Source organism: Halobacillus salinus (assembly GCF_004684905.1).
GTDB classification, from domain to species: domain Bacteria; phylum Bacillota; class Bacilli; order Bacillales; family Halobacillaceae; genus Halobacillus; species Halobacillus salinus.
The window spans coordinates 975,346-1,031,366 of sequence record NZ_SRJC01000001.1 but is presented as its reverse complement, the minus strand read 5'-3'; the positions used below and the strand labels follow the sequence as shown (position 1 = coordinate 1,031,366).

The 56,021-nt window shown below is 41.9% G+C and carries 69 protein-coding genes and 1 pseudogene (2 of these 70 only partly in view); 12 read left to right on the top strand and 58 right to left on the bottom strand.

Annotation, left to right across the window (positions count from 1 at the left end):
• Positions 1-127, top strand: partial view of a DUF309 domain-containing protein gene (locus E4663_RS05645; protein ID WP_135326918.1) — the final stretch only. It extends 338 nt beyond the left edge of the window; only the last 127 of its 465 coding nucleotides appear in the window; the start codon falls outside the window, past its left edge; it ends in the stop codon at positions 125-127.
• Positions 128-169: 42 nt separating this feature from the next.
• Here E4663_RS05645 and E4663_RS05640 read toward each other — a convergent pair whose 3' ends face one another.
• The 23 genes from E4663_RS05640 to E4663_RS05535 form a co-directional block, all read right to left on the bottom strand.
• Positions 170-532, bottom strand: a complete 363-nt coding sequence (locus tag E4663_RS05640; protein WP_079479900.1) for a GNAT family N-acetyltransferase — start codon at positions 530-532, stop codon at positions 170-172.
• Between the two features lie 243 nt (positions 533-775).
• The gene (locus tag E4663_RS20230; protein ID WP_079479899.1) at positions 776-1,219 is read right to left on the bottom strand and encodes a site-2 protease family protein; all 444 of its coding nucleotides are present in this window, start codon (positions 1,217-1,219) and stop codon (positions 776-778) included.
• A gap of 6 nt (positions 1,220-1,225) precedes the next feature.
• A complete protein-coding gene (locus tag E4663_RS05635; RefSeq protein WP_079479898.1) occupies positions 1,226-1,663 on the bottom strand; it encodes a peptidylprolyl isomerase in 438 nt (145 codons plus the stop codon).
• A gap of 15 nt (positions 1,664-1,678) precedes the next feature.
• Positions 1,679-2,977 (bottom strand): diaminopimelate decarboxylase, encoded by a 1,299-nt coding sequence (lysA, locus tag E4663_RS05630; RefSeq protein WP_135326917.1) that lies wholly within the window; start codon positions 2,975-2,977, stop codon positions 1,679-1,681.
• 116 nt (positions 2,978-3,093) lie between these two features.
• Complete coding sequence (locus E4663_RS05625; RefSeq protein ID WP_079479896.1) at positions 3,094-4,560, bottom strand: spore germination protein; 1,467 nt, start codon at positions 4,558-4,560, stop codon at positions 3,094-3,096.
• Between the two features lie 26 nt (positions 4,561-4,586).
• Positions 4,587-4,937 (bottom strand): stage V sporulation protein AE, encoded by a 351-nt coding sequence (gene spoVAE / locus E4663_RS05620; protein WP_079479895.1) that lies wholly within the window; start codon positions 4,935-4,937, stop codon positions 4,587-4,589.
• Positions 4,937-5,947, bottom strand: coding sequence for a stage V sporulation protein AD (gene spoVAD, locus E4663_RS05615; RefSeq protein WP_135326916.1), 1,011 nt, complete (start codon positions 5,945-5,947; stop codon positions 4,937-4,939). The genes spoVAE and spoVAD overlap by 1 nt, the downstream gene beginning before the upstream one ends.
• Positions 5,948-5,959: 12 nt before the next feature.
• Positions 5,960-6,418 carry a stage V sporulation protein AC gene (gene spoVAC, locus E4663_RS05610; protein WP_079479893.1) on the bottom strand — a complete coding sequence of 153 codons (459 nt, stop codon included), beginning with the start codon at positions 6,416-6,418 and terminating at the stop codon, positions 5,960-5,962.
• 15 nt (positions 6,419-6,433) lie between these two features.
• Entirely contained in the window at positions 6,434-6,844 is a 411-nt protein-coding gene (locus tag E4663_RS05605) for a stage V sporulation protein AB (protein WP_079479892.1), read from the bottom strand.
• A complete protein-coding gene (locus tag E4663_RS05600; protein ID WP_079479891.1) occupies positions 6,831-7,448 on the bottom strand; it encodes a stage V sporulation protein AA in 618 nt (205 codons plus the stop codon). Before E4663_RS05600 ends, E4663_RS05605 begins: the two co-directional genes overlap by 14 nt.
• Before the next feature lie 178 nt (positions 7,449-7,626).
• A complete protein-coding gene (gene sigF, locus E4663_RS05595) occupies positions 7,627-8,373 on the bottom strand; it encodes an RNA polymerase sporulation sigma factor SigF (RefSeq protein ID WP_079479890.1) in 747 nt (248 codons plus the stop codon).
• Positions 8,374-8,383: 10 nt separating this feature from the next.
• Positions 8,384-8,824, bottom strand: a complete 441-nt coding sequence (spoIIAB, locus tag E4663_RS05590) for an anti-sigma F factor (RefSeq protein WP_079479889.1) — start codon at positions 8,822-8,824, stop codon at positions 8,384-8,386.
• Complete coding sequence (spoIIAA, locus tag E4663_RS05585; RefSeq protein WP_079479888.1) at positions 8,821-9,174, bottom strand: anti-sigma F factor antagonist; 354 nt, start codon at positions 9,172-9,174, stop codon at positions 8,821-8,823. Before spoIIAA ends, spoIIAB begins: the two co-directional genes overlap by 4 nt.
• Before the next feature lie 92 nt (positions 9,175-9,266).
• On the bottom strand, positions 9,267-10,433 hold the full coding sequence (locus E4663_RS05580) for a D-alanyl-D-alanine carboxypeptidase family protein (RefSeq protein WP_079479887.1): 1,167 nt from the start codon (positions 10,431-10,433) through the stop codon (positions 9,267-9,269).
• A gap of 127 nt (positions 10,434-10,560) precedes the next feature.
• Positions 10,561-11,862 (bottom strand): pyrimidine-nucleoside phosphorylase, encoded by a 1,302-nt coding sequence (locus E4663_RS05575; RefSeq protein ID WP_079479886.1) that lies wholly within the window; start codon positions 11,860-11,862, stop codon positions 10,561-10,563.
• A gap of 20 nt (positions 11,863-11,882) precedes the next feature.
• Positions 11,883-12,704 (bottom strand): purine-nucleoside phosphorylase, encoded by an 822-nt coding sequence (locus E4663_RS05570; RefSeq protein WP_135326915.1) that lies wholly within the window; start codon positions 12,702-12,704, stop codon positions 11,883-11,885.
• 13 nt (positions 12,705-12,717) lie between these two features.
• A complete protein-coding gene (deoB, locus tag E4663_RS05565; RefSeq protein ID WP_135326914.1) occupies positions 12,718-13,896 on the bottom strand; it encodes a phosphopentomutase in 1,179 nt (392 codons plus the stop codon).
• 101 nt (positions 13,897-13,997) lie between these two features.
• Positions 13,998-14,885, bottom strand: a complete 888-nt coding sequence (gene xerD, locus E4663_RS05560; RefSeq protein WP_135327573.1) for a site-specific tyrosine recombinase XerD — start codon at positions 14,883-14,885, stop codon at positions 13,998-14,000.
• Positions 14,886-14,892: 7 nt separating this feature from the next.
• Positions 14,893-15,111, bottom strand: a complete 219-nt coding sequence (locus E4663_RS05555) for a YqzK family protein (RefSeq protein WP_079479883.1) — start codon at positions 15,109-15,111, stop codon at positions 14,893-14,895.
• 214 nt (positions 15,112-15,325) lie between these two features.
• Positions 15,326-15,799: a ferric iron uptake transcriptional regulator gene (fur, locus tag E4663_RS05550; RefSeq protein WP_079479882.1), complete on the bottom strand. Its 474-nt coding sequence runs from the start codon at positions 15,797-15,799 to the stop codon at positions 15,326-15,328.
• A gap of 129 nt (positions 15,800-15,928) precedes the next feature.
• Positions 15,929-16,567, bottom strand: a complete 639-nt coding sequence (spoIIM, locus tag E4663_RS05545; protein WP_079479881.1) for a stage II sporulation protein M — start codon at positions 16,565-16,567, stop codon at positions 15,929-15,931.
• Positions 16,568-16,771: 204 nt separating this feature from the next.
• Positions 16,772-17,956, bottom strand: coding sequence for an endonuclease Q family protein (locus E4663_RS05540; RefSeq protein WP_241657114.1), 1,185 nt, complete (start codon positions 17,954-17,956; stop codon positions 16,772-16,774).
• A complete protein-coding gene (locus tag E4663_RS05535; RefSeq protein WP_135326913.1) occupies positions 17,932-18,477 on the bottom strand; it encodes an NUDIX domain-containing protein in 546 nt (181 codons plus the stop codon). The genes E4663_RS05540 and E4663_RS05535 overlap by 25 nt, the downstream gene beginning before the upstream one ends.
• Positions 18,478-18,578: 101 nt before the next feature.
• On the opposite strand from E4663_RS05535, the gene E4663_RS05530 reads away from it, so the two are divergent.
• The gene (locus E4663_RS05530) at positions 18,579-19,496 is read left to right on the top strand and encodes an aldo/keto reductase (protein WP_135326912.1); all 918 of its coding nucleotides are present in this window, start codon (positions 18,579-18,581) and stop codon (positions 19,494-19,496) included.
• A 36-nt stretch (positions 19,497-19,532) separates the two neighbouring features.
• Here the strand turns inward: E4663_RS05530 and E4663_RS05525 are convergent, their stop codons facing one another.
• Positions 19,533-20,570: a dipeptidase gene (locus E4663_RS05525; protein WP_135326911.1), complete on the bottom strand. Its 1,038-nt coding sequence runs from the start codon at positions 20,568-20,570 to the stop codon at positions 19,533-19,535.
• 655 nt (positions 20,571-21,225) lie between these two features.
• On the opposite strand from E4663_RS05525, the gene E4663_RS05520 reads away from it, so the two are divergent.
• Positions 21,226-22,665, top strand: a complete 1,440-nt coding sequence (locus E4663_RS05520; protein WP_079479876.1) for a DHA2 family efflux MFS transporter permease subunit — start codon at positions 21,226-21,228, stop codon at positions 22,663-22,665.
• Between the two features lie 24 nt (positions 22,666-22,689).
• On the opposite strand, the gene E4663_RS05515 is transcribed toward E4663_RS05520, so the two are convergent.
• The 7 genes from E4663_RS05515 to E4663_RS05485 form a co-directional block, all read right to left on the bottom strand.
• Entirely contained in the window at positions 22,690-23,280 is a 591-nt protein-coding gene (locus E4663_RS05515) for a hypothetical protein (RefSeq protein WP_135326910.1), read from the bottom strand.
• Between the two features lie 102 nt (positions 23,281-23,382).
• Entirely contained in the window at positions 23,383-24,495 is a 1,113-nt protein-coding gene (locus tag E4663_RS05510) for an NAD(P)/FAD-dependent oxidoreductase (protein WP_135326909.1), read from the bottom strand.
• Between the two features lie 62 nt (positions 24,496-24,557).
• Positions 24,558-25,034, bottom strand: a complete 477-nt coding sequence (locus E4663_RS05505) for a tetratricopeptide repeat protein (RefSeq protein WP_135326908.1) — start codon at positions 25,032-25,034, stop codon at positions 24,558-24,560.
• The gene (locus E4663_RS05500) at positions 25,035-26,771 is read right to left on the bottom strand and encodes a M3 family metallopeptidase (protein ID WP_135326907.1); all 1,737 of its coding nucleotides are present in this window, start codon (positions 26,769-26,771) and stop codon (positions 25,035-25,037) included.
• A 116-nt stretch (positions 26,772-26,887) separates the two neighbouring features.
• The gene (locus E4663_RS05495; RefSeq protein WP_135326906.1) at positions 26,888-28,543 is read right to left on the bottom strand and encodes a peptide ABC transporter substrate-binding protein; all 1,656 of its coding nucleotides are present in this window, start codon (positions 28,541-28,543) and stop codon (positions 26,888-26,890) included.
• Positions 28,544-28,827: 284 nt separating this feature from the next.
• Positions 28,828-29,067, bottom strand: coding sequence for a hypothetical protein (locus E4663_RS05490; RefSeq protein ID WP_135326905.1), 240 nt, complete (start codon positions 29,065-29,067; stop codon positions 28,828-28,830).
• On the bottom strand, positions 29,064-29,723 hold the full coding sequence (locus E4663_RS05485; protein ID WP_079479869.1) for an HAD family hydrolase: 660 nt from the start codon (positions 29,721-29,723) through the stop codon (positions 29,064-29,066). The genes E4663_RS05490 and E4663_RS05485 overlap by 4 nt, the downstream gene beginning before the upstream one ends.
• A gap of 206 nt (positions 29,724-29,929) precedes the next feature.
• On the opposite strand from E4663_RS05485, the gene sppA reads away from it, so the two are divergent.
• Together sppA and E4663_RS05475 are read left to right on the top strand one after the other, a co-directional pair.
• The gene (gene sppA, locus E4663_RS05480; protein WP_135326904.1) at positions 29,930-30,922 is read left to right on the top strand and encodes a signal peptide peptidase SppA; all 993 of its coding nucleotides are present in this window, start codon (positions 29,930-29,932) and stop codon (positions 30,920-30,922) included.
• Between the two features lie 11 nt (positions 30,923-30,933).
• Positions 30,934-31,443, top strand: a complete 510-nt coding sequence (locus E4663_RS05475; RefSeq protein WP_241657113.1) for an RDD family protein — start codon at positions 30,934-30,936, stop codon at positions 31,441-31,443.
• Positions 31,444-31,487: 44 nt separating this feature from the next.
• On the opposite strand, the gene E4663_RS05470 is transcribed toward E4663_RS05475, so the two are convergent.
• The 5 genes and pseudogenes from E4663_RS05470 to E4663_RS05455 all read right to left on the bottom strand — a co-directional run bounded on the left by E4663_RS05470 (position 31,488) and on the right by E4663_RS05455 (position 34,532).
• A complete protein-coding gene (locus tag E4663_RS05470) occupies positions 31,488-32,039 on the bottom strand; it encodes a histidine phosphatase family protein (RefSeq protein ID WP_135327570.1) in 552 nt (183 codons plus the stop codon).
• A 2-nt stretch (positions 32,040-32,041) separates the two neighbouring features.
• The gene (locus E4663_RS20125; RefSeq protein WP_277752107.1) at positions 32,042-32,503 is read right to left on the bottom strand and encodes a GNAT family N-acetyltransferase; all 462 of its coding nucleotides are present in this window, start codon (positions 32,501-32,503) and stop codon (positions 32,042-32,044) included.
• A 42-nt stretch (positions 32,504-32,545) separates the two neighbouring features.
• Positions 32,546-33,094: pseudogene (locus E4663_RS20120) on the bottom strand (GNAT family N-acetyltransferase); the annotation flags it as partial.
• 128 nt (positions 33,095-33,222) lie between these two features.
• Positions 33,223-33,456, bottom strand: a complete 234-nt coding sequence (locus E4663_RS05460; RefSeq protein ID WP_079479866.1) for a hypothetical protein — start codon at positions 33,454-33,456, stop codon at positions 33,223-33,225.
• A 59-nt stretch (positions 33,457-33,515) separates the two neighbouring features.
• Positions 33,516-34,532: a MerR family transcriptional regulator gene (locus tag E4663_RS05455; RefSeq protein WP_158290428.1), complete on the bottom strand. Its 1,017-nt coding sequence runs from the start codon at positions 34,530-34,532 to the stop codon at positions 33,516-33,518.
• A gap of 287 nt (positions 34,533-34,819) precedes the next feature.
• Here E4663_RS05455 and E4663_RS05450 point away from each other — a divergent pair, with 287 nt between their 5' ends.
• On the top strand, positions 34,820-35,857 hold the full coding sequence (locus E4663_RS05450; protein ID WP_135326902.1) for a serine hydrolase domain-containing protein: 1,038 nt from the start codon (positions 34,820-34,822) through the stop codon (positions 35,855-35,857).
• 17 nt (positions 35,858-35,874) lie between these two features.
• On the opposite strand, the gene E4663_RS05445 is transcribed toward E4663_RS05450, so the two are convergent.
• The 5 genes from E4663_RS05445 to E4663_RS05430 form a co-directional block, all read right to left on the bottom strand.
• Positions 35,875-36,627, bottom strand: coding sequence for an AAA family ATPase (locus tag E4663_RS05445; protein WP_135326901.1), 753 nt, complete (start codon positions 36,625-36,627; stop codon positions 35,875-35,877).
• Between the two features lie 30 nt (positions 36,628-36,657).
• Positions 36,658-36,831 carry a hypothetical protein gene (locus E4663_RS19730; RefSeq protein ID WP_158290427.1) on the bottom strand — a complete coding sequence of 58 codons (174 nt, stop codon included), beginning with the start codon at positions 36,829-36,831 and terminating at the stop codon, positions 36,658-36,660.
• Between the two features lie 12 nt (positions 36,832-36,843).
• Positions 36,844-37,227 carry a permease gene (locus tag E4663_RS05440; RefSeq protein WP_079479862.1) on the bottom strand — a complete coding sequence of 128 codons (384 nt, stop codon included), beginning with the start codon at positions 37,225-37,227 and terminating at the stop codon, positions 36,844-36,846.
• Positions 37,224-37,427, bottom strand: coding sequence for a helix-turn-helix transcriptional regulator (locus tag E4663_RS05435; protein WP_079479861.1), 204 nt, complete (start codon positions 37,425-37,427; stop codon positions 37,224-37,226). The genes E4663_RS05440 and E4663_RS05435 overlap by 4 nt, the downstream gene beginning before the upstream one ends.
• A 144-nt stretch (positions 37,428-37,571) precedes the next feature.
• On the bottom strand, positions 37,572-39,194 hold the full coding sequence (locus E4663_RS05430; protein ID WP_135326900.1) for a glycoside hydrolase family 13 protein: 1,623 nt from the start codon (positions 39,192-39,194) through the stop codon (positions 37,572-37,574).
• A gap of 91 nt (positions 39,195-39,285) precedes the next feature.
• Between E4663_RS05430 and E4663_RS05425 the strand changes: the two genes are divergently transcribed.
• The gene (locus tag E4663_RS05425; protein WP_135326899.1) at positions 39,286-39,780 is read left to right on the top strand and encodes a DUF6944 family repetitive protein; all 495 of its coding nucleotides are present in this window, start codon (positions 39,286-39,288) and stop codon (positions 39,778-39,780) included.
• A gap of 33 nt (positions 39,781-39,813) precedes the next feature.
• On the opposite strand, the gene E4663_RS05420 is transcribed toward E4663_RS05425, so the two are convergent.
• The 4 genes from E4663_RS05420 to E4663_RS05405 form a co-directional block, all read right to left on the bottom strand.
• Positions 39,814-40,320 (bottom strand): DNA topology modulation protein, encoded by a 507-nt coding sequence (locus E4663_RS05420; RefSeq protein ID WP_135326898.1) that lies wholly within the window; start codon positions 40,318-40,320, stop codon positions 39,814-39,816.
• On the bottom strand, positions 40,320-41,108 hold the full coding sequence (locus E4663_RS05415) for a class I SAM-dependent methyltransferase (RefSeq protein WP_135326897.1): 789 nt from the start codon (positions 41,106-41,108) through the stop codon (positions 40,320-40,322). Before E4663_RS05415 ends, E4663_RS05420 begins: the two co-directional genes overlap by 1 nt.
• 71 nt (positions 41,109-41,179) lie before the next feature.
• Complete coding sequence (locus E4663_RS05410) at positions 41,180-41,716, bottom strand: AAA family ATPase (RefSeq protein WP_135326896.1); 537 nt, start codon at positions 41,714-41,716, stop codon at positions 41,180-41,182.
• Positions 41,717-41,775: 59 nt separating this feature from the next.
• Positions 41,776-42,990: an EAL domain-containing protein gene (locus E4663_RS05405; RefSeq protein ID WP_135326895.1), complete on the bottom strand. Its 1,215-nt coding sequence runs from the start codon at positions 42,988-42,990 to the stop codon at positions 41,776-41,778.
• Between the two features lie 193 nt (positions 42,991-43,183).
• On the opposite strand from E4663_RS05405, the gene E4663_RS05400 reads away from it, so the two are divergent.
• Positions 43,184-43,378, top strand: a complete 195-nt coding sequence (locus tag E4663_RS05400) for a hypothetical protein (protein ID WP_135326894.1) — start codon at positions 43,184-43,186, stop codon at positions 43,376-43,378.
• A gap of 41 nt (positions 43,379-43,419) precedes the next feature.
• On the opposite strand, the gene E4663_RS05395 is transcribed toward E4663_RS05400, so the two are convergent.
• The 3 genes from E4663_RS05395 to E4663_RS05385 are packed head-to-tail and all read right to left on the bottom strand — an operon-like array spanning position 43,420 to position 44,891.
• Complete coding sequence (locus E4663_RS05395) at positions 43,420-43,971, bottom strand: GNAT family N-acetyltransferase (protein WP_135326893.1); 552 nt, start codon at positions 43,969-43,971, stop codon at positions 43,420-43,422.
• A gap of 52 nt (positions 43,972-44,023) precedes the next feature.
• Positions 44,024-44,401: a VOC family protein gene (locus E4663_RS05390; RefSeq protein WP_135326892.1), complete on the bottom strand. Its 378-nt coding sequence runs from the start codon at positions 44,399-44,401 to the stop codon at positions 44,024-44,026.
• Positions 44,391-44,891 carry a GyrI-like domain-containing protein gene (locus tag E4663_RS05385; RefSeq protein ID WP_135326891.1) on the bottom strand — a complete coding sequence of 167 codons (501 nt, stop codon included), beginning with the start codon at positions 44,889-44,891 and terminating at the stop codon, positions 44,391-44,393. Before E4663_RS05385 ends, E4663_RS05390 begins: the two co-directional genes overlap by 11 nt.
• 247 nt (positions 44,892-45,138) lie before the next feature.
• Here E4663_RS05385 and E4663_RS05380 point away from each other — a divergent pair, with 247 nt between their 5' ends.
• Together E4663_RS05380 and rlmN are read left to right on the top strand one after the other, a co-directional pair.
• Positions 45,139-45,687, top strand: a complete 549-nt coding sequence (locus E4663_RS05380) for a glutathione peroxidase (protein ID WP_135326890.1) — start codon at positions 45,139-45,141, stop codon at positions 45,685-45,687.
• A 181-nt stretch (positions 45,688-45,868) separates the two neighbouring features.
• Positions 45,869-46,954 carry a dual-specificity RNA methyltransferase RlmN gene (rlmN, locus tag E4663_RS05375; protein ID WP_135326889.1) on the top strand — a complete coding sequence of 362 codons (1,086 nt, stop codon included), beginning with the start codon at positions 45,869-45,871 and terminating at the stop codon, positions 46,952-46,954.
• A 136-nt stretch (positions 46,955-47,090) separates the two neighbouring features.
• Here the strand turns inward: rlmN and E4663_RS05370 are convergent, their stop codons facing one another.
• From E4663_RS05370 to E4663_RS05330, 9 genes are all read right to left on the bottom strand, one after another.
• Positions 47,091-47,507, bottom strand: coding sequence for an HIT family protein (locus tag E4663_RS05370; protein ID WP_135326888.1), 417 nt, complete (start codon positions 47,505-47,507; stop codon positions 47,091-47,093).
• On the bottom strand, positions 47,504-48,082 hold the full coding sequence (locus E4663_RS05365) for an NUDIX hydrolase (protein WP_135326887.1): 579 nt from the start codon (positions 48,080-48,082) through the stop codon (positions 47,504-47,506). The genes E4663_RS05370 and E4663_RS05365 overlap by 4 nt, the downstream gene beginning before the upstream one ends.
• Positions 48,079-48,327, bottom strand: a complete 249-nt coding sequence (locus E4663_RS05360; RefSeq protein ID WP_158290426.1) for a DUF3951 domain-containing protein — start codon at positions 48,325-48,327, stop codon at positions 48,079-48,081. The genes E4663_RS05365 and E4663_RS05360 overlap by 4 nt, the downstream gene beginning before the upstream one ends.
• Positions 48,320-48,796 carry a hypothetical protein gene (locus tag E4663_RS05355; RefSeq protein WP_079479845.1) on the bottom strand — a complete coding sequence of 159 codons (477 nt, stop codon included), beginning with the start codon at positions 48,794-48,796 and terminating at the stop codon, positions 48,320-48,322. Before E4663_RS05355 ends, E4663_RS05360 begins: the two co-directional genes overlap by 8 nt.
• Positions 48,797-48,950: 154 nt before the next feature.
• Complete coding sequence (locus E4663_RS05350) at positions 48,951-49,730, bottom strand: SDR family oxidoreductase (RefSeq protein WP_135326885.1); 780 nt, start codon at positions 49,728-49,730, stop codon at positions 48,951-48,953.
• A gap of 27 nt (positions 49,731-49,757) precedes the next feature.
• Positions 49,758-50,231, bottom strand: coding sequence for a GNAT family N-acetyltransferase (locus E4663_RS05345; RefSeq protein ID WP_135326884.1), 474 nt, complete (start codon positions 50,229-50,231; stop codon positions 49,758-49,760).
• Between the two features lie 18 nt (positions 50,232-50,249).
• Positions 50,250-50,672: a hypothetical protein gene (locus E4663_RS05340; RefSeq protein WP_135326883.1), complete on the bottom strand. Its 423-nt coding sequence runs from the start codon at positions 50,670-50,672 to the stop codon at positions 50,250-50,252.
• Between the two features lie 269 nt (positions 50,673-50,941).
• Positions 50,942-51,235: a hypothetical protein gene (locus tag E4663_RS05335; protein ID WP_241657112.1), complete on the bottom strand. Its 294-nt coding sequence runs from the start codon at positions 51,233-51,235 to the stop codon at positions 50,942-50,944.
• A gap of 477 nt (positions 51,236-51,712) precedes the next feature.
• Positions 51,713-51,868 (bottom strand): aspartyl-phosphate phosphatase Spo0E family protein, encoded by a 156-nt coding sequence (locus tag E4663_RS05330; RefSeq protein WP_079479839.1) that lies wholly within the window; start codon positions 51,866-51,868, stop codon positions 51,713-51,715.
• 137 nt (positions 51,869-52,005) lie between these two features.
• On the opposite strand from E4663_RS05330, the gene E4663_RS05325 reads away from it, so the two are divergent.
• Complete coding sequence (locus E4663_RS05325; protein ID WP_135326881.1) at positions 52,006-53,070, top strand: DmpA family aminopeptidase; 1,065 nt, start codon at positions 52,006-52,008, stop codon at positions 53,068-53,070.
• Positions 53,071-53,706: 636 nt separating this feature from the next.
• On the opposite strand, the gene E4663_RS05320 is transcribed toward E4663_RS05325, so the two are convergent.
• Positions 53,707-54,519 (bottom strand): alpha/beta fold hydrolase, encoded by an 813-nt coding sequence (locus tag E4663_RS05320; RefSeq protein ID WP_135326880.1) that lies wholly within the window; start codon positions 54,517-54,519, stop codon positions 53,707-53,709.
• 437 nt (positions 54,520-54,956) lie between these two features.
• Between E4663_RS05320 and E4663_RS05315 the strand changes: the two genes are divergently transcribed.
• Positions 54,957-56,021 carry the 5' portion of an FtsW/RodA/SpoVE family cell cycle protein gene (locus E4663_RS05315; protein ID WP_135326879.1) on the top strand. Its footprint extends 84 nt past the window's final position, so the window shows 1,065 of its 1,149 coding nt (coding positions 1-1,065); its start codon is at positions 54,957-54,959; its stop codon lies beyond the right edge, outside the window.

Below are 56,021 nucleotides of genomic sequence, written 5' to 3'. Positions count from 1 at the left end.
ACCAATATGTAATGAGTCGTTAAAACAAATCGTCTTACAAAGGTGCCAAGAGTGGAATGTGACATATGGTGATCCAAGTTCTATGACGGAGGCTCTCGTTGAGAAACACCGTCTCAGACATCATTGATCTTCATACAAAAGGAGGTGCCCGAAGACACCTCCTTTTTCATTAAACTTGTGAAGAAGGGCGTTCCGACTCGCATTTTTCAATGAAAGTTTCGGTTGCCTCTACTGCACAAACGTCATATTCTTTGAAAAGTTCCGAGACTCTCTGGACCATCTGCTGCCCGATTCCCATATTTCGATGGGAAGGGTTCACAGATACGTGTTGGACGATTACCTCACTGCTGTCGATACGAACGCCGACAGCACCTAAAATGTCCTCATCTTTCCAAAGAAAGAGCTGCCACTGTTCATTTTCATCATACTCTTTGATGATTTCCTGAAGCATCTTCACATCAGAAACTTCAGGCATGAAAGAAAGAAGTCCCATGGCAATCTTTTCAAATGATTTCTTATATCGAATTAACATAATAACCCCTCAATTATTGAAAGAAAAGGCAATGTAAGCCTTCTCATCTTTCTTCGTTGTGTCTATCCATCATACTTTCTGATTACTTCAGAAGAATCCCGAACACTACATACACACCCCAAGAAAGGCTTAGGATCAGCAGTATTGCAAAGAGCATCCAATTTTTCATTTTCATACTTCAATCCCCCAGGCTTTAGATACCTGACATATAGAATAGCCGATGACCAAGCTTTTATCAACCCATTAGGAAAAAAAGGACTGAAGGAAGCGGTACCCATCGGATTCTCGACCTTTGATACGGAATGGAATACTATTTACAACTGCTAAGTAAGCATTGAACCAAACGAACAGGCTGAGATGGTAGGATACATGATCATTTAGCACCATAAATCCTACCCAAGATATTGCACCATTCAATAGGGGACCTCCGACACTAATCCATGCTTTCTCTTTCTTTGTGAATTGTATGCTTCGTTCATTCAAAGAGTGAGCACCGTGGAAAAAGATCGTATGGATATGTATCTTAACCCGGCGAAAAGAAAGCGAAAATAGTCTTTTGCCTGAACCAATCGATATTTGGGACTGTTCTGCCCGTAACCCTAAAGCAGGTAAGACATGTCCACATTCATGCAAGAAAAGACTGAGGGGCGCTGTTAACAAAATCAAAACAAGAACATAAACAAGCATTAAAACTTAAGCTTGGTCTTCTACTCTCACTCTTTGCATAACATCGCCTACGCGTACACGATCGACAGTGTCGACTCCTTCGATCACTTTGCCAAATACAGTATGGCGACCATCCAAGTGAGGCTGTGCAGAATGACAAACGAAGAACTGGCTGCCACCTGTGTCTTTACCAGCGTGAGCCATAGATAGTGAGCCGCGCTCGTGCTTATGAGGGTTGCCATCTGTTTCGCACTTAATTGTGTACCCAGGACCACCTGCACCTGTTCCGTCCGGGCACCCTCCTTGGATGACAAAATCAGGAATGACACGGTGGAACGTCAAACCATCATAAAACTCTGTATTGGCAAGTTTTTCGAAGTTAGCTACCGTATTAGGAGCAGCTTCCTCATATAGCTCAATTACCATTTTTTCTCCATTTTCAAATTCAATTGTTCCTTTTTTCATCATTTATTGCTCCTCTCATTGTTCGTAGGAAAGATCAAGTCGCGTCAGTTCTTGATACGCTTCTCTTCTTACGACTAGTTGGTGCTTCCCTTCTTCCACGAACACCACTGCCGGTTTTTGGAACCGGTTATAATGATTGGCCATTGCATAGCCATATGCCCCTGTAGAATACACAGCAAGCAGATCACCATGTTCGATTTTCGGAAGCTCCATATCCCATATTAGCATATCTCCAGACTCACAGCACTTACCTGCTATCGAATATGTCCTTTCTTTCTGATCGTTCATCTTTTCTGGAAGCACAGCTTCATACTCAGCGCCGTACAAAGCAGGACGAATATTGTCTGTCATTCCCCCATCAACGGATACGTAAGTTCTCACACCAGGAATATCTTTAATAGAACCGACTGTGTAAAGCGTTGTCCCAGCCTCCCCGACAATCGAACGACCGGGTTCGATCCATATCTCTGGTAGGGGATAGTTTTCAGAAGAACTCAGACGCTTGATTTCGTCCATTAGAGAGTTTGCATACTCACTTAGTTCTAGCGGCGTATCTTGACTTTTGTACTGAATGCCAAACCCGCCACCAAGGTTCAATACACGTGCAGTATAATCAAATTTTGCACGCCACTCGACTAGCGTTGCAAACAATTTTTGTGAAGCCATTTCGAATCCTACCGTTTCGAAAATTTGCGAACCTATATGGCAATGTAATCCAAGAACTTGGAAACAAGGCTGATCGTTCATCTTCAAGAATGCTTCTTCCGCTTGACCATTTGAAAGATCGAATCCGAATTTAGAATCCTCTTGACCAGTCAAAATATAATCGTGAGTATGCGCCTCGATGCCTGGAGTGACACGCATTAACACGTTCACCGATTTGTTCTGCTCTTCTAAAATAGTAGTCAGAAGATCTATTTCATAAAAATTGTCCACAACTATGCATCCAATATCATTTTCTACTGCCATTTCAAGTTCTCTAATACTTTTATTATTACCATGCATGTGAATTTTTTCTACAGGAAAGCCTGCTGCAAGAGCTGTATGTAACTCCCCTTCTGATACAACATCCAAGCTCATTCCCTCTTGGTCTGCCACTTGGATCATAGCTATGGAAGAGAATGCTTTACTGGCATAGGCGACTTGTGCTTGAACGCCTAAATCCTCGAATGCTTTTACAAAGGCACGGGCGTTCTCCCTGATCTGCCCTACGTCATATACAAATAAAGGTGTGCCGTATTCTTCAGCAAGCTGTTTGGCAGGCACACCTCCTATTAGAAGCTGGCCCTCTTCGTTTACCACTTTGTTTCTCATACCGCATTCCCACCCTTTTTATAGTCGTCGCTGTAAAAAAGAAAATGTCCCCTCAGATCGGAAGGAACATTTCATTTGTTTTAATTTATCACAATGCTAAAGTGTGGGCAATATGATTATTTCTGCCGCTGGTCGTTTTGTGGATTCGTAATGCTCGGTCGTTCTTTCAACATAGGCATAGACATTCGGAACACAATTTGTGACGCTGCATTTGCATTAAAAGGTAAAAACGGCCATAGATACGGGGTATCCAGAGACTTGATTCTTGCAAGCAGCAGGATATAGGCTAAAACCCCGATCATGAAACCTTTGACGCCAAACAGCGCTACGAAGATTACAAGTACCACCCTGGACATTTTATTCGCGACAGACAGTTCATAACTCGGTGTCGAATAAGAGCCAATCGCACTGACCGCAACATAAAGAATGACCTCCGGTACAAACATGCCGACGTCTATGGCTATTTGCCCGATCAGCACTGCAGCGATCAATCCCATTGCAGTTGATAAAGGGGTCGGCGTGTGAATCGCCGCAATTCGCAGCATTTCCAACCCAAGATCCGCTAACAGTATTTGGATGATGACCGGAAGCGTCGTTTCCTCATTCGGTCCAATAAAAGATAAATATTCAGGTAGTAAGTCGGGCTGCATAACGAATAACATCCATAATGGTAAGAGAAATACGGAAGAGAAAATTCCGAAGTACCTCACCCAACGGACAAATGTACCGACAAGAGGTGACTGACGATACTCCTCTGCATGTTGTACATGGTGAAAGTAAGTGGTCGGAGTAATGATCATACTCGGCGACGTATCAACCATCACGATGACATGACCTTCAAACAAATGAGATGCCGCGACGTCTGGCCGCTCCGTGTACCGCACAAGCGGAAAAGGAGTCAGTCCTTGATGGACAATGTACTCTTCTAACGTTTTATCAGCCATGGACAATCCATCTATATCGATATTCTGAATTTCTTTTTTCAATTTATCGACAAGACCAGGGTCTGCTACATCCTGAATATAAGAAATACATATGTCGGTCTTAGATCTTTCCCCTACTTGCATGATCTCGTTACGAAGTCTCTCATCACGGATACGTCTTCTCGTCAGTGCCGTATTCTCGATGATATTCTCGGTATAGCCGTCCCTTGATCCGCGAATAACCTTCTCCGTATCAGGTTCTTCAGGTGTTCTTCCCGGATAAGAGCGGACATCCACAATCAATGCTTCCGCTTCTCCATCGATGAAGATGACGATCAGACCGGAGAGCAACTGAGTGATACACTTCTCTATCGAATCAACTGCTTCCACTTGTTGGTGTGGGATATCATTTTCGATCCGTTGGAAAACTGTTTTTTCATTTTCCTCTCCATGATCTATCTCAAATAACTGCCTGAGTAACTCTACGATGATCGGCGTCTCGCAAAGACCTGTAACATAATAGAGATTCACTTCCTGGTTGAGTATGTTCAGTTTTCGGAACCCCATATCAAATGATTGGTCCACACCGATTCTTTGATTAAGAATTTCACGATTTTGTTCTAATTTCATAACGATTGGTGTATTCTTCTTCTCTGGCATCGATTCATCACTCCTTCAACATCCGGTCATCCTTTCGGTTTGAAAATAACTGCAACAATAAATCCGAACAGTATGGCAGAAGCGATACCTGCAGATGTTAGTTCAAATATCCCAACCGCAACACCGATAAAGCCATGTTCATCCGCTTGTTCCATTGCTCCGTGGAGTAAAGAATGCCCGAAACTGGTAATTGGAACGGTAGCTCCTGCTCCAGCAAACTCAATTAATTTGTCATACAGATCAAATGCATCCAACACTGCTCCTGCTACAACGAAGGAACTCATAACATGTGCCGGAGTCAGCTTCGCTACATCTAATAGAAGTTGACCAATGATGCAAATGCCTCCACCTACCACAAATGCCCAGACAAAGTTCATCATTGTCCCTCCTTCATCAGAACGACTCCATGCGCAATACCAGGAATCGTTTCTTTTTGTTGGAGCATCGTTGGACTCATGAGGGCTCCGGTTGCAACGACTAAAATTTTCTTCAGGTTCCCTTGTTTTAATTCATCTATTAATTTCGAGTAAGTGACAACAGCTGAACAAGCACAGCCACTCCCTCCGCTGAAGACGGGCTGATCACTGTGATAAACCATAAGTCCACAATCGTTGTGTACTTCTGACACATCGAACCCGTCTTGCTTTAACATATCCCTGACTATAGGAGTACCAATTGCTGATAGATCACCTGTCGCTATCAAATCATAATCACTTGGAACCCGGCCAGTATCTTCTAAATGGGTCTTGATCGTACTCCAGGCAGCAGGTGCCATCGCGGAACCGAGGTCAAATGGATCTTTCAATTTATAGTCCAATACTTTTCCGATAGTAGCCGACTCAATCCGAATATCTGATGGATTCTTAGATATAAGTGCAGATCCGCTGCCAGTAACCGTAAATGTCGCTGTCTTCGGTTTCTGTCCTCCATATTCGGTTGGATAACGGAACTGGCGTTCTGCCGTTGCGTTGTGAGAGCTGACAGCTACCAGAGCCCGGTCCGCATAGCCGCTTGATACTAGAGCTGCTCCAGTAGCTAAGGTCTCCATGCTGGTAGAGCAAGCCCCGAACATCCCTAGCAAAGGAATACCCAACTGCCTGGCAACATAGTTTCCAGTCACGTTCTGATTCAATAAGTCTCCAGCTAAAAATAAGTCAATGGTCGACTCGTCTACCCCCGCCTTCTGTAAACATTGGTGTACCGCATCCATCATTAGCGCACGCTCTGCAAGCTCCCAATTATCTTCCCCGCAATGCAATTTGTCGTAAATACGATCGAAGTAATCCTTTAGTGGTCCTTCTCCCTCAAGAGGTCCCACCGCTGTTCCAGTCGCTTGAATGTAAACAGGATTATCGAATGACCACGTTTGTTTTCCTAATCTCGCCATATGCTAATCCTCCTAAATGATCAATGACCATACATATCGAATAATTCCAAGAACATAAGCTGCCACCACCCCGAAGACGATAACAGAACCTGCCAGTTTGAAGAGGTTCGTCGCAACCCCAAGTACGTATCCCTCACTCTTATACTCTAGTGCTGAGGATGTTACTGAGTTCGCAAACCCTGTCACAGGGACGGCAGATCCAGCACCAGCAAACTGACCTAATTTATCGTACACTCCAAAACCCGTTGCTAAGGACGAAAGTAAGATCAACGTTGCAACAGTTGGGTTACCCGCTTCCTCGTCACTGAAATTGAACCAATGAACATACATTTCTGAGAGCAGTTCACCTAATGTACAAATCAAACCGCCAACTATAAATGCTTTTACACAGTTCATAAAATAAGGAGGTTTCGGCTGATAGGTTTTGCTCATTTTTTCAAAATTGGTTTCGTTCATTTTTTCTTTAGACATTTCACTAACCTCCTGTCATCTGACAAATATAATCCATTGAAAGAGGGAACCAAAAATCTTCCCCAAGACTAGCGCCATAAGGAGTGGTATCAAAAATCCTTCCACACCAATCCTTTTAAATAACAAAGGAAAGACGTTCAATACTTCAGCAAGTGCAGCCGCCAACATTCCGATGAAAATCCCATGAAGAAGTCCCCAAATCGCCACTCCTACGACGGATATGGAAATGGACGTATCCCCAAAGGACAGGTAAATTCCGGCAAAAACCCCTAAGATGATAGCGAGTTCGTAATATCGAACCTTTGATTCAGATCCACTTAGCTGCATCAGCCTCGGGACAATTCCTGCCACAGTTAAAACCGCTACAAAGCCTGTCCCGACTGCTATTCCGGATGCTATTCCAATAAGACTCTCAACGATCCACATGTTTATTGCCTTCTTTATTCTCATGGATCGCTACATAATGATCCAAATCTTCCTGATATTTGAATATTTCCACTTCCATGGGACTTGGTTCTTCGTTCAATCGTTTTTGGAACCAGTGATTAAAGAACAGTACCATTCCCAAGCCAAGACCAATGGAATAGGGGATTTGGATCCATAGAGGATGATCCGTCTCCTTACCAGTCAGCATAAAGTGAAGTTTTTGCTGAACCTCAAGCATACTCACATCGTAGTGAAAGTTCATGATCGCCATTGCTGCTCCTACGAACAACAGCAACCATATACCCGCTATAAGCAGAATGGAAGGACGTTTTCGTTCCTTCTCTACGTGAACAACACATTGATTCGGCCCTAACAACTCTACATCTAGATTTGGGTACTTCTGAATTATTTGATCAATGATGGAAACACCATCAATCACAACGATGTTCTGATCTTCTGGACTGATTTGATAAATTTCCATAGAGTGAAAATTAGGCAAATACCGTTTTGGCCCAGCAATTCTGGATATTTGACCGAGAGTAATCGTCGCTAGTGGCCTGACGTACACCGACTGCTTCAAGCGAATATACACAGGAGTTGCCATTCTATTGCCCTCCTCTGCAAGTTTTTCATGCACTTATTATGTGTGTAGTAAGAGAAAATATGAGAAAAAACAAAAACTGAGCTTTTTAAAAAAGCTCAGCTTTGAATCTTCTGTGAGTTTATTTTATGTAGTTGATTCTGAGGACAGAAAAAAACCGAGCTCTTAAGAGAGCCCAGTTTCAAGTCGAATCATTCATCGTTTGCTTCATGTCAGCTAGAATCTTCTTCTCTAATCGGGAAACCTGTACTTGCGAGATCCCAAGTCTTTCCGCGACTTCTGTTTGGGTTTGGTCTTTGTAATACCTTAAATAAATGATTAACCTCTCGCGCTTATCAAGCTTCTCCATTACATCTCTGAGTGTGAGATGATCGAACCATCCGTCATCCTTTTCTGCTATCTGATCACCCAATGTAATAGGGTCACCTTCATTCTCATACACCGTCTCGTAAATGGATTGCGGTGGTCGCCCAACTTCCTCCGCCTGGACGACTTCTTCCGTCGTTAATTCAAGTGCTTCTGCAAGCTCGTTTACTGTAGGTGACCTTCCGAGCTTTTTCAACAGTTCTTCTTTCTTTCCACGGATTTTGTGATTCAACTCTTTCAAGCTCCGGCTTACCTTGACACTGCCATCATCACGTATGAAGCGCTGAATCTCTCCGATGATCATCGGTACAGCATATGTGGAAAAACGAACGTCATAGCTTAAATCAAACTTATCAATCGACTTAAGTAATCCAATACAGCCGATTTGGTACAAGTCGTCTTGGTCATAGCCGCGCCTTAAGTATCTCTGTACAACGGACCAAACTAACCTCGTGTTGTTCTCTACAAGGAAATCACGAGCACCTTGATCTCCCGCCTGACTTTTTCGGATCAACTCTTTGACATCTTGGTCACTGAGACGTTCTTTCGTTGTATCACTCATAGGTGGCCCCTCAATTACAGAGAGCCCTGGTGGAAGTAAGCTGTTTCTTCATATGAACCGTAGTACCTTCCCCAGGCTCTGATGTAATTTCAACATGGTCCATGAAATTTTCCATGATGGTAAAGCCCATACCAGAGCGTTCCCACTCTGGCTTAGAAGTGTATAGAGGCTCTCGGGCCATATCTACATTGTCGATGCCTCGTCCTTCATCCTGGATGGTGATCTCAATCTCTTCGCCATTGATTGCACAAGATAACCGGACCTTTTGATCAGGGTTATCTTCGTACCCGTGAATGATAGCATTCGTAACCGCTTCTGACACAACGGTTTTAATATCTGTCAACTCTTCCATCGTTGGATTTATTTGACTTATGAAAGAAGCAACAGCGACACGGGCCAAAGACTCATTCTCACTTATACTTAAGAATTCAATCGTCATCTCATTTCTCATGAGGCCACCCCCAGCATCTCAAGAGCAAACGTCTCATTGTCCACAAGTTTGACGATTTTGAACATTCCGGACAGATCGAATAACCGACGTACTTCTGGAGAAATGGAGCAGATCACCATTTCACTGCCTGAGGCCTGAACTTCTTTATATCTTCCCAACATGACACCAAGCCCTGAACTATCCATAAAGGTGAGTTTTTCTAAGTTAACAATTACATGTCCGACATTGTTGTTCGCAAGCTCTTGTTGCCAAGCTTCGCGAAGACGGCTCGCCTCATGATGGTCTAGTTCTCCTTCTAATCGAACAAGCAACACATTTTCTTTCACAATAAAATCTGCGTGAAGACTCATTGTATTCCTCCTCCATCTAAATAAGAGTCATATAAGTCTTTCGCATTTTATTGATGCAATTCCTTCTTAAAAACAATACTAGTGGAAAAAGCCTAAAACCTTTGGAAGCTCGTCAAATTTCTCCAAGATCGCTCCCATAGTTTTGCGAAACTTGCTCTTTTCACTTTCTCTGAAGTCTCAAGGCGTACTTTTGCAACTTCCTGTCCATCACGTGTCACTTTAACCCAGCCCATATGCTTTCCTTTTTCAATCGGCAGATCTGCTGTGTTCCTTACTTCTACACTCGTTTCATACTCGCCCTTTTTCTCATTCTTCTTCTTCAGGACTACTACATCTTTCTCGGGAGACAAAGCAACGTTAAGTGGTTCTCCTCTAGTCGAACGGAGTGTCGCAAGTTGGTCGTCCTTCGAATGCAACTTCACTCCTTCATATTGGCTGAAACCATAATCTAAAAGACTTGTGACATCTGCATTTCTCTCCTTAGGAGTCTCTGCCCCCATCACAACGGCTATCATATGCAAATCTTCTCGCTTAGCAGATGCTGTAAGACAGTACATGGCTTCTCTAGTAAAGCCTGTTTTCAATCCATCCATTCCGGGGTACGTTTTGATCAATTTGTTTGTATTAACGAGCCAAAATTCATTTTCTTGGCCTTTTCTCAAATAGTCGTCATAAATGGTAGTGAATTTGGTAACTTCGTCATGAAGCAGCAACTCTCTTGCCATAACTGCCATATCATGAGCGGTACTATAATGACCGTCAGCCGGTAGACCCGTCGGATTTTCAAAGTGTGTATGCTTCAGACCAAGCTCTTTCACTTTCTTATTCATCATTTCCACAAAGGCTTTCTCTGTTCCTGCAATTCGTTCTGCCATCGCAACACTTGCGTCATTTCCAGAAGCAACAGCAATACCCTTCAATAAGTCTTCCACTGACATCTCTTCTCCTGCTTCTAAGAATATCTGTGATCCTCCCATAGAAGCGGCATGTTCACTGATCCTAATCATTTCATCCATCTTGATGGACTCTTTCTCTAATTCTTCCATAATCAACAATAATGTCATGATCTTAGTCATGCTGGCAGGTGGAAGCTCGACACTTGCATCTTTTTCGTATAGTGTCATCCCGCTATTCTTCTCCAACAAGATCGCTGATTTGGAAGACTCGACGAGATCCCCTTTTTCCTGTCCAAGCACTGAAATAGGGAAAACGCTTATTAGCAAACTGACCATAATGAGCACACGAATGCATTTTTGCATTGATAATACCTCCAATTAACTGTAAGTGCACCTATTTTTCCCATCAGCTGAACAATTATGCAAAAAATGGCGGAAGTAATTCTCCAAAAAAATCCCCTGAAGTCTATGACTTCAGGGGATTTATACGTTACTTGATGATATTGTGGATCAGTGTTGGTTTTTCAACTCGTTCACCGGAAATTGTGTAAGCTTCCATAACTTTATCTACAGAAGCCTGGGCAGCCTCTTCATCACTGTGTAAAATGACAAGCGCTTCGCCAGCCTTCACTTCATCACCAATTTTCTTATTCAACGTAATTCCAACGCCGTGATTGATTTGGTCCTCTTTCGTAGCACGCCCTGCACCAAGGTACATAGCAGCAATTCCGATGGACTCCGCATCAATCTCAGAAACGAATCCGTCTTTATCTGCTTTCACTTCAATGTCGTATTTCGCTTGAGGTAGTTTATCTAAATCATCGATCATAGACACATCTCCACCTTGAGCTTCAATCAGTGTGCGCAATGACTGGAACGCTTTACCGTTTTCAATATTTGCTTCCAGTGCGCTATAGGCTTCTTCGTAACTTGAGAACACTTCAGCAAGTACAGCCATATGAGAAGCAATTTCAAGGGAAAGTTTACGCAAGTCTTCTACGTTCTTACCTTGTAAAATTTCCGCTGCTTCGCGAATTTCATTGGCATTCCCGACCTCATAACCAAGAGGTTGGTTCATATCACTAATAACCGCTACCGTATTACGTCCGAGGTTATTTCCGATATTGACCATCTCACGAGCTAAATTCTCGGAATCCTCCAAAGTCTTCATGAACGCTCCAGAACCTGTTTTCACGTCAAGCACGATGCTGTCCGCACCAGAAGCCAGTTTCTTACTCATGATTGAACCTGCGATCAGCGGAAGAGAATCAACTGTCCCTGTTACATCACGTAGAGCATACAGCTTCTTATCGGCTGGAGCTAAATTTCCAGTCTGACCAGCTACCGCAAGTTTATGAGTATTGACATTTTCGATGAATTTTTCTTTCGTCATTTCAATTTCAAGACCTTTAATGGATTCCAGCTTATCAAGCGTTCCTCCTGTATGGCCTAGTCCGCGGCCAGACATTTTGGCAACAGGTACACCAACAGAAGCAACAAGAGGTCCCACGATGAAAGTGACTTTATCGCCAACTCCTCCAGTTGAATGCTTATCTACCTTTTTACCATGGATAGCAGACAAGTCAATCGTCTCCCCGGAATCTACCATAGCTTGAGTCAAAGTAGCCGTTTCCTCAGGTGTCATACCTTGGAAATAGATCGCCATTGTCAGAGCAGATGCTTGATAATCCGGAATATCACCTTTTGTATAGCCATCTACAAAAAATTCGATTTCTTCCTTCGTTAACTCTCCACCGTCTCTTTTCTTTACTATAATGTCGTACATTCTCATGTCTATCACCCTTTACGTATTTATGCTGGAAGTGTCTTAAGAAGTTCTTTTACAAAGCCGAGGAAATCCTCACGAACTTGTGCTGTTGTTTCGATGACTTCGTCGTGCGTCAAAGGCTGGTCCAAAATACCGGCTGCCATATTAGAGATACAAGAGATTCCTAATACCCTGATTCCAGCGTGGTTTGCTACCATGACTTCCGGAACAGTAGACATACCGACTGCGTCTCCACCAAGGGTACGAAGCATACGGATTTCAGCAGCTGTCTCATAAGCTGGTCCAGTATTACCTACATACACTCCTTCTTGAACGTGCAAATCTAAGCGCTTAGCACTTGCCTTTGCATGTTCAACAAGCGCACGATCATAAGCCTCTGACATATCTGGAAAACGTGGTCCAAGATTATCGTCATTTGGTCCGATCAGCGGACTATCGCCCATATTGTTAATATGATCAGTAATGACCATCAAGTTACCAGGTTCGAAAGATTCATTAATACCACCCGCTGCATTGGTCACGAAGAGTGTTTCAACCCCAAGCTGCTTCATAACGCGAACAGGGAATGTAACTTGCTCCATCTTATAGCCTTCGTAGTAGTGGAAACGACCTTGCATAGCAATCACTTGTCTACCTTCGAGTTCTCCGATAACAAGTTGTCCTTTATGTCCGGATACTGTGGATTCAGGAAAATGGGGTATGTCACTGTAAACAATAGTCGTTGGATTCTTTATTTCATCTGCCAATACCCCTAGACCTGATCCTAATATCAAGCCTACAGTCGGCTCTATATTCATTTGTTTCTGGATAAAGTCAGCTGCTTCCGTTACATGAAATTGATACATATCCTCTCACCTCTTATTTAATGTCTTTTAGGAAACTCTTACCATGTTCAGGATTCTTGATAGAGAAATTCTCAGAAATCGTTGCACCGATGTCTGCAAAAGTCTGGCGTTGATCAAGCTCTGTTCCTGCTTCAATTCCTTTATGATAAACGACCAACGGAACTAGTTCTCTTGTATGATCTGTTCCATGATGGACCGGATCATTACCATGGTCAGCAGTAATAATTAACAAGTCATCATCTTGCAATTTATCTAGTACCTCAGGAAGCCGCTCATCATATGCTTCAAGCGCTTCTCCATAACCTTGGGGATCTCTACGGTGTCCGTATTTCGCATCAAAGTCAACCAAATTCAAGAAATTCAATCCATTGAAATCTTGGTCCATTGATTCAACTAACTTGTCCATACCATCCATATTATCTTTAGTACGGATCGCTTCTGTTACGCCTTCTCCGTCATAAATGTCAGAGATTTTGCCTAGTGCAATTACATCATAATCTTCATCTGCCAGTTCATTCATCACAGTACGTCCGAAAGGTTTCAACGCATAATCGTGACGATTCGACGTACGTTCGAACTCGCCAGGTTTGCCAATGAATGGGCGCGCGATAACACGACCAACCATATACTTTTCATCACGTGTGATTTCACGGCAGAACTCACAAATTTCATATAATTCCTCAGGAGGAATAACTTCCTCGTGGGCGGCAATTTGCAAGACAGAATCCGCTGAAGTGTAAATGATCAAGTCGCCTGTCTCCATGTGGTGCTCGCCATAATCCTTAATGATTTCCGTTCCTGAAGCAGGCTTGTTTCCAACAATCCCACGTCCTGTTTTTTCTTTGATCTGATCAAGCAGTTCGTCAGGGAACCCTTCAGGAAACGTTTGGAATGGCTGGTCGATGTATAGACCCATGATTTCCCAGTGACCAGTCATGGTATCCTTCCCGTTAGAAGCTTCTCTCATCGTAGTAAAGTGAGCCTTCGGTTGATCGGCAGGTTCAATACCCTTGATCGCTCGAATATTACTTAAACCTAGAGCACCCATGTTCGGCATATTAAGTCCATTCATATGGTCAGCAATATGTCCGAGCGTATCGGCCCCTTTGTCATTAAATTGTTCTGCATCAGGTGCTTCACCTATCCCTACAGAATCCATTACAATTAAAAATACTCGCTTAAATGGTTTCATTTAGACGATCCCTCCTAAGTGTTAATTTCCCAAATCAGCGAAAAATTACGCTTAATTGACTAGTTGTAGGATGTCAGACAACTAGAAACATAAAAAAGTGCTTATGCTCGTGGATGGAACGAGCGATAAACATCTTTTAATCGTGTTTTACTTACTTGTGTGTAAATCTGGGTTGTGGAGATATCGGCGTGACCGAGCATCTCTTGTACAGCACGTAAGTCAGCTCCGTTCTCCAATAAATGAGTGGCGAAGGAGTGCCTCAACGTATGCGGTGTGAGTTCTTTGGAAATACCTACATCACGAGCAACCGCTTTCAGTATCTTCCAAAAACCTTGCCGGGACAGTCGATTCCCGTGATGGTTCACAAATAATTCATCTGTTGCTTTCTGTTTCACAAGCTGTGATCGCCCGTAATCCAGATAATACTGCAGTGCTTCTTTCGCCATATCTCCAAGTGGGATGATCCGCTCTTTGGATCCCTTTCCTAAACAGCGCACGAACCCCATAGATAAATGCAGGTCCCCCATCTTCAGAGAAACCAGTTCACTTACCCGCAAACCAGTAGCATAGAGCATTTCAAGCATCGCTTTGTTCCTTGAAGTCAGTGGATCTTTTGCAGAGATACTCAGCAGCTTGTCCACCTCTTCAGAAGACAGTACTTTGGGAAGCTTTCGCTCTTTTTTAGGAGTCTCTATATGTAGACTCGGGTCTTGACTGGTTACTTTCTCGCGAATAAGAAACTGATGGAAAAGACGAACAGAAGACAGTAAACGAGCAATTGTTGCGGTTGATCGACCCTTATCATTCAAAGAATACATAAACTTCATAATATGTGTTCTACTGACAGAATCCCAATCCGTCAGCTCAATCTCTTTTTGTAAAAAAGTTTGATACTGGGTTAAATCTCGTGAATACGATTGAATCGTATTAGGAGATAGTCCTCTCTCAACCGTAAGATAATGAAAGAAATCTTGCAAAGCGTCATTCATTGTCATTCTACTCCCCCAGTTGGAAAAACATCGACAGCCTTTCCGTCCAGTCCAGTTCAACTGGTTGATAGACCTTAACAGCTGTACCTTTTGGCGGATCGTAGCGATGTTGTCGTTCGTACTCATGATGTACTACCCGCAGAGCGGCATAAAAAATGCAGGTGCATATCGTGAATACGATGATGACTTTCGTAACATCCTGTAAATGAGCGCGTATTGAACTCATACAACGGCCTCCTTTTACATCTTTCTTCTTGTAAAAGGATATGCCCAAAACAGGTCCATCTATACATAAAACCTGCCTTCTACGTTAAACGTACACGATTTATATTCGTTTGTAAATCCCTTTCATTGTTTTACCTAATGGAATTTCAAACCGGCAAAGTTATAGAATAGAAATTAAAAAAGCCACTATGTATATCATAGCGGCCTATTAGCACTTAAGATGATTGTTTTGTTGATGTGGCCGCCACTGCTTGCTTTTGACAAACCTTACAAATACCATGGAAGGTTAGGCGGTGGTCTTTCACTTCAAATCCCCATTGATTTTCAACGATTTTTTCAACGTCTCCGAGTAGATCTTCTTCGATTTCTTCTACTGATCCGCATTCTATGCATACTAGGTGATGGTGAAAGTGTTCCGCACCTTCTTTACGCAGGTCATAGCGAGATACGCCGTCACCAAAATTGATTTTGTCAACAACTTTTAATTCGGATAACAATTCTAATGTACGATAAACGGTAGCCAAACCAATTTCAGGCGCTTTCTCTTTTACGAGGAGGTACACATCTTCAGCACTCAAATGATCGGTCTCGTTCTCTAACAAAACTCGTACCGTTGCTTCCCGTTGCGGGGTTAACTTATAACTCTGAGAATGGAGTTGCTTTTTAATTTTGTCTATACGATGTTCCAATGAATCGTCCCTCCCTCGCCTCTAATACTTTTTTCATTATAATCAGAGACAAAACGAGTGTCAAATTATAATAATTCTAATTTGCGAGGTAATAATCATTACAACTTGAAAATGATTATCACTATTTCTTTATTTATATATCCATCGTAACACATATTCAAGCATTGTATTAGAGAAAAATACTTCGATAGTCGAAGAAATCATCAGAATAAGTAACAATACGCCAAACATGAGACTGTACCTCACGAGCCCTTGCAGTATTGGTTGGTGTACTCTTTTCACAAATAACTGCTTACATAGTGTCAGGGAAAATATTAAAGCGAGCGAGCCTGCCAGTAAGTAAACCGGAATAATAATAACGTTTTGTGGAGCAATGGACGCAGATGAAATGAAAAGGCCGTACCACCCCATCTGATTGACCAAAAACCCGACAGAAAAACCTACAACCAACCCTTTGATGAATAGCAAGACAGTAATGATCGGCATCCCGATCACTGATATCCCAAGCAAAAAAAGAAGCAGCATGTACTTGGTATGGTATAGCATACTATCTTTCCATAGTGTAGCCTTACTGACACCTTCTGTATTGACAGACTGCTCGAAAAATTGTTTTAAGTAAAAGAATAGGTCCTGTTTCTGTACAAAGTTCATGCTGTTAACAATCACAGCTCCGAATATCATTCCCATAATAAAGAGGACAAAAATGAACACGAAAATGTTCATGTGGCTCTGCATATCCCTTTTAGCTAAATTTACTCCTTGCGGCATTCTTCCCCACCCTTTCTTCTAACAGGTCTATCACCACTCTATGAGAAAAACTAAAAAAATAGACCAGTCTTCTCTCATTTCAGAAGGATTACCTATTAGAGGGTTGAACTAATAGAAAGGATGACACTGTTTAAGAGACTAGAAAGAATGTGTTGACTTCTCATGACTTCTTAATGGATGAACCGAGAAGCAGCTAAAAGGATCTTAAATATCTATGGATCCGTACTTACCTCCACCTCCTGCTTTTACCGACAGCCGACCTGCCCTCATCCTATTCAGAATTTCCAAGGACTTTGCCGGCATGAAAGCTTCCAATTCTACTGTCGAGGCTTGATGGACAACATTCATCTCTGAACCGAATCGATCAATTAAGCGTTGGTATGTTTTTTTACCGATACCAGGGATAGAGGATAAAAGCACTTGGTGAATGTACGCAGGTCGAGCTCTATTCTCTTTACTGGCAGATTTCAGTTCTTCTATCCTATCGTAAACGCCCTTTACAATTTTCTTCGAATGACAATATGGACATGTTGCCTCTCCCAACGAAACAGCTTGAAGACAGTACGCACAAACGGTCTTGTGATATTTGCCCATTCTCGGATCAAGACCGTAGTTCGCCAGCACCCCTCTTCCTTGTTCCTCACGCATCACCTTACTCAGTTCCAGAAACGAAGGCTTCTCCATTCTGACTTTTTGATATTCCCTCGCGAGATTACCTAGAGAATGCGCATCTGAATTCGTCAAATACGTGTAACGTTCAAGCTCTAAGATCTTATCAGCCATAGCTGTGTCCGCACTCAATCCTAGTTCTACAGCGTCGATCATGCGTGGATCAAACACTTCCTCAAGAGATCTTTTGACACCTTTTCCATACATACTCTTAAAGGGTGTGAAGATGTGTGCCGGTACAAACAACCCTTTGTTCTGGTTTACGTACTCCTGAAGCTCAAGACCTGTTCCGTAGAATCTCTGTGTGCTCAAGCTTACATTCTTCATCTTCTTAGAAAGCCAGTCACTAAACTTCTCCATATCCTTCAAGTATGGAAAATAGCAGAGCACATGAATAGGACCTTTACACAAAGCATCATATATTTCGATTTCTGATCCCAACACTAATAAAGTATTCTCATATACAATTCCGCCATCGTCCTGTTCCATAGCTTCCCCACTTGCTAGCAAGGATTTTATTTCCTTGATGACGGCAGGGGACTGGGCATCAATGACTCCGACAAGGTCTAAGCCTTTTGTACGGCTTGCTTCTTTCACAATATTTGTTAGTGTCAGCGACCTGGCCCCGGTAATCTTCACCGGGCGCCCTTCCCTATCCCTACCTACGTGGATATGTAAGTCTGCAAAATAGGACTTCACTTCTGTCCACGAAGCTTCCAAAATAAGAGAGCATAAGCCGTTTTCGCGTCATGGATCCGTTCTTCTTTTTCCATTTCTTCCGCTTCTTCTAAGCTCAACTCCATCAGTTCAACGAATTCATCTTCATCACCAGCTGGGCTCTCTTCTAATCGATGCAACTGATCTGTGAAATAGAGGTGAACGATCTCATCAGCGAATCCAGGAGAAGTGTAGAAGGAAGTTATCTTTTCAAGTTTCTGCGTTGTATAACCTGTTTCCTCTTCCAGCTCTCGTAATGCACATACTTCAGGTGATTCACCTGGTTCAAGCTTTCCAGCTGGTATTTCAACCATACTTTTCTCCATCGGTTTCCGGTACTGCTCTACAACAACAAGTTTCCCTTCATCTGTGAGCGCAATGACAGCAACTGCCCCAGGGTGTTTAATAAGCTCTCGTTTAGAGGTGTTCCCATCGGGTAAAGTAACACTATCGACCTCAAGGCGAACAATCTTCCCTTGATAAATCGTTTCTTTTTCGTACGTTTTTTCTTCGAATTTTTTCAATTCCTGTCATCCTCTCTCCTACAATTTCTATCATCATTTTACCATAGGAGTGGATGAATCAATGAACGATTCGTTATGCTTAATGAAGAAAGGATGGTTGTATGAACAAAAGACAGTTAGGGAAATCAGATCTATATATATCCGAGATAAGTTTGGGGTGTATGTCCTTAGGAACAGATAAAGAAAAGGCGAAATCGATTATCGACCGAGCGCTAGATGCTGGAATCAACTATTTGGATACGGCAGATCTTTATGATTTTGGTAGAAATGAAGAAATCGTCGGAGAAGCTATTAGCGGTCGCAGGGAAGATCTAGTCATTGGAACGAAGGTAGGAAACAACTTCACAGCTGGTCAAGAAGGCTGGACATGGGATCCTTCCAAGGAACATATAAAGGAAGGCGTCAAAGAAAGTCTTGCCCGCCTGGGAACAGACTACATTGACCTCTATCAATTGCACGGTGGGACTATTGACGATCCGATGGACGAATCAATCGAAGCATTCGAGGATCTCAAAAAAGAAGGGTTGATTCGAGAATACGGTATCTCTTCCATACGACCGAACGTGATTCGCGAATATGTGAAAAAATCCAATATTGTAAGTGTCATGAGTCAATATAGCGCACTTGACCGACGACCTGAAGAAGAGGTACTCGATCTACTTCATGAAAATAATATCAGCGTGTTGGCTCGAGGGCCACTCGGCAAGGGCATCCTATCTTCTAACGGAGTCGATGTAGCGGGTAAGAAAGCGGACGATGGTTACCTCACTTACTCTTACGAAGAAATTTTAAATATCGCCAGAAAATGGCAGGATCTAAAGAATGACCGCACACCAACTGCCATGGCCCTCCAGTATGTGCTCCACCATCCTGCTGTTGCAACGGCTGTCTTTGGAGCAAGTTCCATGAGACAATTAGAAGACAACCTATCCTTTTTAGAAGCAGCAGAACTCAATGATGAGATATATGAACAGTTACAAACACTGACACAAGACATTCAATATGATAAACACCGCTAAAAAAGAAGTCTCCCTTCCATAGAAGGGAGACTTTCCTTATTGCTTCCAAGTGTCTTCTAACACTCGAATCCAATTTTTATACAAAACCTGCTTTAAATCCTCTTCCGACAAGCCTTCTTCCCTGAGCCGATCCACCAAACCTGGTACGCCAGTAACATCACGGATAGATTCAGGTACAGTCGCTCCGTCGAAATCCGATCCTAGTGCCACGTGATCGACACCGATCCGGTCTATAATATAATGGATATGTTTCGTTATCGTGGTAAGAGGAATATCAGCATCCATCGCTCCATCTTCCCTCAGCATGTTAACCACATAAGATACGCCTATCACTCCATTGGAGCGACCTATTGCATCGATTTGATTATCTGTCAGATTCCTCGAACTTTGGCATAGTCGGTGGACATTAGAATGTGTCGCTACAATGGGAGCTTCAGAAAGTTCAACGACGTCCCAAAAACCCTTCTCATTTAAATGGGAGACATCAATCATAATCCCTAACTCGTTACACTTTCTAACAAGAGCTTTGCCTGCTTCTGAGAGTCCTTCTCCTATATCTGGCGTCGATGGAAAATGATAAGGGACACCTGTTGCAAAATCATTTTTTCGACTCCAAACAAGTCCAAGCGACCTCAACCCTGCTTCATAATAAACATCTAACGAGTGGAGATCTCGGTCGACCGACTCCGCTCCCTCCATATGTACAATAGCACCAAACCGCTCCTCGGTCAGACACTCTTCTAGTTCCACAGTTGTTTTAACCCGTGTGAAATAGCCTTTAGAATGCTTTTCGACCTCAATAATTTTAGATAATAGTCGATTCGTAATGGCCTGACTTCTCTCTAAGGGAAGCGGATCGGGCAGCGGAAACTTATATCCCTTGTCCGTCTTGTGTTCTGAAAAATCCGGCATTCCCTCAAGCCCTTGACTGAACATCGCAAAGAACCCTGCTCCGAGGGAAGCTTCCTTAGCTCTTGGAAGATCGATGTGCGTTTGATCATTGCCGTCCAGGAAGGCCTCAACGGAATCTACTCGTAAAATGGTGTCATTATGTCCATCAATCCATTTATACATCTACTTTTTCCTCCAATTTGATCGTTTTCACCTTGCATTTGGTGATTAATATCATTATACCGTGTTTTGTTTTTACATTTTAGTGGAAAATATTTCGACATCACACGACAGGTTACGTGCTATTTATACCCTGCCAAAAGACTCTTGCACAACGATTCGACAGATTAGTAGGTAATTTTCATTATGTGTGCAATTTGCCACGATTCATGCTGAACAAAAGATGTTTACCCATCATGAAAAGACGGTATATGCTATATAAGCACAGAAGAATATCGTCCTTTCGTCATGGCCTGTTCATCAAACCTTTTTAGGAGGCGTGAAGAATGAAAATCCAAGCAGGTATTTGGTGTAAACTGACAAGTCAGGATAAGATGATTTTGTTGAAAGGGATCAGCAAGGATTCTGTCGTTAAGAAGAGTGCCTAGTCAGGTCATGATGAATAATGGACTACCCATAAATGAACCGGCCATATAAATAAACCTAGCTAATGTGAGGTTAGGTTTATTTGTCGTTTTTCATCATTTTTGTTTACATAATCATAATATGGTCTACTTTATTTTTTTCGTAATACGAAATAAATCTGTTGATTCTTCGGATCGAATCAGCGTATAATGATAAAATTGATTGATATACATACGATTGGAGGACAAAATTCATGACGCAATCGAGCTATAATAAAGTCCTTATGTCTGCTCTATTACTCGCAGGTTCTTTTATCACTATATTGAACCAGACATTAATGATTACTGCCATTCCACCTATAATGGAGGAAATGAATATTTCTGCCAATAGCGCTCAGTGGCTCACTACCGTTTTTATGCTTGTCAACGGCGTAATGATCCCTGTTAGTGCCTTTCTGATAGAGAAATTCACAACACGTCAATTGTTCATTGCAGCAATGAGCGTGTTCACTTTGGGTACGGTGATGGGGGGATTGGCTCAGAACTTCGGATTTCTACTGCTCGGGAGAGTAGTCCAATCAGCGGGTGCAGGGGTGATGCTCCCCTTAATGCAGACTGTGTTTCTCATGATTTTCCCAGTCAATAAGCGCGGTGCTGCTATGGGTTATATCGGTCTTGTCATCTCCTTCGCACCTGCGATAGGTCCTGCACTTTCTGGATATGTGACTTCTAATTATTCATGGCGATTGTTATTCTGGATTGTTCTTCCTCTCGGACTGATGATTATTGCCCTTGCTTACTTTGTACTAAAAAACGTAACGGAACTATCGAATCCAAAAGTAGATCCGATCTCAATCGTCCTTTCTTCTATAGGCTTCGGAAGTCTTTTATACGGGTTCACATTAGCTGGTAATATCGGCTGGGGAAGTTTGTTTACGATCGGCACGCTCGTTCTAGGAGCTGTGGCGCTTACTGCCTTCATTATGCGGCAATTGAGAATGAGCCATCCGATGCTTGAGTTCAGGGTTTTCAAATATCCGATTTTCGCCATCACGACTGTCATTGCCATGATAGCCTTTCTTGGGTTAATAGGTGCAGAGACGCTTGTTCCTTTATATATGCAGAATATGCGTGAATTCAGTGCTTATGAATCAGGTTTAGCTCTATTACCTGGGGCAGTCATCGTTGCCTTCATGTCTCCGATCACAGGTAGAATTTTCGACCGAATCGGAGCTAGGTTACTCGGAATCATCGGATTGTCCATCATCACCGGAGCTTCGGTTGCGTTCTCCTTTCTGACGATAGAAACTACATTTTGGACCATTACTATTTTGTATGCAATAAGGATGTTCGGCCTCTCCATGGTCATGATGCCTGTTACAACGGCAGGGTTGAATCAATTACCGAAAAAGTTGATTCCACATGGAGCAGCGATGAGCAACACGATGAGAATGGTCGCGGCTTCTGTAGGTACAGCGATTCTTGTCACGGTTATGACCACCACTGAAGAAAGTGCTAAGAGCTCTCCTGCAATCGAGTACCCTGGGATACATGGAGTCAATATCGCATTCATGGTCGTAGCAGGACTCTCTCTAATCGGGTTGATTTTAGCTGGTTTTGTTAAAAAGACATCACCACCAGAAGAAGATACCCCAGAGGAAACGGTCGAGGACAAACAGCTGAAAGAAGCATAGAACTTAATAGGAATAAATAAACGCTCAGGATTCGCTTTCCTGAGCGTTTTCACGTCTTTTCACTTCTAAGTGGAAATCTCCTATCACCTCATCACTGTCCAATACAGTGACGGTGATGCCTCCTTCTTCAATGAATGTGATTGGTTCCATACGATAAACAGATTGAATTGGATCAACGTCCCCTCTGACTGTAATAGTAGATAAGTCGATAGCAGCTCCCTTCAAATCTCGGGTTTGTTCTTCCCCAGACGGGTACTCGATAATAAGTTCTGCTCGACTAAGATCGACCTTATCCCAAGATACGAAGTTCATGTCCAATTGCTCTCCCTTATACACTAACGTCTCAGAATAGTATCCTAACTCGCCAATGTCACCAAACACTGTGTAAGGTTCCCCGTCCACTGAAATATCCAAGAAAGGAGGCTGATAAGTAAGTTCGTAGTAAATTCCATATGATAGAAAGGCAACAGTAGCAATAGACAATATTACCATAAGCCTCTTATATGTTCTTGATGTGAAACTGCTCATCATCGCTGAGAAAGTCGCCAGTTTATCAGCAGCTACCAAAACAATCAGTACTATGATACATACGGAACCAAGCACAATATATACCAAGATGTCTTCCCCCTCTCTTGTTTATTACGATGGAGACTAAAATTGAAAAACCATGTATTGGGTGAACAAGTAGCCTCAACGGAGAGTACTAATGCACGTTTACTAAAATACCCGATCTACAGAAAAGTCCTCCAGTCTAATAATAGGCTCTATCCCTTGAACAATCTTCGAAACTTCTGATCCGATAAACGGGCCGCTTGTCAGTCCAGATGCACCAAGGCCATTTGCAAGAATTACATTAGGATGCTCTGGTATTCGACCGATTGCCGGGATAGAACCTTTAGTGAAGGGTCGGAACCCCACTTTCGTTTCAAGGTAAGTCGCCTCTCTTAGGCCAGGTGAAACGGTGAGGGCCTTCTCAAATAATTCGTGAATCGCTCCTGCCGTCACCCTTGTGTCAAAGCCAGTCCCCTTCTCTTTTGTCGCACCAATCACGACTCGACCACCATCGAATCCTAATTGATAGTGACCATACGGAGGAAGCAGCACAGGCCACTCTTCAGTATTGTATTGTGGAAGGCTGACGTGGACAATTTGGGCTTTTTCGAAGGTTGTTTTTACTTTGATTCCAACTTGTTGAAACAGTTCTTTAGACCAGGCACCGTTTGCCACCACCACTTCATCACATGGGAGTACTTGGTCTTTTACTCGAACACCTTTTACTGTTTGATTCTCTTCATACAAGGAAGCATCTCCATGAATCACATTTGCTCCGTAGCGTCTAGCAGCATTCAATAACGCTCGATTCAATGCTCCACCATTTACCCGGGCTCCGCCACTTATATGTAAAGCACGATAGGAATCATCCAAAACCGGGAACATCTCTTTCGTTTCACTTGGTGATAGTTTCGTTATATCCCCCATCTCGGGTGCTTCTTCTCTCCTCTTCCATGCCAAGTCATACTTCTTAGCTAATTTTTCATCCGTATCAAAAATATTTATTGCACCGACGCGCCGATATCCGGTCTCCTTCTCACCATCTGCTTCTAACGCTTCAATCAGCCCCGGGTAGTACCGAGCCCCTTGTAGCACCAGTTGGTACCAGGCTTTATTGCTTCGGTTCGTCAGCCATGGACAAACGATTCCAGCCCCTGCTTTCGTTGCTTGTCCTTTCTCATTGCGATCGACAACCGTTACGGAAACCCCGTCTTTAGCTAAATGATAGGCTGTTGAGGCACCTAGAATGCCTGCACCGATAATAATGACTTGTTTCATACTTCACACCTTCTCTAATTGATACTGTTGATTGTACACGGAGAATCTTGAGGTAACAATAGTTACGTCAGTTGATTCGAATAGTAGAGAAGTGCACGTTCATATTTTTTTACATCCGGATCACTCGTTGTACTTAAGAGATCTTGAAGCACTGTTTTCAAAGCATCTCCTTCTTTTTTATTTGAAAACAATATTAACGACTTGAATATGGATAATGGACTATATGTAGGGAACTCCCTCAAGCCTTTGTTCGCGGTATCCAGTGCTCTTTCGTGTAGTCCCAGCACATGATAACTACTTGCTAAACAAACATATGTATCTTTCTTCAATTCTTCTCTTACTCCACAATCCAATGCTTGTCGATAATATCTGACCGCCTCTTCCTCATATCCGAGCGCGTCATGGCACTGTGCCAAGTGGTGATAGAGATCTCCTTTTTCTCGTTCTGTCTGATGAAACAATGCTTCTTTTAGTTTTTCTATTAATTTGTGATACTTGCCTGCTCTTTTTAGCTCTTCTATATCCTTTATTTCTATCATTTAATTCTCTCCTAATAGGTTCACCAGATAAGTGAATTCACGGACATCTTCTGCACATTCTTCTAACCCTTTCTCCCAAAAGTCGGAAGTAGCTATGTCTTCTTCGAAATACCTACGAACTAAATTCTCGATTGTGTCTTTTCCGGAATTTTTGAGTAGAAGTCGAAAATCTATCCCAGCCCCCTCTTCTTCTTGTTTTCCCTTTGCTATACAAGCAAGAGATATGAGATATCCCATTGTATAGGGGTAATTATAATAAGGTGAATTTGTCATATAGAAATGGGGGACCAGGGCCCAAAACCGTGATGGAGGGTCGACCAACGAGCCCTGATAGGATGCTTCCCAAGCTTGCCTCATAATAGAGTCGGTCTTATCAATCTCTATAAACCCTCTCTCCCTCTCCTCTTCAAAAGCTCGTTCAAAAACAAACCTTGAGCGTATGTTCATGAAGTTCATCACACTTCGTTTGAGTTTCTCATCCAGTAGAAAGAGTCTGTCTTTAGGATCAGTCCATTCCTGCATGGCCCCTTCCAACACAGCAAGTTCAGCAAATATGGAACTCGTCTCAGCCAAAGGCAGTGGAGGTGTCTGATGCAGTCCCTGCTCCCCATTTAATTGTTCATTATGAAAAGCATGTCCGAGCTCATGAGCAAGCGTTAATATATTCGTGAAGCTTCCGTCAAAACTAAGGTTAACCCTTGATTCTCTTGTCTTTGGAAAATGTATGCAGGAAGCAGCGAACGATTTAGATGGACGATTTTCTGCATCAATCCATCCTTTTTCTATAGCATCTTCTGCAAACGCTTTTAGTTCTTGACTGACCTTTCCAAATTGGATGAGGATGAATGATACTGCTTCATCATATGTAAAAGTAGATTTTCCAATAGAAAGTGGTGCCCAAAAGTCATACGCTGCTAGCCGTGACTTTCCCATCCACTCTGCCTTGGCATTTAAGTAGGCCTGAAATACTGGCTGGTAAGCGTCCACTCTCTCCCACATAGCTTGAACACTATTGTCTTTTACATGATTGTTTCTAAGAGATGCTTGATAATGATTCATCCCGTCTAACCTTTTGCTTTGTTTCACCGCAAAACCGATAGAATGGTTAAGTATCCGGTTGATTACGTCTCCTTCTTCTTTCCAGAGATTCTCTAAAGCATAGAATGATTCTCTCCTGATCTTCTCACATGGATCAGAGCGGAGCTGCAACACCTGCCCTACAGACATTCGTTTTTCATGAAACGGTACGCTTAGTTTGCTGATATATGTATGATAGAAATCTCCCCAAGCTTTCAGTCCGTCGACTTGTAAGTCATTCAATAAATCTTCCTCTTCCTTTGCTGCTCCATTACTTCTTCTCCACTCTTCTGTTAAAAGGATATAATCTGACATTCCTTCAGCCTTCAAAACTTCATTGAATTCGTATTCTTCAAGGCATGCTAACTTGCGTTTTAAAGTAAGCTCCATCCGGTTGTATTCTTCTATTACTTCCGTTGAAACAGAACGGAATGCAGGTAAGCGGTTGTGCTTTCCTTGGATACGCACCCAAGAAGTAATCGATGAAAGCTGATTGACTTCCATTCTCAAATCAGAGCATACATTAAACGTTTCCATACAATTTCCTGCTGAAACACCTTCTTCTTCAAACTTAGTGATCGCAACAGCTATCCTATCTTTAACTTCATCTGCATGTCTTGTAAAGGAAGTTAATTTTATGGTTTCTATTTTGTACTTCATCTTCGCACTCAACCTCCCTTCTACTTTTTTCGACAAAGTGGTACTTATTCCCTTTTATACTTGTAATAGAAAACAAAAAAGCTTGAGTCTTTGGTTAGACTCAAGCTTTTCTGCATTTATTCATTCTCAATGTAAGCATATTTGAACGTATAATCAGGTCCCATTGCATTAGGCGTTACGTTCTTGACGTAAGGCTTCCAAAGCTGTGCATGAGCACGTTGATAGAGAGGTGCCAAAACGGCATCTTCTTTGATCAACAGCTGTTCTGCTTTAAGGAAAGCATCGAATCGCTCGCCAGGTTTTTGAGCTAGTTCATTTGCAGCTTGGCTGATCAAGGAATCGTACTCTTCACTAGCGTATCCAGTCTTATTGTTTCCACCACCTGTCACCCACAGGTTCAAGAATGTGTTCGGATCAATATAATCTGGACCCCAACCATAGTTCTGCAAATCATAGTTCATATTCGTATCACGCTCTAGACGGACCTTGAATGGTACGCTTTCTAGTTTAACAGTCAAGCCTTCCAGCTGTTCAAGCTGAGCTTTTAAGTAAGCATCAAGGTTTTTCGAAACTTCTGTGTCTCCACCTAAGAATCTCAGTTCAGCTGTTTCGATTCCAAGCTCCTGCTTTGCTTCTTTCCATAGCTCTTGTGCTTCATCTACATTTGTTTCAACAAGATCTGCATTCAATTCCGTAAAATCTTCACCCGTTTCAGGATGTTCTACAAAGTCACTCGGCATAATACCATCCGCAACGACTGATCCATTATTCAGAATGACATCCACCATGCTTTCACGATCGATCACTCGTTGGATCGCTTTACGTGCTTTCAAGTTGGATAGAACTTTGTTTTCTTGGTTCATCTTAAGGAAGAAAGTAGTTGGGGCTTTCTCTACTTTAAACTCACTCGAAGAGCGATATTCATCGACGAATTCAGAAGATAAGTTCACCGTATCCACGGCATCTGTCTGGTACAGGTTCACGGCAGAGGCTACGTCTTTTACGACTTTTACTGAGATCTCATCCAACTTCACATTCTCTGCATCCCAATAATCCTCGTTCTTCTCAACTGTCCAGCCAGCACCATGATCCCATTCAGTCATGACGAAAGGACCGTTTGAAAGAAGATTCTTTGCATCAAGAGCATATTTGTCACCCTGCTCCTCAACAAAAGCCTGATTTAACGGAAGAAATGTACCGAATGCCGTCATCGATAAGAAATACGGAGTCGGCTTCTCCAATACTACTTCGAACGTATAATCATCAACAGCACGGACACCTAGCTGATCTACTTTCATATCCCCTTTTGATACAGCTTCGGCGTTTTTGATAACTCCATTCATCATATAAGGACCATACTCTGAACCTGTTTCTGGGTCAACGGCGCGTCTCCAGGCAAATACGAAATCATCAGCTGTGACTTCATCACCATTCGACCACTTTGCTCCCTCACGAAGATTGAATGTCCAAGTCAATCCATCTTCACTCACCGTATGTTCTTTTGCCATACCTGGCTCCGGCTGACCGTCATTTCCGAGACGATATAGACCATCTTTCGTTGAGCCTAGCCACTGTGAGGCGATTGCATCTATAGTCAGAGAAGAGTCCATGGACGGTATCTCTGCTGTTTCTACCAATTGGATTTCTTGCTTCATTTCCTTATCAGTGCCTTCAGTGGCATCTGTTTCTTCTGATCCACCTCCATAACACGCTGTGAGAAGCGTGCTTGCGAGAAGCAGTAAACTAAGTATTAACCATTTCGTGTGTCTCAAAAAATAACCTCCTAGGTGTTTTTGTATGTTTGTGACAAGCACACGAATGTCATTATACATAGTTGAATAATTTTTAACAAAAGTCAGTCAAATCTGATTAAACAGAAAAATTAGGTAAATAAACCTTCCAAGAATGCGTTTTCACAACTTATTATTCATAGTTTCATACAGATAAAACAGTATAAATAATTCAGATTGGTTGATAGAGAAATTAATTCCATTTATTTGATTCTTTTTAACCAGTTCTCAATCCCCCCTGCAATAGACGTGGAAATCTCAACTTATTAAACAATGACTCTGCTTAGTGTAATCCCTAAGATCAACCCACCAACACCTAGAAACAGAATTGGTTCTATTGATTTGGACTTCTCGGTATAGAGAGTAATCCCATTTAGAATCATATATAGCGAGAGAAATAAAAACACATAGAAGAAAGCAGATATGTTGGTGGTCACTTGGATGAGTGCGAATAAAACAGCTATAAAGAGCGTGAACACAGATAATTTATTGACTATTCTAATCATCCTGTCATCCGCTCTTCTGCTTGAAGGGTAAAAACAAGATGATTGAAGTGGGTTATGTATTCATCTGCAAAAGCACAAGAATATCGGTCATTCACCTTCCAGTAACCCTTCATGCCTACATTCTGTGCACCGGCAATGTCGTTTTCGGGATGATCACCTACGAAGACACACTTTTGAAATGGGACTTCTAAACGATTACTTGCCCGGCTGAACAGATCTGGTTCTGGTTTTTTCATGCCTTCTGTTTCAGAAATGAGAATACAATCGAAGTAGGCTTCTATTCCTAATGCCCGGATATGCGCGCTTTGCATTTCCGAGGTACCATTTGTTAAAACCGCTAACTTGTATCGACCATACAACCCGTCTAACATCTTATGTACACCATCATAAGCAACACAATAATGCTTTAAACCAGTCTTGTACTCATTCAACAACAGTTTTGCATTCTGCAGCCAATCGAATTTTCTTTGTAATGTATCATATACTTCTGATTTCGATACATACCCACCTTGGTCAAGCTCCATGAACAACTCCACAAAGCATTCCTTCTCATCTATGTGTGAAAAATGACGGTCGTATTGATCAGTAAGAAACCTTCGTAGTGTCGCATCACGATCGAGTAATGTACCATCCAGATCAAATATAACGGCTTCCATACTCTCACCTCCAGTTTCTGTTAGTTTAATCCAAAATCATGGTAGAAGAAAGTATTTTTTAGAACATTCTTTAAATTCACACTTCATCTGTCTTCCTTACTCTCTGCTAAAATAGGAATTAACGCGAAACCTAACAAGTATGTTAAACGTATAAACAGAAGTAGCCTGGTACATACAGATGACAGGCATAGAAAGGGGTAAAAAAGATGAACAAACGAATTGCCGCAAGTCTTATTGCAGCTGCTGTACTCGTTATAGGTATCTTCTTCAGCATAGTCGGAACGTTTTTCGGCAGCCAAATGGATGATTCCACCTCCGTGTTCGCTTCTAACCAAGCGCCGGAGGAAAAAATAGTAGAGAACGGCTCCCAGTCCAACCGGATTGCCAGAGTCAACATTGAAGGTCCGATTGTCAGCTCTCCGACATCCGGATCGAATCCATTCAACAGCGGTGGTTATCAGCATGAGTTAATGATCAAGAAGCTTGAAGCCATCAAGGAGGACTCTTCTATCAAAGCAGTTCTCTTATATGTGAACTCCCCAGGGGGAGGAGTGTATGAGAGCGCTCAAATCCATGAACAGCTGAAAGAAATAAAAGAGACTGGAAAAACAATATATGTCTCCATGGGTGGAACTGCCGCTTCTGGTGGATATTATATCTCTGCTCCTGCTGATCGTATTTTTGCATCAAAGGAAACACTGACAGGATCGCTTGGTGTTATTATTCAGAGCATCAATTATCAGGAGTTGGCTAATGAGTATGGCGTTAAGTGGAATACATTTACCAGTGGTGAATTCAAAGATATCCTAAGTCCCACAAAGCCAATGTCAGATGCTGAGAGGGAGATTATTCAAGGTCTAGTAGATGAATCGTACCAACAATTCGTCAATATCATCGTCGAAGGCAGAGACATGTCTGAAAGTGAAGTACGCGAGCTTGCAGACGGACGTATTTATTCAGGAAGTCAGGCTGTCGATAACGGCTTGGTGGATGAAATAGGCTTTACGGATGATGCTTTGGAAGCTTTGAAAGAACAAGTAGGCGGCAACCCACAAGTATTCGAATACCGTAACAGTGTCGGAGATTTCTTCTCTTATTTACCTTTTGCGAAGAGTTTCATGCCTAACAGTGACATTCAGCTTGTAGAAGAACTTATTCATAAGCGTCAAGGACCGACCCTTATGTATATGTATGAATAGGAGGGATTCTTTTGGAACTTACAGATCAGACCATGAGTATATCAAAAAGACAGAAGGAAGCCCTTCAGCAATTACTCTTTGCAGGTTTTTGGATCCGATTTTTCGCCTATATGATCGACCTTATCGTACTTTGGGGAGTCAATTCCATTGTCACTCGTCCACTCATCCGGTTGAGCGGTCTAGAAGGTGCGAAACTGTGGATCGATTTCTTCAGCGTCAACAATTTACTTACCACGTTGGTTTTCTTCCTGTACTTTGTTCTCATGACTAAGTACTTCAAAGCAACTTTAGGTAAAATGATTTTCGGGCTTTCCGTGGAGTCACTCAATGGCGATTCTCTTACAAACGGGCAAATTATTTTCCGAGAATGCATAGGCCGCTACATTAGTATGGCAATCGGAGGTCTGCCGTATATCGTCATTGCCTTCACCAAGCGCCATCAAGGCATCCACGATTACTTCGCTGATACTTCTGTCATGAAAGAGAAGTTCAAAACGCTCCATCAATCCATAGAGGAATAAAAGAAAGGGCGCCAGCATTCAGCCGGCGCCTCTAACAATTAGTTTTATAAATCGATTCTTTCAACACGGGCAAGCTCTTTATCTTCAAAGGTCAATGTGTAAACATCTGGCATCCTAAGTCCTCGCCAGAAATTAACGTCATAATTTGTATCGAAGGCACCCATAATTAGTGTCATGATATTACCGTGTGTCCCTACTACAACATGTTTTCCATTGTATTTCTCAAGTAACTGATTTAGAGCTTGAACACCCCTGTCTCTTGCCTCGACATTTGATTCTCCGCCCGGCCATGAGAAGGACTCATCTTCCCATACTGCTTCAATCGCTTTTTGAAAATCCGCCGCTCCTCCTTCCACTAATGTTCTCTCTTTCCATCCTTCCATTGTATGGACCTGCTTATGTAAATAATCGGCCAAGGGCTTTACCGTTTCCACAGCACGTTGATAAGGACTGGAAACGATGATGTCTATTGGGTACATACTCAGCTTTTCACAGAGTGCATTCGCATCAGCTCTACCCTCCTTCGAAAGTGGTCTTGTCCTCTCTTCAGTGGTGTAAGTAGAGTGTGCGTGACGCACAATATACAACTTCGTTATGATCATAACTCTTTCACAAGGATCCATTCATCCTGGATCGGAATTCCTCTTTCATTATATTCAGGAATCCCCGGTTTCCTTTTCCGGGCTTCTATCACGGCGTCTTTTCGAATATCCGTAACACGAAAACCTCTGTTCTGATAAAAACGGACCGCTTTCAAGTTGTCATTTGTCGTAGTCAATTTAACTTCCTTGTAACCTAAGGACCTCGCGTACGATTCTGCTTGATCCATTAACTCGGTGCCTATTCCAGCTCCTTCCTTCACACTATTCAGGGAGATAATTTCAAACTGCTCATCCGCCACAAACGTGACGCATCCAAGAATACTTCCGTCCATAACGATCGTGTACCCCGGCAGTCTATCACACTGAAAGCTTCCACTTGAAAGGACCATTTGAGGGGAACCCCAGTTATTATTGAAAAACTCTTTCAAAATGTGCTGATTTATTTCTTCATTCTCCATGATTTCCTTCTCAACACCTGGCTCTAACCCTGGATTAATTCTCGCGTAAACACACGTATCTGTTAACATGCCGCCGTCCACCGAACGGTCATCATTGACTATCGTTCCTTCAAGTCGGTATTCCAACTTCTCTGGAATAGCCCGGCTTCTACTGTTGTCGCGGTCGCATTGAATTTCCACACGTGCCATCTCAAGGTCTGTTAGTGCATAGTCGGTCAGTGCTTTTACAGCTTCCAACATATATCCCTTCCCACTGTACCTAGTATCAATCCAATAGCCTATTTCCAGCTTCGGAATATCCCAGTCGATATTATGAAACCCTGTTGAACCAATAAATTCACCGTTTTTCTTTGAGAACATGAGGTAACGAAGGTTCTCTCTAGACAAAAACTGAGCAGCAGCTTTTCTTGTGTTTATTTCCGTATCCTCTACACTAGGATTTTGATAGGCGAATGGCAGCCATTGACTCAATTCATGGATCGATGATTGTATTGCTTTATTCACTTGCTTGCCGTCGCCAGGTTGTGGTGCGCGCAGCAGAAGTCGGTCCGTATGCAATTCCCGTTTCACTTCGCGTAACATGTGATGCAAAGCTATCCCTTCTTTCTCTATCTGGTGATAATTACTATCAAACAATACTTCGACGGAGAATTCAATAGAATATTAGGAATTTTATACAAATTTGTCGATAAAAGAAGCAGTCCCGCTTAAGGACTGCTTTACATCTCAAGAGCTTCTGATGCTTGGTGAAGTATAGGTTTTCTCACAAAGACTTGATAAATACACGCGATAGAAGCCCCTCCACCATGCGCACTTCCGGAGCTGAGCGTTTTTGTTTTCACTTCAATTCCCTCATTTTTCAAAGTGCCTAAACGACCATAGTAGTCGTTTAAATCATCTGTTGAAAATAACAGTTCCCATTGTGTTTGGTCGAACCAATTTCCAATTGGCATGATGCATAACCGCCTTTTACATATACTTTGCACCTAAGTATATGTAAATATAGGCAATCTCATCCCTTTTTCTCAGCAAAAACAATGTGAAGTATATCATTGATTTTATTACAATCAACTTGAAAGCCTAGATTTTCAAGGTTTGAGACTAACCTGGAACGGTCTGCGTAATATTCATCTTCGATCGCTTCGATAGCATTTTCGTTTCCTTGGTTTTTAAATGCTTGTAATACTCTCGCTCGCTCTTCGTCATCATCAAACATGAGGTCAGCAATTACCAATCGTCCGAATGGTTTCAGAATTCGATTCATTTCTTCAAGGGCAAGGATTTTATCCTGTTCTTCTACGTGGTGCAGCGCGTAGCTTGTTGTAATGAAGTCTGCCGAGTGATCCATAACAGGTAGCCGTAAGAAATGTCCGTGTCTTGTGTCAATCTCTGGATAATGACTTTTACATATGGCTAACATCTCATCCGACTGATCGATACCAATTATTCGAGATCCTTTTTCCAGGAAACGAGAACCAAGGTTTCCAGTTCCTATCCCTATATCGACACCCGTCTCTCCAACACTTGCATCAATCAGCTGATAAGCTCTTTCTAATGCTTCATCATATCCTTCATGGACATTAAATGCATACCCTTCTTTTTTCAGGTCGACGTTATACGTCACCGCTTGCTGATCAAAACTCCAACGGTCGGTCCACGCCTGCCTTTTCTCTTTTAGTTCTTTTAGAAATTTAGCCTTCTCAAAGAGATCTCCAGATGGAGAAGCTATCATCTCATCCAGTGCTCCAATCATATCCTTAAGCTCGAGTAGGTCTGAGTACAAGATTGACCTTTGGTGATTCAAATGATGATCCAACTCTTGACCGTTCTCCATCGTATTTTTTATTTGGTTCGTAGACATACCGATTTCCCTCAATGAAAGGATGGTTTGTAGTAACTGAATTTGTTCTTCTCTGAAGATACGGTAATCATTGTGTGACTTCTCGGGTTTAATAAGTCCCTTTTCTTCATAATATCGAATTGTTCGTGACGTCGTATGTAGTTTCTGGGCAACTTGTTTGATATGCAAGTTCATTCCTCCTTCATAGCTTCATCATAAAGGTTGACGCTACGTAAAGGTAAAGGCTCTAATCATCTTTTTGTCATTTATCTTTTGAAAGTCCCTGCAACAGCAATCAAAAATATGACTATAAACACTAAACCAACACCAATTCATAGATTCACCATACATATTCACGTTCCTATATGTAGGTTCCCCTCTAACCGACGTATTGGTATAGAACTCATCTTCTAGACCGATTTCTTTATGCAATATTTCCCTTATAATGAATTTATCAGAGATAAGGAAGTGAAAACATGGAAAAAATCCAAAAAATTCTTGATGATCACGTTTATTCTAACAATATTCCAGGCATTAGTATTAGTGTAACCAACGATGAGAACACCCTGTCTCTCCAAAGTGGAAACACTTCTATTCAATCTAAAAAACCATTGAGCAAGGATGACTGCTTCCAAATAGGAAGTCTAACGAAAATGTTCATTGCAACTACCATACTTACCCTAAAGGATCGCGGGGACCTTCATCTAGATCAGTACGCAGTTGATTTTCTAAAGGATACTCCCGTTCCTGCAACTATCACCATCCGACAACTCCTACAGCATAGGAGCGGGCTTGAAGATTACATTATCCAAGAACATAACGAAAAGGCTCTAGTTGCATGGGGACTTACCGATGTCAAACTCCCCCCAGAATTTTTAGTGCAAAAAGCAGTGGACGCTACGGATAACGATCAGTCAGATGATTGTTATGCTTATTCCAATACGAATTATATAATTCTAGGCATGATTATTGAGAAAATCACTGGGCGTTCTGTATCAGAAGTACTGGATTTATTGTTCACACAGCCCCTAGGACTAAAGAACACCAGTCTTCCACAAGCGCCGGTTTCTTTGTCAACAAACGGCCACTCAAGGCTTACAGATGACCTGTCGGAAGAAACTGGTGAATTAAAAGAGCTTTCTGTGTATAACCCTTCCGTTCCATGGACAGCAGGAGCCATGACCTCAACACCAGAAGAGATTAATATGTGGCTGCATGCTCTCATGACAGGTAAGCTATTGAAGGATTCCTCCCTAAAGGAAATGATAGATTTCTCTTTCACCTCAGAAGAGACAGAGAAATACGGTTTAGGAATAGCCCAATTCCATGTTGCTGATGAAGTTTGTGCCATAGGACACCATGGAGGAATTCAGGGGTATGAGTCGCTCGCTCTCTATTTCCCTGAGGAGAACCTGTACCTGACTGTTCTAATCAATCAAATGCCCTCAGGAATAGGAGATATTGTGGAGGAACTATATAACGCGCTCGTAACCAAAGAACAAGCACAGAGTTGATTCACTCTGTGCTTATCTCACTGTAGCAGATGATAAAGCAGCCTGTCTTTATCATCAAAAAATTGCTTCATGGTTGTATAATGTTCGGTTTCTTCCAACGATACCTTTTCCATTCCATGTTCTGTAAGTTGAATGATGACAGCCTCCGGATAGGACATCAACAACGGGGAGTGTGTAGAGATGATGAATTGAGATCCTTGCTCTACTAACTCATGAATCCTTGCAAGCATGGACAATTGTCGAGTCGGTGATAATGCCGCTTCCGGTTCATCCAGAATGTAGAGCCCCTTCCCTCTGAATCGGTGCATGAATGCTGCAAAGAAAGATTCTCCATGAGACTGTGCATGAAGAGATTTCCCACCGAATCCATCGATCACTTTCGCTCCCCCGTATGGATCCTGGTCCATTTCTTCAATATTGGAAGCTACGTTGTAATAAGTTTCCGCACGAAAAAAGAAATGATCCCGAGGTCGTTTTGTCCCTTTTGAAACTCTTATGTATTCATCCAGGTTGGAATGGGAGTCGAAGCTCGAAAAATTGAAGTTAAGCGTACCCCCCTCCGCGTTAAAACCTACATTGACAGCCACTCCTTCTAATAAAGTGGACTTTCCCATTCCGTTCTCTCCTACTATATACGTCACATTCGGGTGAAAATAAAGAGGCCGGAATTGTTGAAAGATTGGAAGAGTTAGTGGAAAGGTTCCATTAGGAAGCTCTTCTTCTTTCAAGCGTAAGGAACGAATGTATTGTGTATGCTTGGTCAATTTCATTTAAATAAACCTCCTAACCTGCCATAGATATCAAGACGGAAGAAAGGCTACTATTCCCACCGTAAGTATGAATAGCAGTAACGTCGCAATAGCAAAATAGATCGCTCCTTCTTTAGTAAGTGAACGCTTAACGGTGAATTTTTTTGTTATGAAAAACAACACACTGAAGCCGACTGCAAACAGCAACAAGAATAGCCATGGCATTTGATCACATCCTTAATGTTTTTTTGCGATGACGACCCACGAAATAAAGACGCTCGACATATAGAGTGTAATTAATAGTTGTATAACTTCAGAAGCATTCAGCGAAACAGCAGTCGCTTCTATAAGGAACAATAGAATGGACATTACGCCTAACATAAAGAAAAAGGAGAAAAATAATCCCTTATAACGGATCAGGCGCATCCGCTCATCTTTCTGTTTGAACTGCGGATGCAAATAACTCATACAGAAGGCCATGATGGCTGTAGATAATAACGGTAGCGCATGCACCGGGAATAAATCGCCTGCTAAGATACCAATTGTAAGTATGAATATACACTGAAGTCCTAAGATGACTCCAGCACCTATATATATGGATGGATAGTGGTCTTTTGTCATTTCTTCTCCTCCTCATAAATAAATAACTCTTCAATGGCCACTCCGAAAAGTTTTGATAACTGAAAAGCAAGCGGCAACGAGGGGTAATAGCGGCCTTTCTCGATAGAAATAACCGTTTGTCTGGAGACATCCAGCGCTTGTGCCAGCTTATCTTGAGAATATCCATGTTTCTTTCTGAAAGATGCGACGTTGTTCTTCAATGACCTCTCCCTTTCACCTATACATTTTATGGTAATGTGTGCTTCAGTGTCAAGCTTCCTTTACAATAAACAATTGTGGCCTCAAACACTGAAAAAGGAGAGAAGCACCTATTAGGCGTTTCTCTCCTTTTTCTTGTTCTATATTTAGTTGTGAGAAAGGGCATAAATCCTTGCTTCATGTGGGTTCAATTCATTACTTTCCGATGCTGGATAATTTGAAAGAATCAGTTCTGCTCCGTTCAAATCTAAATCTAAGCGCTTGAGATTATTGATTGCGTCAGAATGATTCAAAAGGACAATCCATTCATTTCCTTCAAAAGACCTTTTATAGCAATAAAGATCCGGTTCATCAGCTGACAAGTCAGTATAATCCCCATATATCATGACAGGATTCCTCTTTCTTAATTGTATTAATGTTTGGTAGAAATAAAATACAGAATTCGATTCGTTCATTTCTTTTTCAACATTAATAGATGGATAATTCGGATTTACCTTTATCCATGGTTTCCCATCCGTGAATCCTGCATGTTCAACGTCGGCCCACTGCATTGGAGTGCGTGAGTTATCACGGCTTAACGGGAGCAACTCTTCGAAAACACTAGAAGGCTCACGGCCTTTATTCACTTCTTCTTCGTATTTATTCTTCATTGCTATGTCATGGTAATCATCAATAGAATCATAGCGGACCCCCGTCATCCCAATCTCTTCCCCTTGGAATATATAAGGAATTCCCGGAAGAGTATGAATCATTGTCGCGAGCAGCTTTGCTGATTCAACGCGGTACATACCATCATTGCCGAAGCGAGTCACCTGCCTCGTATGGTCGTGGTTATTTAAAAATTGTGAGTTGGTCCCCTTCCCTTTTAGTCCTTCGTACCATCGTTTTTGAATCTCTTTGAATCGGAGCATATCCCAACTCGGCATATCATCGGCGACTTCGAAGTGAAACAATGTATGAAGTTCATTTCGGTCTTCCCCGACATATAAGAGACCGTCTTCCGGTGTCACAAATGGAATCTCTCCAACAGTCATGATATCGTAATTCCGAAACACTTGTTCATTCATTTCTTGTAAGTATTCATGTATGCCTGGGTTATTACCTAAGTAACTTAACCCTTCAGGCTCGTCTGCATCTTTGAATCCTGCCTGCTTTGCCAATAGATTAATAACATCTAATCGAAAGCCGTCAATCCCTTTATCCAACCAGTAGCGCATCATTTCGTACATTTCTTGTCTCATTTGTTTATTTTCCCAATTCAAATCAGGTTGCTCTACGGCGAAGGAATGCATATAATATTGGCCAGTAGGCTCATGATAAGTCCATGCCGATGGCTCAAAATAGGAGCGCCAGTTGTTTGGGGGACCACCATTCTTCGGGTTTTTCCATATGTAATAATCTCTCTTCGGATTGTCAAGAGAGGATAAGGACTCCTGAAACCATGGGTGTTCGTGGGAGGTGTGATTCAGAACTAAATCCATGATCAGTTTCATGCCTCGCAAGTGCACTTCCTCAAGTAACCGTTCCCACGTTGCCATATCCCCCGCTTTATCCATTATCCGGTAGTAGTTTGAAATATCATAACCATTATCAAAGTCAGGAGATTCATAGCATGGGTTAAGCCAAATGACATCCACACCCAATTCCTTCAAATAATCAAGCTTATCTATGACGCCTTGAAGATCTCCAAAGCCGTCGGAATCCGTGTCGTTAAAGCTCCTCCAATAAACTTGGTACACCACTGCTTCTTTCCACCACGTACGCTTCATTTAATCGCCCTCTCGTAATCATCAGATACCACATATTATACAGGAAGAAACAGATGATGTAAGGGATTACATAATTGTGAGGAGGGGGATGATGGAGCAGTTCGCAGCTTGGGTGGAAGCTATAGGTACTATCATAGCAGCAATTGCGGAAACTCCGAGCTTCCGATGGTCATTATCACAGATGGAAAACTTAATGTTATGGGGAAATGTGCTACAGGCTACAGGAAACGGGCTTCTTGCGGATTTGAATCCCCCAGGAAGCAAGAACCAAATTGGTAACATCATTCAATCATCCGGTAACTCCACCATCGTTGCTAGCCTTCTATTTGATGTTACCAAGAGTCAAGAACAACTGCTCACGGTTCAAGGAAATCAACTCCAAGCCTTAGGAGCATCCCTATCCCTCGTAGAAGGGTTGGAACAAGGAGATATCATCAGCATCTATAGTAATGCACTACAAGCGAAGGGGAATATCCTTCAGGCAGAAGGGGCAAAAAGAAACCGTAAAGACTGGTCATTAGCTGGTAGTTGGATCCAAGCTACAGGTGCAACATTAGCTGCCATATACGTAACTCCCAATGAGTAAAGTTCTATCTATTTTTCGCTTATGTTTAGATGATCAGGAAACGTGCCTCAAGAAACGTTCAACATCACGGCGTGACTTAAGTATGATTACTTCTTTATTTAAAGAATGAACCTGTAACTTCTTCAATAGATGAGGTCGTTTGTTTTCAGGATAATGAAATATCCATTTCAAAAACTGCCAGGAGAGCTGTTCAGGACAGCCACCAGCCATGTCTTCGCGATCACGATTGCGGTTTAAAACATAGCGCTTAAGTATCCTATATAAACAAACGAACCTGGAAATATCCAGAAATATAATGGTATCTGCTTCATTCAACCTAATGTCCAAAGTAGAGTTATAGTTTCCATCAACGATCCACGTATCTTCCTTCACAATGCGTTGCTGAATAGCGACTTGTTGCTCTTTTGTCACAGGAACCCAACCAGGAAGCCAAAGAAGAGAATCCAGGTGATACAGATCTATATTAATTTGGTTCGATAGTTTTTTTGCAAAAGTAGATTTACCAGAACCTCCAGAGCCGACAATAGCAATACGCCTCATCATTTCACCCCCATCTTTACAGTCAGCGTCACTTCTTCTCGGAACACACCCTCAGAATTAATATTCAAAAGCTTACTTCGAACTTCTTCTTCAAAGGCTGCTTGGTTTTCTAGAAAATGCTTGGATCCAAACGAGGTAGAATAATGATTACCTAGTATCGTCTCAACCGACCATTCTTGAGTATATTTCGGAAACGTGAAGTTCCTGTAGGTAAAAGGGGATTCTTCAATTATTTGGGCGTGGCTGATCTCAGGGTGGGAATAAGTAGTGTTACCTGCTTTCCGCTCATTTCCATAGAACATTTCAACCACTTTTTGAAACTCTTTCTGCCATATGGTGGGCTCTCTAGTAGGGTCGTACGTATCGATGATTGCAACTCCTCCCCCATCTTTAGTAAACGGGTAAAGCTGTTCGAGCGTCTTTTTTCGATCCATCCAATGAAATGATTTTGCCATGATGACAAGGTCAAGGTTAACTTGATGAGTATCAAGATAAGAATCCAGTGTTCCCTCCTGAAATTCGATATTCCTTAGACGAAGCTCTCCAAGCAGTCTTCTTGCTTGTTCGACCATCTCTGGTTCTTGGTCAACCCCGGTAATTCGCTCACACCAATCAGCTAATCGAACCGTCAGATGCCCAGTACCACATCCAAGGTCCAAAATGTGATTAGACCCATTAAGATGGAATTGTTCTACAAGAAAACGAATTAGCATAGACGGATAGACCGGACGGTATTTTGCATAATAAGGTGCCGATCCTTTGAATAAATGGTTTCCGTATCCAGGCATAAAATCCTCCTTTGAAATAAAATTCCAATCCAGCTCGAAACTTTCTCAAAGTGCCCCTAGTTTTTATTAATTTACGTTGTTAATTCAAGCGAGGACTGACGATTGATTTCTTCTACAACAGCTGCAACATGTCGATTGTCGGTTGATATATAAGTGGAGAAATCATGAACAGAAAAACTTTCTAAACAACGTTCTATCTGCTGAAAGCACCAATTCCCTTTCTCTTCTCCCCGCTTTAATAGTCTAGTTTCAATAGTTTCTCGAGATGCTTCCAAACAATAGTGATCAGTTCGGCAGATGTCCTCGAATCCACCTCTTATGTAATTGAAATAATCGTAGTTATAAATGGTCATGGGAACAATTAGATGTTTATCATAGGTGTCTACTAGAGACCTAGCAACCTTTACGACGTACTCCCTCCAAAGTACATAATCTTGGAAGTTTCCAGATGGAGCTTCTAATTGTTTCGATCCCTCGGGAAGTAACTCCCTCAGGAAAAACCCGACCACTTCTGGGTCATAAACTATACTGTTAGGCAATTGACTTTGCAAAGATTCAGCAACTGTCGTTTTCCCAACTCCGAACGCACCATTTATCATAACGATCATGAACCTCATCCTTTCCTATACATAAGCAATGCCTACCCCGTATGAGGCAGGCAACATTGTTACATGAGTAAAAATTCGTTCTCATAAATATAAGAGTAATTGATATCAATGAAAAGAAAATATTGATCTGTCAACGGGAAGCTGAATGTTCTAATGAGCTCTTTTGTTTCGATATCCGAATAGACATCAGACAGGATGCCCTTCTTCCACGTTTTCATTTGCATGACATTCTCAAGGAAATATGGTCGGAATGCCCAATTCGAGCCCTTCTTATTATGTTCTGGCTCCCAGGAATCCTTGTACTTTCTGAAGTTAGAAGAAATTTGTATTCCGTCCGCATCACAAATGAACATCCGGAAGCTCGATTCATCAAACTCAGTTGTCAGCCGTTCAAGAAACCCATCCACTTTCTTCGCGCCTTCCCACTTCGTCACAATCTCCCCCAATTTCCGCTCCCATGACAGCACAAAATGCAAACGTTGGTCGACTAAGGCTTTCTCTCTTTTGATATAGTGGTTCACTTTTTCTTCCACGCTGATTCTCAATGATTCCTTAGAGGAAAGTTCAAAACGTGGCTCAGCCAAGTAATAGCCTTGATAGTAACGACCACCATGCTTCCACGCGAAGTAGAGCTGGTAATCGTCTTCGATTGTTTCAAAGAGCATTGCAGCACCGATTCGGTTAGCCAGCATCGACAAGGAATACATAATATCCTGAAATCCTTGCGAGTCATTGTTTCGAATATGCATCGTATCGACCTTCAAGATATGAGGCTCTAACTGACGGATACGGTCGATATTAGAACTCTTTGCTCCCACATGATCGACGGCAATTTGAATACCGAACGTTTTATAGTACAGAAGAAGATGATTGAGAGCTTTGAAATCCTCGTCGAAATCGTGCTCCCGCACTTCAATAACGATTCGGTTCAGCTCAAGCCCTCTTTCCTGGAATTCAAGAAGCAACTCTAACAAATCCTCCCCATCATTAACCATCAGTTCCTTTGCACTTCTGTTAATGAATACAAGCCCCTCTACACCTTGGTCTAAAACTTCCTGCAAAGCAATATTCAAGAGGTGTTGATCGACTTCCACTTTGAATTCTTCCGGTACGTCTGGATGGAGAAAGAAAAACTTCAAGCTACACCACTCTTCACCATCATAATAGCGTCCAAGTACTTCATGCCCTCTTACATCGTGGCGTATAGCACTAACAATAGGTTGATAAACAGGCCTTACGTTATGTAAATTCCCAATGACATCTAATGGATCCATGTGACTCACTCCTTCGTTCTCTACTTATTGTATCATGAGAATCGACCTTCAAAGGAAGTGAATCACACTGCTTTTCTATTATTCTGACTACTAAGGTTCAAAATGAGTAATGATAAAAACAAGAAAAACTAGCTCAAAGTACACAGGATAATTCCAATTGATATGGAATGTACAAGATAAGGAGGGGTACATCATGGAAGTCCATTGTTTCTTCTGTAAGAAAGACTATTCCATCACACGATCAGATCCACAATACATCAAGCTCGTTCAGAACCGTGGTGGCAGTTATGTTTGTAAGTCTTGTAATCAATCCATGCAACGTGATGCCCAAGCAAGCACGGGGCTTCATCCTGATCAAATCGATGCTTATGATAAATTCCTAAAGTAACATAACAAACGGCTCTGAGGGTAATACCAGAGCCGTTCCGCTTACGTAGCACCTCCATTCCACTCTGGTTGGATGATCGAAAAGACTACCGCGTCGTGCGATTGCTTTCTTTGATATAAATATCCGCGAAGAATTCCCTCTTCTTTGAATCCGATACTCTTCAATAAAGTTCGCGATGAGTCGTTTTCAACGAATGTAACAGCTCCGACTCTATATAAATCCAAATTTTCCATCGAATAATGGAGTACTTCATTGACGGCTTCCCGGGCATAACCCCTTCTCCAATAATCAGGATGGACTTCATAACCGATCTCAGCCTTCTTCCCTAGTAATTGTAGTCTGTTAAGTCCTATAGTTCCTATAAAAGCTTTGCTCTCCTTTTCAATTAACCCCCATCTGATCGCCTGCTGACTTTCAAATCCTTCTTGAAAAGAACGAATGATCTCTTCTGCTTGACTTCTATCAGTCAAGCTCTCCATTCCATAGTAATACGTTACTTCATCGCGTGACATGATGTCATAGAAAGCATCAGCATGCTGCGATTTAATTCTTGTGAGGCACAACCTTTCTGTATGTAATTCTGGAAATTCCATAAACACCATCCTTCTATGCTTCTCTATAAATGCCACACTCTTCTTTAACTTACTAATTATGTTCGGCAGAGCCCATCCCGAGAACATAACCATCTGGGTCTTTCACGTAGAATTCCCTCCACGTGCCCCAGTTCATCTGCATAGATTGAGGTTCTTGAACGACACCTACCCCTTTCTCCTTCCATTCTTCAAATAATCTATTCAAAGATTCAATATCTTCTGTGTAACCATAAGCGTGAGATAAGCCTGGTTTTGGTGCTACCCAGCTAGCTGGATCAGATTGGATTAACTTGAAACCTAGTTTAATATCATCGTTTCTTAAAGCCCACCAGTCTGTCACTTCACAACCATAAACGGTTTGATAGAAATGACTTGAGCGATTGAGATCGGACACGTATAAAACAGTCAGGGATTGAATGCTATTTTCCATCTATTACACCTCTTCGGATTGTGTCATAAAGTTCTACATCAAGATGCTTATCAGAACTGGGAAACGCGCTATATTTTTCGAGATGCCAAGTATTTAATAACCTCTCACACCCTTTTTTTGAAATCCAGTCATGAAGTTCTCGATAGGCTTTCATGATATAGGTGTGTGGGCCTTGGTAAGTGATGGTCGCATAGGTTTGTTCAGGTATGGTCAATTCTTCCATCCCTTCCGGAAGTTCACCAAACTCCCCCACCTCCATACACACCCAATAGCCGTCAACATCAGGATGGCATGCATCCACCATAAACACACCGTAATATCCATTAGATGTGACAACATGAGGGATTTCACTCTTCTGAACAAATAGTTGATCTACAGCTTTTGGAATCTCTTCCACGTATTCCTCCCCGGAACGACACAACACACGGAATCCCACTAATTTTAATGCTGGTAATGATTTGTTAGCTGCTTCTTGAATCAATAATTTCATGGTTAGCCCCTTCTAGTATTTAATAAATCCACCTTATACCGAAACTATTCTATAAGCATCGTCCATTTCCTTCTAATTCCAATTAATAAAAGCAAACTATTGCCGCTAAGATCAACCATGTTTTGCTTTCAAGCGAAAGTGGTAATAGTATTCTACAATAAAATAAAAATGGCGCTTACAAGATTTGTATAAGGAACTGGAAAGGTTTATGGAAGTGTCTTTAGCGCTATACATTAGGGAGATACGGATGAGTATTTATGATTACAAAATAAAAACAACAAGCGGATTTACTAAAAGCATGGAACGCTATAGAGGAAAGGTCGTTCTGATTGTTAATACAGCTACAAAGTGTGGATTCACGCCACAATTGGAAGATCTACAAAGAATGCAGAAGAAATATGAAGACCAAGGGTTGCAAATTCTTGGCTTCCCTTCTAATCAGTTCGCAGAGCAAGAGCCACTCCAAGATGGAGAAATCGAAACATTCTGCGCTATGAACTTCGGGGTCAATTTTCCACTTTTTAAAAAGGTTGACGTGCGCGATGCTGACGCCCACCCCCTTTTCACTTATCTTACCGAGCAAGCACCATTTAAAGGCTTTAATTTAGAACACCCGACAGGAAAATTACTCAAAGCAATGCTGGATGAGCGATACCCCCATTATATGGAGGGGGATTCGATTAAGTGGAACTTTACCAAATTTTTGATCGACAGAAATGGAGAAGTCGTCCAGCGTTTCGAGTCTACAACAGAGCCAATTGACATGGAAGAGGAGGTTCATGCTCTCCTAAAATAATAGTAACCCCCTCCATTTTCAATGGAGGGGGTTAAATTATTTCAATATAATGAGCTTCTATCACCTTATTCCTATGTTACCTTAAAAGGTAACTGTGGTGACTGGCATCACGATAACACTTGTGCATAAGAGCGGAATGAAGTATGATGGAAATAGTGATTTTTTTTAGAGGAGCGTATATATGAAACAATCCATTTATGGACTGACGTTCGACCAGCTGACAGAATGGTTAGTGGAACATGGTGAGAAGAAGTTCCGTTCTAAACAAGTTTGGGACTGGCTTTACCAAAAACGCATCACACAATTTTCTGAGATGAAGAACGTGAACCCGTCATGTATAGATAAATTAACGGAACACTTCACAATCGAAACGTTAACAGAAGAAATTAAGCAAGAATCAAAGGACGGCACAATTAAATTCCTTTTCAAGCTGGATGACGGTAATGTCATTGAAACAGTCTTGATGAGATTTAATTACGGGCTTTCAGTTTGTGTAACGACCCAAGTTGGTTGTAACATTGGGTGTTCGTTCTGCGCAAGCGGAATCCTCCGCAAAAGCCGCGACCTGACAAGCGGAGAAATTGTCGAACAGATTATGCAAGTACAACAGCATTTAGATAAACAAGGGAAAGACGAGCGAGTCAGCCACATTGTAGTAATGGGAATTGGTGAGCCATTTGATAACTATGACAACCTTATCGACTTCCTTCATGTTGTGAATGATCAAAAAGGGTTGTCAATCGGCGCACGACATATCACTGTCTCAACGAGTGGAATCGCTCCAAAAATGTACGAATTTGCGGACGAGGGCATTCAAATTAATTTAGCTTTATCCATTCACGCACCAAATAACGAACTACGTTCTCAAATAATGAAGATCAACAAAGCTTATCCGTTAGAAAAACTTATGCCAGCTATCGATTATTATCTCGAGAAGACAAACAGAAGAATTACCTTCGAATATATCCTTCTAAGAGATGTCAACGACCACGTGAAAGAAGCACACCAATTAGCGGATCTGCTTATGGATAAAAAACATTTATCTTATGTTAACTTGATTCCTTATAACCCTGTTGCGGACCACCCATATGAACGAAGTGAGAAAGAAGCGATTCTTTCCTTCTACCAGACTTTGATGGACCGTGGTATAAAATGCGGAGTGCGTACAGAGCACGGTACAGATATCGATGCTGCTTGTGGTCAGCTACGCAGTAAGCAAATTGAAAAAGAAAAAGCGAGAAAACGGAAACAAGCACAAGTGAATTAATGGATAAAAACTCAGTGTTCATCCCGAACACTGAGTTTTTTGTATCCAATACTGTCCCATCTTAAAAAGTTTTTTCGTTCAAGCCCCTTAATAGAACTTTTCAAAAATGCTAGAGCCATCTTGTTTGGAGGTTATTCTATTCCATTTGTTTCAGTATGCGAACGAGTTTTACCTTCGTTTCATGTAAAGGAGGGTGTTCGTTCTGCACCTCTTCCTCAAAGAACGTGGAGAAAGATTGGCCTTTATACCTTGGAATAAGATGCAAATGGTAGTGATCTAGATCATTAAAATGACCCCCGTTTTGCATGACCGTCATCCCATCAGGTTGAAATGCCTTTTCCAAGACAAGAGACAGCAATTGGGAAACTTCCATTATAGTATTGGCGATTTGAATAGGTAATTCACTGAGTTCCCTAACGTGTGTTTTAGGAAGTATCAAAACATGCCCCTCGTTGTAAGGGTTATGGTCGAGTATGCATGTGATTTGTTCGTTTTCAAATATGACATGAACAGTATCTTTTTGGTTAGCTAACTTACAACCGAGACATTTCAAATTTCAATCTCCCCATTTTCAAAATATCCTATATCATCTAAATACGAACGAGCTAATAAATATCCATTCATCGAAAGTAGCTGTGTCTGCAGCTGACCTCTCTGACACTTCCGAAAGAATTCATGAAAAGGAACATGTTCTATATGTATATCTTCTGTCTTATCTAATTTCTGCTGCATAGTTTGCTCAGCCTCAAGCATTAAGTATGTTTTCACTCTATTTGTCTGAACAGCCGGATTCACAAAATATTCCCCTAATAAGACTGGAGGATATGGTGACGTGTATCCTGTTTCTTCTCTAACTTCCCGAATCACACCTTCTATATCTGTTTCGCCTTGCTCTCTCTTCCCGGCCGGAATTTCAGAAAAGAACTCCCTAGCTCCATGACGGTATTGATGGACCAGTACCATTTCGTAATCCTTATTAATGACGACAGCGTTCACCCAGTCTGGGTATTGGTTTACGATATAATCATTTATAGTAGCACCATTCGGTAACACGCAACTCTCCCTGCTCACTTTCACAAAAGGTGTATCGATATAAGTCTCCTTTTCATGAACCTGCCACTTCTTCACGTCTCACCCTTCTCCCTCATCGCTCTCATCACGCCTTTCTTCTTTTTTCGTCCTTTTGGGTTCTCTTCTTGGAATTCCTTAACTGCCTGGCCAGTTATTTGATCAAAAGGTATATAGAAGTTATTTGGTACCTCTCTTTTAATGACCTCATTATAAGTGACTCTCACAATCAACCCGAGAAACGCTCCTACCGCGACAAGAATACAAATGATCAAGACGGTCACTTGATCATGCTTTTCATTCAAACTGATTGATAAACGTTATAAACCCTTGTTTAGTGAACAGTTTAGAATTTTCCTCACAAATGTGCTGCACTTGGTAACTGACGCCTGCATCCTCCCAAACTACTGATGCAACATCTCCTTGTTCTGAATAATATCCTACTTCCCCTACTTCCAATTCCACTTCTTCTGCCTGAAGAGGGACTCGAAGTGTTCCTTCCACAGCCGTTATAGCCAACACTTCTTTATCTTCTGGCCTTGCAAAGATATTCAAAGAGTAAGACTGTGCTTTACCTTCTGGATAAGCCGTACTCATCAACTTATAAGCTTCAAAAGGTAGGATGGTTGGCAGCTTCACATCTATGGAAAGTTCTTCGAGATCTGCAGCTACTTCCTTATCATTAAACGTTGATTCGGCATCAATATGATGGGCGCAACCGCTGAGCAATATACTTAAAGCTACGAAGCCTAACAACACAATAGATTTCCACACAAAATCCCCCCTAAGTCGGCTACTTTTTTTGCCAGGAAATATCCAGGCAACCACCCTTCTCTTCTACCCTTATTTCAACCTAAATTATCATTAAATGTATATTTTTTACATAAATTCATGTAAAAAACGAGAGGAGCAGAGCATCCTCCTCTCTTTATTTTCCCAAGAATCCCCCATCCGAATGGATGGTTTGTCCTGTAATCCAATCCGCTTCGCTACTTGAAAGGAAGCGAATCAATTTTGCGGCATCTTCAGGTTTGCCAATCCTCCCCTTTGGAAAGAGCGGAAGCAGCTGATCCCTCAAATCATTATTAATCCATCCCGAATCTGTAGGTCCGGGGTCTACGGAATTGACTGTAATCCCTAGGGAGGCTAATCCCACTGCCAACGGATACGTTAGAGCCTTGACCGCCCCTTTGGTTGCAATATAGGCAAGGTTATTGGGGTCTGGTCCTCCTGATACGAGGAATAGGATCCGCCCGTCTCCACCTGAAGGAAACGCTTTTTCAAACCGCTTCGCGAATGCAGTACTTAACAAGATAGGTCCTCGATTATTAACTTGGTAATAATGGTCAAGTACCGAACCATCTAAAGTTCGAAAATTCGTCTCAGATTGATAGGTTGCATTATGTACTAATATAGAAGCCGTGCCCAAACGCTTTTCAACCTCATCTAGCAAGTCGACCGAGGCGTCTTCAAATGATAAGTCTAAACTCATTTGTTCTGCCCTAACCCCGTATGCTCTCAACTGCTTTGCCAGCAGTTCTGGCCATTCAGGTTCTTCTCCATTACCTTCCACAGAAGAATCATAACTTCTGAAGTGTGTAAAGAATACATCTATCCCATCCGCAGCTAACGCATGACAAATGGCTGTTCCGATTCCTTTTGAACGGCTTGCTCCTGTCACAATTGCGACTCGGTTGTTCTGAACCATCTATCTCTCTCCTGACTATTATTATTTCTACTGATGCCGTGTCATTGTAATAAATTGTGTTATCCCGTTGGTAAACTCAGCTTCCTTTGAGAACCCAACCTTCTCATAGAGATGTATCGCTCTCGTATTGAACGTAGCGACGGACAGTCTGATCATGTAGTCTCCATATTTCAGTTCTAATTCGTCAAGGATGGCCACAACAAAGTCTAACCCATGTCCGTTACCTGTATAAACGGGGTTCATACCAAGCCCCATATCAATCGCATCTCCCTCATACACACCGTATTTATTCCCGGCGGGTACTTGAGCAGACACCCCGCTGCAATAATAACCAAACAGCCGGTTCTGATCATCGACCAGGGAGAAATACGTCCCATTCAAAAACTCAGCCAAATTTTCTTCTGCTCGCTCCTGATTATATATTTCGTATGGTGCTTCGTATTTCCAGTCCAGTATATGTAAAGCATCTTCCTTGGTCATATTTCGTTTCGATAACTTCATCAATTCATTGCTCCTATGTCATAAGAATTCGCTGATTCGGGATAATTCCGACTGCAAGGTTAACCAAGACAGACCGACAGTAAAAAGGATGCCCCATACTTCTCCTTTTTTTAAAGGCTCATCCTTCAGCCGGTCAGTAAAGAAAGAAAAAAGGAACGCCCCTACGGATGTGAAAAACAACAAGTAAGAAGAATCCAAGCTGTCCACATCACTCTCCAACTTACTAATTCTCCAAGCTTCCTCCTCAGTAAATTGGACCTTCACTTTTTGGTCCTTCAACCCAAATATGTCCATCGTTTGGAGAGAAATAGAACCAGGATGCTTTGCTACTATTTCGTATCCATTCGGATGAAACTCCGCCTCATAAGATAACCAATAACTGCATGCAAAACAGATTAGCAAGGCTAATATCCATACTAGGAACATTCTCACTTTATCCATTGTCGTTCTGCTTGAATCTTCCACACCCTCTCTCCTCTCCCCTTCGATATATATATCTTCATATATGGCTGAGAGAGCATCTATAAACATAACGCTTGGCTCTATGTAGTCTCCATTCTGCCATAACCTTATTTATCCACTACAGTATGGCAAATTTTCCGAAAAGTCTCAACCCATCGCAAACAGAACCCACCTTCTAATACGAAGAAGGTGGGTTCTGAAAATTCATATTGACCTTGTCCATGAGCAATGAAATGCACTCCCTATGTCTATTTGGACTGGACCCGGAATTGTTTCGCTTGGGATTTCGCAAAATCTACGATGTATTTACGTATTTCCGGAGACATCTCATGCTTGGCAGGGTAGAAAATCTTAGTAGTAGCCTCATCAATTATTTTTATCCTTTCTCCCCCTCGTGTGTACAAAGTGACATAGAGAAATGGTTCTTTCATTTTGTTTTCGGTGAGGAATTCCTTTGGAAAGTCTGCTGTGAGAAGCAAACGATCCTCCACCTGTTTTAAGGAGAGTTGACTGAATAACTTTAAATTACTTAATTCATTCAAATACAAATTCGCAATCCCCTTTCTATTAAATGTTCATAAAGCTTCCCGTCATATAACATCCTAGCTTCCCCTTTAACAAATAAAATACACATATGGACATTTCGCTCCACTATGTAATGTGGCAGTTTATGAGAGAAGAGATGTATTTATACCTTGAACTCATGGAGGTTTTTATCCCCAATATAAAAAAACAGACCGAGCTTGCGGTCTGTATTATTTATATAGATGGACCTTTATCTTCCTCGATGGTTGACTAAACATCAAATAAGGCTTTGCTTCATAGGGGAAATATTGTAGTTTGTACGATTCTAAGCTCAATATCTTAACATAGAAAAACAAATCCTTATTATTATGAAGTGAAAGGCTGAACGTTTGACCTTCATACAAAAATGCAATTTTCGAATACCCTTCTTCTTTTAAAAGAGCTACTACATCCAAGCGACTACTCTCCTTGAATCAAACGATAAGCTCATTATGTTAACATTTCTCGATTTTTTCCAGTTCATTCAGAGCTCTGTCTAACTTTTGAGATATCCTTAGAATTTTTTCATATCGATCTTCTTGTTCCAAGGCATGATACATCTCGCTCCTCAAATCTTCAATTTCTTCTTCTAGTCTTAGCTCTGCTATCATAACTTAGCCCCCCTAATGTAACTATCTTTACCCCGAAGTTATACTGATAAAACATTTCCAGGGATCTTTTTTGAAATATACTACTACTCCGCTTAACTCTAGTACGTGATATGATGAAACTAAAAGGGAGATATATAATGGATAACCCTAAAAGACTAAGAGATTATCACATTTCAATAGGCGAAATGCCACCAGGAGCAGAGAACTCCATTACGGATCTAGAAGGGGTTACAGTTGGACACGCCACGCTCGATGACGCCGATTGTCAAACAGGCGTCACTGCAATCATCCCACATCAGGGTAATCTCTTCCGTGAGAAGTTGATCGCGTCCAGTCACATCGTTAACGGGTTTGGAAAAACGATGGGGACGATTCAATTAAATGAATTAGGACTACTAGAAACCCCGATCATTTTGACGAATACGTTGAGTGTAGGTACAGCAGCGGACTGCTGTATAGAATATATGTTAAATCAAGCACCAGAGATCGGCCGCACGACCGGCACAATCAATCCAGTCGTCGGGGAATGTAATGATATGCTGCTCAACGACATACGAGCACAATCAGTACAAAGGAAACATGTATTCCAAGCTTTAGAGAATGCTCAGAAACAAGTGGCAGAAGGAAGTGTCGGGGCTGGACGCGGCATGCTTTGTTACTCTTTGAAAGGTGGAATTGGAACTTCTTCTAGGAAAATCACACTTTCATACGGAACATATACCTTAGGAGTATTGGTCTTAACAAACTTCGGAATATTGAGAGATTTAACGATTCAAGGACGCCCACTTGGAAAAGAGTTAAAAGAGAAACTCCTACAAAATACAGAAGAAAAAGATAAAGGATCTGTAATGGTCATTGTCGGCACAGACTTGCCTGTTTCAGAACGGCAGCTCAACCGTATCCTCAAGCGGTCTATAACGGGGTTGTCGAGAACAGGGTCGATTGTCACTCATGGAAGTGGCGAAATTATTCTCGGTTTCTCTACTGCGAATAAAATTCCTCATGAACCGAACGAACCCGTCTCTTCCCAACTCATTCCCGAACAGGATTTAGATGATGCATTTCGGGCAGTAGGGGAAGCAACGGAAGAAGCAGTGCTGAACTCTTTATTAACAGCTTCAAGTGTAACCGGCCGTGACGGAAACAATAGACCCGCTCTAAAAGATCTTTTAAGGGAATTTAAAGTCAGGCTCAGCCTCTAACACTGAGAAGTTATAAGCTTTCGTTTTTGTTTCATAATGCCCTGTTGATGAGCATACTGTTAGTGTACCGATCCCAATAATGAGAACGGACCTCATCACTTTGATTCTCACTTTCGACATAAACGGATTTAACACATTTTACTTCGCCCGTGCAATGTTTTCCGACACCCTAATTTAGTGCTTTTGTGGTAAAATAGATTCAAACTATTCCGACAATAAAGCAAAGGAGCTCATGCCACAAATGAGATTAGCCAGAAAAAAGTTTTTTTCTCCTAGAGATCACGTGGGTTATGCCTACATTTATGGTGTAATCGGACTTTTTATGCTAGCTGGCTTAATTGTTGCCCTGTTGATCAATGGAGCTGTGGAGAACCTCACGTTAATTCTACTTTGTGGTTTCCACCTCTATATGATGACTTACCACACGGTCCAAGCAAAAAAAAGACGGTGAGCCTGTTTCACAAATGAATTCCAATAACTCACGAAGCCGGCATGTCACGGTTACTCCCAGTACACTCCTTTAGTGTTGGGAAGACTGCCGGCCTTTTGTATGCTTCCACAACAGAAACCCTCCTTCACTCCTTCCATTCTTAACCGCCGACCATTGTTACAGCATCCTTCGTTGTTTAAATGAAGTTAGATTATCGACTCTACCCAATATTTCACCTCGTCTTTCACCCTAGCAGGATTATCTATGTATAATTCATGCGTCGAATCGCAAATGTCGATCACTTGTACAGGTGCACGTAAAGTAATCCGTTCTGTTTCCCTCTCCCTGATAGAATGAAGTTCTTCGGGTTTTGTACTTCTCATCAACAGCGTAGGCACCGTCCAATTTTCAATGGTTGCACTTGATGGCTCTTCAGCCATTTCTCGTGTCAAATCTGCCGCAGTATCTATATCTACTTTCAACCTGATTTTCCCGTTCTTTTCGTGCATATTTTCTTTCATCAAGTCCGATCCAGGTTCACTCATAAAGGATGCCCACGTCGGGAAAACAAACGTTTCACAGTGAGCTCTAGCTCGCATTATTTCCTCTTCAACGGTTGTACCTAGAGGTTCCGCTCTCAAATACCCACCGTCTAGTAAAATGAGGCTGCTTACCCTGTCTGGATAACGTACAGCGAACTGAAGCGCAAGATCCCCTCCGATCGAATGTCCTGCAAGATGAGCATGATCCAACTGTAAGCTATCCATGATAGTTAAGAGCCATGTAGAAAGTCCCTCTTTCGTCACCCTCCCAAACGCTTCTGAATCCCCATGTCCAGGAAGATCCACAGCTATTACGTGGTAGCGGTCACTAAGGCTTCTCATCAATGGATAAAAGGTCTTGCCAGTACTACCAAGGCCATGCAGGAATAAGATGGTTGGTCTTGGTGGTCGATGGTCTTTCTTTAGGTAGTGAATATAAGTCTGTTGATTGTTTATCTTGTACCGTTCGCTTTTCATTTCCCCTTCCTCCTTACCTTCTCTAAAGAGACTGCCCTAATAAAAATGAGACAGCCATTTACCTGTCTCGCACATTACTTATTACCATCAATCGATGCCCCTATATGAAATGCTCTGACGAACCCTGTCACCATCAAGACGAGACCAACTGTTATGACAATCCCCATTAGCTTCTTTCCTCTTCTCTACCGTCAAAATCCAAATCAGCTTTCCCTAATGCGTAAAGTACGAAAATAGAGACTATTATTCCTAGAATGGTCAGAATTGCTTCCATGATAGTCCTCCTTGTCGTAATCGTCAGTATATCCATCCATACGTCCGTCACCAAGAATACGTTTCACCTTATGGCAAATTCGGACTCAAATATTTTCTTTTTATCGATTTGTTGGTATGCTAATAAGGGTAAATTGCAGCAAGAGAGGAACGGTTTAGACTTGATGAAATTTGAAGAAAAATTTGACTGGCAGCTTCTGTTTATCATGTGCTGCTTTATTACAGTCAGTGTAATTGCTTTATATAGTGCACAACAGAGTCCTCAATACGATTCAAACTTCGCTATTAAGCAGCTGGTCTTTTACAGTATCGGCGCCATTATGATTGGTATGATGCTATTAGTTGACCCAGACGATTACAAAAAAATCAGTTGGTACTTATACGCATTCGGGAATTTGATGCTTTTCGCTCTTGTTCTGGCTCCAGACTCCATTGCACCTGTGATCAAGGGACAGAAAAGTTGGTTCCAACTCCCTGGTGCTTCTTTACAACCATCTGAATTCATGAAAGTTTTCACTGTTCTGGTGCTTGCAAGGGTCATCGCAAAGCATCACGAAAGAAACAAAAAGACGCTCAAAAAAGACTTCATGTTGCTTGCTAAATTGGTCGGCACGACAGCTTTACCACTGCTGTTGATCATGCAGCAGCCTGACCTTGGAACGAGTCTCGTTTTCATCGCGATTCTAAGCGGTATGATTCTAGTTTCAGGGATTTCGTGGAAGATCATTATTCCAATCTTTCTAACCGTCGCTTCCTTGGGTACGTCGTTGATCTTGATGGCGATCAAAACACCCCAGTTGCTCGACAAATACTTAGGCGTACAACAATATCAACTTGCTCGAATCTATTCGTGGCTTCAGCCAACTAAATTTGAAGACTCATCCGGTTATCAGCTTGTCAAAGCAATGCGTGCCATTGGTTCTGGCCAGCTGTATGGAAAAGGGTTTGGCGATCGGGAAGTATACTTACCAGAAAGCCAGACGGACTTCATCTTCAGTATTATTGCAGAGGAATACGGATTCATGGGCTCTTGTGTGGTGCTCGTTCTGTTTTTCTTCTTAATATATAGATTTACTGCAATTGCGTTTAATGCAAACCATGATTACAGTTCGTACGCAATGGTCGGGATTATTAGCATGGTCGCATTCCATGTCTTCCAGAACATAGGTATGTCAATCCAACTTCTTCCGATTACAGGAATCCCATTACCCTTCATCAGTTATGGAGGT

Excerpts from the sequence above, each read along its gene's own strand:
- E4663_RS05640 (WP_079479900.1), bottom strand. The coding sequence starts at position 532 with ATGTTAATTCGATATAAGAAATCATTTGAAAAGATTGCCATGGGACTT.
- E4663_RS20230 (WP_079479899.1), bottom strand. The coding sequence starts at position 1,219 with ATGCTTGTTTATGTTCTTGTTTTGATTTTGTTAACAGCGCCCCTCAGT.
- E4663_RS05635 (WP_079479898.1), bottom strand. The coding sequence starts at position 1,663 with ATGAAAAAAGGAACAATTGAATTTGAAAATGGAGAAAAAATGGTAATT.
- lysA (WP_135326917.1), bottom strand. The coding sequence starts at position 2,977 with ATGAGAAACAAAGTGGTAAACGAAGAGGGCCAGCTTCTAATAGGAGGT.
- E4663_RS05625 (WP_079479896.1), bottom strand. The coding sequence starts at position 4,560 with ATGCCAGAGAAGAAGAATACACCAATCGTTATGAAATTAGAACAAAAT.
- spoVAE (WP_079479895.1), bottom strand. The coding sequence starts at position 4,937 with ATGAACTTTGTCTGGGCATTTGTGGTAGGTGGAGGCATTTGCATCATT.
- spoVAD (WP_135326916.1), bottom strand. The coding sequence starts at position 5,947 with ATGGCGAGATTAGGAAAACAAACGTGGTCATTCGATAATCCTGTTTAC.
- spoVAC (WP_079479893.1), bottom strand. The coding sequence starts at position 6,418 with ATGTCTAAAGAAAAAATGAACGAAACCAATTTTGAAAAAATGAGCAAA.
- E4663_RS05605 (WP_079479892.1), bottom strand. The coding sequence starts at position 6,844 with ATGTGGATCGTTGAGAGTCTTATTGGAATAGCATCCGGAATAGCAGTC.
- E4663_RS05600 (WP_079479891.1), bottom strand. The coding sequence starts at position 7,448 with ATGGCAACTCCTGTGTATATTCGCTTGAAGCAGTCGGTGTACGTCAGG.
- sigF (WP_079479890.1), bottom strand. The coding sequence starts at position 8,373 with ATGAGTGATACAACGAAAGAACGTCTCAGTGACCAAGATGTCAAAGAG.
- spoIIAB (WP_079479889.1), bottom strand. The coding sequence starts at position 8,824 with ATGAGAAATGAGATGACGATTGAATTCTTAAGTATAAGTGAGAATGAG.
- spoIIAA (WP_079479888.1), bottom strand. The coding sequence starts at position 9,174 with ATGAGTCTTCACGCAGATTTTATTGTGAAAGAAAATGTGTTGCTTGTT.
- E4663_RS05580 (WP_079479887.1), bottom strand. The coding sequence starts at position 10,433 with ATGCAAAAATGCATTCGTGTGCTCATTATGGTCAGTTTGCTAATAAGC.
- E4663_RS05575 (WP_079479886.1), bottom strand. The coding sequence starts at position 11,862 with ATGAGAATGTACGACATTATAGTAAAGAAAAGAGACGGTGGAGAGTTA.
- E4663_RS05570 (WP_135326915.1), bottom strand. The coding sequence starts at position 12,704 with ATGTATCAATTTCATGTAACGGAAGCAGCTGACTTTATCCAGAAACAA.
- deoB (WP_135326914.1), bottom strand. The coding sequence starts at position 13,896 with ATGAAACCATTTAAGCGAGTATTTTTAATTGTAATGGATTCTGTAGGG.
- xerD (WP_135327573.1), bottom strand. The coding sequence starts at position 14,885 with ATGAATGACGCTTTGCAAGATTTCTTTCATTATCTTACGGTTGAGAGA.
- E4663_RS05555 (WP_079479883.1), bottom strand. The coding sequence starts at position 15,111 with ATGAGTTCAATACGCGCTCATTTACAGGATGTTACGAAAGTCATCATC.
- spoIIM (WP_079479881.1), bottom strand. The coding sequence starts at position 16,567 with ATGCCGCAAGGAGTAAATTTAGCTAAAAGGGATATGCAGAGCCACATG.
- E4663_RS05530 (WP_135326912.1), top strand. The coding sequence starts at position 18,579 with ATGAACAAAAGACAGTTAGGGAAATCAGATCTATATATATCCGAGATA.
- E4663_RS05525 (WP_135326911.1), bottom strand. The coding sequence starts at position 20,570 with ATGTATAAATGGATTGATGGACATAATGACACCATTTTACGAGTAGAT.
- E4663_RS05520 (WP_079479876.1), top strand. The coding sequence starts at position 21,226 with ATGACGCAATCGAGCTATAATAAAGTCCTTATGTCTGCTCTATTACTC.
- E4663_RS05510 (WP_135326909.1), bottom strand. The coding sequence starts at position 24,495 with ATGAAACAAGTCATTATTATCGGTGCAGGCATTCTAGGTGCCTCAACA.
- E4663_RS05505 (WP_135326908.1), bottom strand. The coding sequence starts at position 25,034 with ATGATAGAAATAAAGGATATAGAAGAGCTAAAAAGAGCAGGCAAGTAT.
- E4663_RS05500 (WP_135326907.1), bottom strand. The coding sequence starts at position 26,771 with ATGAAGTACAAAATAGAAACCATAAAATTAACTTCCTTTACAAGACAT.
- E4663_RS05490 (WP_135326905.1), bottom strand. The coding sequence starts at position 29,067 with ATGATTAGAATAGTCAATAAATTATCTGTGTTCACGCTCTTTATAGCT.
- E4663_RS05485 (WP_079479869.1), bottom strand. The coding sequence starts at position 29,723 with ATGGAAGCCGTTATATTTGATCTGGATGGTACATTACTCGATCGTGAT.
- sppA (WP_135326904.1), top strand. The coding sequence starts at position 29,930 with ATGAACAAACGAATTGCCGCAAGTCTTATTGCAGCTGCTGTACTCGTT.
- E4663_RS20125 (WP_277752107.1), bottom strand. The coding sequence starts at position 32,503 with ATGGAGAATGAAGAAATAAATCAGCACATTTTGAAAGAGTTTTTCAAT.
- E4663_RS05460 (WP_079479866.1), bottom strand. The coding sequence starts at position 33,456 with ATGCCAATTGGAAATTGGTTCGACCAAACACAATGGGAACTGTTATTT.
- E4663_RS05450 (WP_135326902.1), top strand. The coding sequence starts at position 34,820 with ATGGAAAAAATCCAAAAAATTCTTGATGATCACGTTTATTCTAACAAT.
- E4663_RS05445 (WP_135326901.1), bottom strand. The coding sequence starts at position 36,627 with ATGAAATTGACCAAGCATACACAATACATTCGTTCCTTACGCTTGAAA.
- E4663_RS19730 (WP_158290427.1), bottom strand. The coding sequence starts at position 36,831 with ATGCCATGGCTATTCTTGTTGCTGTTTGCAGTCGGCTTCAGTGTGTTG.
- E4663_RS05440 (WP_079479862.1), bottom strand. The coding sequence starts at position 37,227 with ATGACAAAAGACCACTATCCATCCATATATATAGGTGCTGGAGTCATC.
- E4663_RS05430 (WP_135326900.1), bottom strand. The coding sequence starts at position 39,194 with ATGAAGCGTACGTGGTGGAAAGAAGCAGTGGTGTACCAAGTTTATTGG.
- E4663_RS05425 (WP_135326899.1), top strand. The coding sequence starts at position 39,286 with ATGGAGCAGTTCGCAGCTTGGGTGGAAGCTATAGGTACTATCATAGCA.
- E4663_RS05420 (WP_135326898.1), bottom strand. The coding sequence starts at position 40,320 with ATGAGGCGTATTGCTATTGTCGGCTCTGGAGGTTCTGGTAAATCTACT.
- E4663_RS05415 (WP_135326897.1), bottom strand. The coding sequence starts at position 41,108 with ATGCCTGGATACGGAAACCATTTATTCAAAGGATCGGCACCTTATTAT.
- E4663_RS05410 (WP_135326896.1), bottom strand. The coding sequence starts at position 41,716 with ATGATCGTTATGATAAATGGTGCGTTCGGAGTTGGGAAAACGACAGTT.
- E4663_RS05405 (WP_135326895.1), bottom strand. The coding sequence starts at position 42,990 with ATGGATCCATTAGATGTCATTGGGAATTTACATAACGTAAGGCCTGTT.
- E4663_RS05400 (WP_135326894.1), top strand. The coding sequence starts at position 43,184 with ATGGAAGTCCATTGTTTCTTCTGTAAGAAAGACTATTCCATCACACGA.
- E4663_RS05395 (WP_135326893.1), bottom strand. The coding sequence starts at position 43,971 with ATGGAATTTCCAGAATTACATACAGAAAGGTTGTGCCTCACAAGAATT.
- E4663_RS05390 (WP_135326892.1), bottom strand. The coding sequence starts at position 44,401 with ATGGAAAATAGCATTCAATCCCTGACTGTTTTATACGTGTCCGATCTC.
- E4663_RS05385 (WP_135326891.1), bottom strand. The coding sequence starts at position 44,891 with ATGAAATTATTGATTCAAGAAGCAGCTAACAAATCATTACCAGCATTA.
- E4663_RS05380 (WP_135326890.1), top strand. The coding sequence starts at position 45,139 with ATGAGTATTTATGATTACAAAATAAAAACAACAAGCGGATTTACTAAA.
- rlmN (WP_135326889.1), top strand. The coding sequence starts at position 45,869 with ATGAAACAATCCATTTATGGACTGACGTTCGACCAGCTGACAGAATGG.
- E4663_RS05350 (WP_135326885.1), bottom strand. The coding sequence starts at position 49,730 with ATGGTTCAGAACAACCGAGTCGCAATTGTGACAGGAGCAAGCCGTTCA.
- E4663_RS05345 (WP_135326884.1), bottom strand. The coding sequence starts at position 50,231 with ATGAAGTTATCGAAACGAAATATGACCAAGGAAGATGCTTTACATATA.
- E4663_RS05340 (WP_135326883.1), bottom strand. The coding sequence starts at position 50,672 with ATGGATAAAGTGAGAATGTTCCTAGTATGGATATTAGCCTTGCTAATC.
- E4663_RS05330 (WP_079479839.1), bottom strand. The coding sequence starts at position 51,868 with ATGATAGCAGAGCTAAGACTAGAAGAAGAAATTGAAGATTTGAGGAGC.
- E4663_RS05325 (WP_135326881.1), top strand. The coding sequence starts at position 52,006 with ATGGATAACCCTAAAAGACTAAGAGATTATCACATTTCAATAGGCGAA.
- E4663_RS05320 (WP_135326880.1), bottom strand. The coding sequence starts at position 54,519 with ATGAAAAGCGAACGGTACAAGATAAACAATCAACAGACTTATATTCAC.